This window comes from Streptomyces daliensis (assembly GCF_054782395.1).
The window spans coordinates 1-50,129 of record NZ_BAAGSO010000054.1; the positions used below are offsets into that span (position 1 = coordinate 1).

Consider the following 50,129-nt stretch of genomic DNA (forward strand, 5'->3'; position numbering starts at 1 on the left):
CGGCCGGGACGGCGGGCGCGGCCGGGACGGCGGGCGCGGCCGGGACGGCGGGCGCGGCCGGGACGGCGGGCGCGGCCGAAGACCCCGTCTGACGGCCGGGCGCCGGGCGCCCCCGCCGACCACCCCCGACGGGCGCGCGCCCGTCGGCGGGAGGCGTGGTGCGCCCCCGCCCGTGCCCTCCGGCCCCGGTTTCCCGGGCCGTCGTTTCCCGCCTGCGCAACCCCTTGACGCCCCACACCGGGGCCCTTAACGTTCACGATCAATTCATACGTATGCACTCTCTGCACCCCTCATTAACCGCGCGATCGGAGAAGCCATGTCCGCCGCAGCGCCACCCAGTCCAGACGTCGGCACTCCCCCGGCCGACCCGCACAAGCGGAAGGCGATACGCAGAGCCATCGGCGCGGGCAGCATCGGCAACTTCGTCGAGCAGTTCGACTACGGCCTGTACGGCTACATGGCCCCGATCATGGCCCCGGCGTTCTTCCCCGAGAGCGACAGGACCGTGGCGGTGCTGGGCACGTACGCGATCATCGCCGTCGCCTGCCTGTTCCGTCCGCTGGGCGGCACCCTCGTGGGCCGCTGGGGGGACAGGGTCGGCCGCAGGAAGACACTCCTGTGGACCATCGTGGCCATGGGCGTGGCCACCGCCGCGATCGGGCTGCTGCCCACGTACCAGCAGATCGGCGTCGCCGCGCCGATCCTGCTCCTGCTGATCCGCGTCGTCCAGGGCGCGGTCTCGGGCGGCGAGTACGTCGGGGCCGTCGCGTTCATCGTCGAGTGGGCGGAGCCGGACCGGCGGGCCTACTACACGTCGTACGCGTCCAACAGTTGCTTCGTCGGCACCCTCGCGGGCGCCGGTACGGCCGCCCTGACCAGTTGGGTCTTCGAGGGCGAGGCCCTGGACACGTACGGCTGGCGACTCCCGTTCCTGCTGGCGGTCCCGCTCACGCTGGCCGGGATGTGGCTGCGACGTCACATCGAGGAGACCCCGGAGTTCGTCCGCGCGACCGAGGAGGGGACGAACGTCGTCAAGTCGCCGGTCCGTGAGGCGCTGCGCTCGCAGTGGCGGCCGATCCTGGTCTTCTGCGGGATCTCGATCATGCTCGCGATCCTCTCCTACACCTGGGTCACGTTCTATCCGCAGTACCTGACCGGCACGCTCGGGATGCCGCGCTGGATGGGCCTGGCCTCGAACGCCATCTCCATCGCCGTGCTCATCCCGGCCCTGCCGCTGGCCGGCATCCTGTCGGACCGCATCGGGCGCAAGCCCATGCTGATCACCGGCGCCCTCGCATCCATCGTGCTCGTCCCGCTCGCCTTCCACGTCGGCGAGGGCGGCACCTTCGGGACGGCCGTGGCCAGCCAGCTCATCTACATCGTGCCGGAGTTCTTCCTGACGGGCATCGTCACCGTCTGCGTGGCCGAACTCTTCGCCACGCGTACGAGGTTCAGCGCCGGTGCCATCGCGTACAACAGCTCGTTCTCCATCTTCATGGGCATCACGCCGTTCGTCGCGACGCTGCTCGTCAGCACCTTCGGCACCATCTACGCCGTCTGGGCCTATCTGGCGGTGGCGGCCCTGCTGGCCCTGGTCGTCGTGAGCGCCTTCATGACGGAGACGTACCGGAGCCAACTGGGCGCCGACAAGTTCGCCCGCTAGCACGGCAGGCGGCTTCCCCGGCCACTCCCCCAACTCGCCCTCTACATACGCATTCAGATCACTACCGGAACGGAAACACCATGCCCCTGGACCCCGTCGCCCACCTCCCCTACAAGGACCCGGACGACTTCATCCGCGAGGTGACCGACCGCATCTGGGTCGACCGCGACATCGCCCACATCGTCGACAACTACGAGCCCGACTCGATCGTCCACACCAGCCTCGGCACCGTCGTCGGCCGTGACGGTGTCATCGAGGGCACCACCATCCGCATGGGCGAGGCCCCGGGCCACATCGGCCAGGCGGAGGACGTGGTGTGGGAGGCGCGGGGCGACGACGCCTTCCTCAGCTCCCACCTGGTCTTCTCCGCCGACGAGCACCTCGTGGACGGCCGCAACGTCCGCATCCGCAAGCGCACGGTGGCCAACTGCCTGTACCGGCGCGGCCGGATGGTGGAGGAGTGGGTGGTGCGCGACGAGCTGGCCGACTGCCTGCAACGCGGCCAGGACCCGGACGAGGCGGCCCGCGCGCTGACCTTCCAGGGGTACACCGGCTCCATGCTCGACGAGCCGCCGGAGGACGTGCTGCTGAGCGGGGTCAGCGGTGCCCGTCCGGACGAGTTCAGCGCCGAGTGCGAGATGGTGCTCAAGTTCATCGACGAGGTGTGGACACAGCGCCAACTGCACAAGGTCGGCGACTACATGGACCGCGACCTGTTCCTCCACACGATCGGCGACCGCACCGTCATCCGCCCCGAGCGCTACCAGAGCGACCTCCTCGCCATGGTCGCCCCCTTCCCCGACGCGCGGTTCGCCGTCCGTGACGTCCAGACGAACCACTCCCCGCGCTACGCGGGCCTGCGCGTGGCCGTCCTGTGGACCATGCACGGCACCTACCGCGGCACCCCCGCCTTCGGCCCCCTCACCGGCAGCCCTGTCACGGTGCTCGGTGTCTCGCAGTTCCTGGTCCAGGAGGGGCGCATCGTGAAGGAGGTCCGCGTCTACGACGAAGTATCCCTGCGCGCCCAGCTCAACGCGTCGCGCGAGGACGGCCCCCAGGTCGAGGCCAACATCTACTGACCTCCCCCGAAGCCGACGGGCCCGCCACCGGCACTCCGGCAGCGGGCCTGTCCGCGCCTCTCTCCCTCCCGAGGTGCCGCTCGCTCAGTCGCGGTTCGCGGTCTGCTGCTTCCTGGACCATGCGGTGGCGTCGGCTCCGTAGCGGGCCAGAAGGCGTGCGAACTGGATCCGCTCCTCCTGGGACCAGGCGGCGGTGATCTCCTGGAACGCGCTGCGCTGTTCGGCGGCGAAGCGGTCGCGCTCGGCCTCGCCGTGCTCGGTCAGTTCGAGCACGGTGCGGCGTCCGTCGGACTGGGAGGCCGCCCGGCGCAGCAGCCCGTCCTCGATGCAGGCGGCGACGGTCCGGCTGGCCACCGGCTGGGCGACGCCCATCTCGGCGGCGAGGCCGCCGACGGTCGTCTCGCCCGGCGCGTCGGCGATCACATTGAGCACGAGGTTGCGGGAGAGGTCCTTGCCCGACGCCGGTGCGCGTCGCCGCAGACGTGACAGGGCCGGGCCGATCTGGTCCAGCGCCTGGTCGTCGGAAGGCTGCTCGGAGAAGGGCGCGCTGCTCATGTGAAGGAGTCTAGGCCCGGCCCGCCCATTTGCATACCGTTAGGTAAGTGCATAGCATCAGGTATGTAAATCCGGGGCTCACCGTCCTGGACCGACCAGAAAACGAGGCGGACTGCCATGGCGCTCACCGCGATCACCAACGCGCGAGTCTTCGACGGAGAGAAGACGGCAGGCGTGCGGACCGTGGTCATCGACGGCGGGCGGATCGCCCGTGTCGGTGGCGAGGCCCCCCGGGACAGCGAGATCGTCGACGGCGACGGCGCCACCCTGCTGCCGGGACTCATCGACGCCCATGTCCACTCCGCTCCGGGCTCCCTGGCGCTCGCCCTGCGGTTCGGGGTGACGACCGAACTGGAGATGCAGGGGATGAACACACGGGAGAACCGGGGGCCCATCACCGACGACGACACCGTGGCCGACGTGCGCTCCTCCGGCTTCGCCATCACGCCGCCCGGCGGTCACCCCAGCGAGCTGATGCCGGAGGGCTTCCGGCCCAAGTGGGACCTGCCCCCGGTGATGCCCCTGATGCCGTTCTCCACCACCCCCGAGGAAGCCGTCGCCTTCGTGCCCCAGCTCCTCGCCCGGGGATCCGACTTCATCAAGTTCATGATCGACGACGGCAGCGTGGAGGGGCACCCCGGACTGCCCTCCCTCGACCAGGCCACCGTCAACGCCGGTGTGGCCGAGGCCAAGAAGTACGGCGCCCTCACCGTGGCCCACGCGCTGACCGTCGACGCCACCAGGATGGCCGCCGAAGCCGGCGTCGACGGCCTCACCCACGTGTTCATGGACCAGCCGCACACCGCCGAGATCATCGCCCTCATCAAGGACGCGGGCATGTTCGTCATCCCCTGCGTCACGCTCAACGCCTCGATGATGGGGATCACCGGCAGCGCACTCGCCGACGACCCCCGCGTCGCCGCACGCCTCGACAGCAAGTGGGACGAGACCCTGCGCTCCAGCTACGGCCGCTACCCGCAGGGCAGGCTCGACGACGTGTACGACACCGTGCGCGCGCTGGACGCCGCCGGCGTGGACGTGCTCGCAGGCACCGATGTCTCCATGCCCGAGACGTTCTTCGGGGGCCTGGCACACGGGGCGAGCCTCCACCACGAATTGCAGTACCTCGTGGCCGCCGGCCTCACGCCCGCACGGGCCCTGCGCGCGGCCACGGCGACCACGGCCCGCCGCTTCCGCCTCAGCGACCGGGGCCGCATCGCCGAAGGACTCCGCGCCGACCTCCTGCTGGTCGACGGCGACCCGACCAGCGACATCGGCGACACCCTCAACACCCGCGCCGTCTGGCGCCGCGGCACCCGCCTGGCGGCGTGACCACCCCGGCCCTTACACGATCGCGGACGTGTACCGGCGCTCACGGGCGGCTCCGCAGGTGAGGGGAACCCCGGCCGCCGCGCGGCAGGGGTCCCCCTCAGAGGCGGTGAGCGCCGGTCAGCGGGCGGGGTCGCCCGCGCCGGAACCGTCACCGTGAATCGGGCAGGTCAGCGTTGCAGGGTGAGGAGGCCAGGGCGCCAGGGGAGTTGGTTGTAGGGGCCCCCGGCCGAGGGCGACTTGCCCTGGTAGAGGAACTGGAGGTTGCAGGGGTCGACGGTCATGGTCTGGTCGGGGTTGTTGCGCACGAGGTCACCGTGGCTGATGTCGTTGGTCCAGGTGGCGCCGCTGTTGGCCTTGCCCGCGAAGGGGTTGCTCTCGCTCGCGGCCTGCGGGGTCCACGAGCCGTTCAGGCTGTCGGCCGTGAAGGAGCGGAAGTAGCGCCCGTTCGCGCCCATCGCCTCGACGATCATGAGGTACTTGTTCTGGCCCTGGACCTTGTAGACCTGTACGCCCTCGAACAGGTTGGCCTTCGTGTCGCTCATGACCGTCGTGTACGACGAGCCGAAGCTGCCCGGGAAGTTCCCGATGGGCATGCTCGCCCGGTAGATCTTGCCGTTGTCACCGGCGAAGAACAGGTACATGTTCTGGCCGTCGGCGATCAGGGTCTGGTCGATCGGGCCGGTGTCGGAGCCGGAGATGCTGCCGGTGAACAGCGGCTGCGGCGACGACCAGCCGTTGGGGTTGGTGGGGTCGCTCGACGTGCGGTAGATGAACGGCCACGCACCCCACTGGTACGCCAGCACCCAGATGTTCTTGGGCGCGAAGTAGAACAGCGTGGGCGCCACCGCGGCCTGATTCATCCCGCTCTGGCCGGCCGAGGCCATGTCCGACCAGTTCGTGAAGGGAGCGAACGTCATCGAGCCGTACGACGATCCCGACACGTTGGACGCGTAGACCAGGTGTTTGCCGTTGTACGTCACGGTGGTGAAGTCCTTGAGCGAGAGCCACCCGTTCGCTGGCTGCGCCAGCACACCCGTCGACGACCACCTGTACGTCGACGGAAGAGAACACGTGCCGTCCGGCGGCGTCGCGGGCAGGCCGGTCCACTTCTGGTCGCTGCCGCCGTCGCACGTCCCGATCTGCACCGCCGTGCCGTTGGCCGTACCGGCACCCGCGGCCTCCAGGCACAGCCCGGACTCCACTCCGACGACCGTGCCGTCGGAGTTCACCCGCCACTGCTGGTTCGCGCCGCCGGAGCAGGCCCAGATCTGCACCCGGGTACCGGACGAGGTGGCGTGGCCCGGGACATCCAGGCATTTGTTGCCGTACACGGTCAACTGTTTGCTGTCCGTCGACGTCCACTGCTGGTTGGTCCCGCTCCAGCAGTCGTAGATCTGTAGGTACGTGCCGTCGGTCTGACTGGCTCCCGGCACATCGAGACACCGGTTCGAACCAACGCCGCGTAAAGCGCCACTGGCGGCTGCCTGAGCCGGGATGGCGACGAGCATCGCCGCCAGCGCGGCCAGGACCGCCACAGCGGCGAGCACCACAGACGGTCGTCCGGGGCTGAAACTTCCTCTGCGCATGGGGAGTTCCCCAACCTTGAGTAGACGGTTCCGGTGGCCTCGTCGGAGGTTGTCCGGGCTTGTTGGTGTAGTGCGGTGGGCGGGGTGGGCGGTGGGCCGGTGCCGGCCCCGTTCAGGGCGTGGACAGCTCGAACCGCGTGACGCGGACCGAACCACCGAGCGCCCGGGTGGCATGGTTGAAGAGCGCGAACCGGTAGCCCATGAAGAACCGCCAGTCGTTGCCCATGGAGAAGGCGGGTCCGAGCCGGGTGAACGTGACGCCGTCGGCGCTGTAGGAGAAGGTCCCCTGACGTGCCGCGCCGGCGCGGATGTCCGCGCTCGCGCGCAGCCAGACACGGCCGCCCGGGGCGGCGGCGCTCGCCAGCTCGTAGCCGGTGCCGGTGGTGTTCCAGCCGCTGTCCATGGTCAGCCCGCCGACCGTCACCACGCGTGTGGCGCCGCCCTCGCGCTTGACACCGATCCACGCGGAGGAGTCGCGCAGCAGCGCGAGTCCGGCCCGGTCGCCGTCCCGCATCGCGACGCTGTCCAGCTCGACCGTGGCGGTGGAGGTGGGGCCCTGGATGCGGTGCGTGAGGGTGTTGCGGGCCCAGTACAGGTCGTCGGTGACCGTCGCGGTGCGCAAGGTCAGCCCGTTGTCGACCGACCACTTGGTGTTGTCCGGGTTGTGGTTCCACTCCCATCTCGGCTTGAGGGCCGTGCCGTCGAAGGTGTCGACGCCGATCATGGGGGTGACCTGGCGGGGCGGCGGCGGCACGACCGGGCTGGGGTAGGTGGTGCCCCACGCGCCGTTCACCAGTTGGACGACGGGCCACCCGTCCCCGGTCCAGGTGACCGGAGCCAGCGCGGGCACGCGCCCGCCGGGGTAGGCGTCGACGAACGCCAGGTAGTACCAGGCGCCGTTCTGCGTCTGCACCAGACCGCCCTGGTGCGGGACGCCTCCGCCGGGGACCGGCCCGCGCAGGTCGAGGAGCACCTGCCTCATCGTGTACGGGCCGAAGGGGCCGCCCGACGACTTGAGGATGTACTGCCCGTTCGCGGGGCGGGTCAGGAAGATGTAGTACTGCCCGTTGATCTTGTAGAAGCGGGAGCCCTCCAGGATCCCGACGCTCGACGGGGTCGTGAACACCTGCTGCGTGCGCACCTGGGTGCGGCCGTCGGGGGAGAGCTGGGCCACGCTGATCGTGGTGTTGCCGTACGCCACGTACAGGGTGTCGTCGCTGTCGACCAGCAGTCCCGCGTCGTAGTAGGGCGTGCTGATCGTCGTCAGCCGGTTCCACGGCCCCTCGACGGCCGTCGCGGTGTAGATGTACGTCCGGGCGAAGTCGATCTGGCCCAGCCAGTAGAACGTCCCGTTGCTCGGACGGTAGGCCAGCGACGACGCCCAGATCCCTCTGACATAGCCGCGGCCCCCGTTCAGGTCGTACTTGGCGCCGAAGTCCAGAACCGGCACCGAGTGACCGGCGATCTCCCAGTGCACCAGGTCGTACGAGCGCAGGACGGGCGCACCCGGCGAGTAGTGCATGGTCGAGGCCGAGGCGTAGTAGGTGTTTCCGACGCGGATGACGTCGATGTCCGCGAAGTCCTGCCAGATCACCGGGTTCGTGTACACATCGGCGGCGGCGCGGGCCGCCCCTTGGGCTGGGGCGGCAGCGGCGCGGGAGGCTCCCGTCGACGGGAGGACCGCGCCGGTGGCGAGACCGGTGGCGGCGGCCAGCGCGCGACGCCGGGGGAAAGGCTGACGAGACCATGACATGCGCATACGGCAGACTCCTTGCGGCTCGGCGTTCGAGGAGATGACCCGGAGATGCCTTGCTGTGCGATGGAGCTACCGACATGTTCGTCATACCGAACAATGGTCGATTTATCGAGCAACCTAGATGATAAGGAACCGGCGAACGACGTCAATACCTCTCGCAACCTCTCGCACATGTCACCTCGGCGGCACCGGAACATTCCTTCGGCCGGGCGGGCGACCGGACGGCAGGATGCGCGACGGAGGGTGGCTTCGGCGGGGGAGGGTGGCACGGGCCACGGACGCGCGGCGAGGCGCTCAAGGTGCTGGTGCGGCCGTGAGCAGGCAACCTGTGAGCAACGCGATGGGCGTCTCGGCGCGGGTGGGTGCCACCGTGCCCGCCGTCCGGGCGCACACCGCGACCGAGGCCCGGGACGCCGCCGACGGAACTGGTGCCGACACCATGATCACCACCGCACAGCGCACGCCGTCACCCACGGCGGAGCGGCCGGGCGGGACCCCGGCCCACGCGACGCCGGTCCTCACGGTCGTCTGCGTCAGCTACTTCATGGTCGTCCTCGACAACTCGATCGTCTTCACCGGCCTGCCGCAGCTCCGCTCCACCCTGGGGTTCTCCGAGACCGGCCTGTCCTGGATCACCAACGCCTACGTCCTCGTCTTCGGCGGACTGCTGCTGCTGGGCGCCCGGACCGGCGACCTCTTCGGCCACCGCAGGGTCTTCCTGCTCTCCCTCGCCGCCTTCTCCCTGACCTCCCTCCTGGTGGGCGCCGCACAGACCCAGTGGTGGCTGATCGGCGCCCGGGCGCTCCAGGGCGTCGGCGCCGCCGTCCTGGCCCCGTCCGCGCTGTCGCTGCTCACGTGCGGCTTCGCCGAGGGCCGGGCCCGGAACCGGGCGATGGCCGCCTACAGCGCCGTCACCGGCCTCGGTGCCGCCCTCGGACTGGTCGTCGGAGGGCTGGCCGCGGACCTCGTCTCGTGGCGGGCCGGGTTCTTCCTCAATGTGCCGGTCGGCGCCCTGATGATGGTCATGGCCCTGCGGTACCTGCCCGGGACCGAGCGCCGTGGCGGCCGTTTCGACGTGGCGGGGGCGCTGCTGGCAACCCTGGGCTCGACGGCCCTGGTCCTGGGCATCGTGAACACCGCCGAATTCGGCTGGACCGCCCCCGCCACCCTGATACCGCTGGTGGCGGGCGTAGCACTGCTGGCCCTGTTCGCCGGGGTGGAGCGGCGGGCCGCCCAGCCGATCGTGCCCCTGCGGCTGTTCGCCAGCCGGGAGCGCAGCGGCGCCTACGTCACCCGGATGCTCTACATGGGCGCGATGATGGGGTTCTACTTCTTCACCGCCCAGTTCATGCAGAGCGTCTACCACTGGACACCGCTGGAGACCGGTCTCGCGTTCCTGCCGATGACGCTGGTCAGCTTCGCCCTCGCCGTCCAGGTGCCCCGGCTCCTGGAGCGGGTGGCACGGCCGCTGGTCCTCGTGTCCGGGGTCGCTCTGACCGCAGCAGGCATGGCGTGGCTGAGCCGTCTCGGCCTGCACACCCCCTACGTGACCGGTGTCGCCCTGCCGATGGTGCTCATCGGCGCCGGGCAGGGCCTGGCGCTGGCCCCGCTGACCTCCAGCGGCGTCGACGGTGTCGCCCCGGCGGACGCGGGCGCCGCCTCCGGCCTGGTCAACACCGTCCACCGGATCGGCAGCGCACTGGCCCTGGGCATCCTGGCCGCCGTCGCCGCGACCGTCTCCACCGGCCACTCGCCCGCCGACATCGCGGCCCGCTCCGGAGCGGCCCTGACCGGCTCCGCCGTGCTGCTCGCCCTGGCCGTCGTCACCGTCCTCACCCTGATCGTGCCCACGTGGGCCACCCGCGACGAAGGGACCCGCTGATGCGGACCCTCACCCTCGACAACGGCGTCGGGACGCCTGCCCTCGCCGACGTCGGCCGCGCCGTCCCCGAAGCCTGACGCCCGGCCCGGACCGTCCCGTCCCGTCCCGTACACCGGAGGCGAGCACCAGGACCACCCGCTACGCGTCGCCGGGGCGCACCGACAGCCGGTGGTGGAAGACGTCCCGGGGGTCCCAGCGGTCCTTCGCCCGCTGGAGGGCGGCGTAGTTGGCGCCGTGGTAGAGCGCGTGCCACGGCGTGCCCGAGGTGTTGTGGCGGGGGTCTGCCAGATCGGCGTCGGCGTAGTTGATGAAGGCACCCGTGCGCGCGGGCACGCCCCCGGTGTCCGCGTACACGTCCCGGTACAACTCGCGGAGGAATCCGCGGTGCCGCTCGTCCTCGGCTGCCTGCTCCCAGCCGGTCAGGAACATGAGCTTGAGCACGGAATCGCGGTGCGCGACGGCGGTGGCGTGGGACGGCACCGCGTTGACCCGGCCGCCGTACGTGTTGAGGCTGACGATTCCCGCAGGGTACGTGTAGTCGGTCCTGGTGAGGTGGTGGTGGACGGCCCGCACCTGATGATGTGTCAGAGCGCGGTCGGCGTAGGCGGATTTCACCGCCAGCCGGTACAGCGGGCCGGGAACGTCGGGGCTGCCGATGACGGATGCCGCGGTCAGCCAGGACAGCGTGTGCGTCCGGACGAGGGGCTTGAGCCCGGCACCGGCGCCGAGCGCGGCGAGCTGATCGTCGAGGACGCGGCGCGCTGAAGGACCGGTGTCCGCCACCTGACCGATGAGGACGATGCTGCCGGCGGCCTCACGGTTCAGCAGCAGTTCGCTGTACAGGCGCGCTGCCCGGGTCCCGGGTGCGGAGTTGCGTTCCGCCCAGGTGCCGTAGGCGCCGACGAGCCGGGTGAACGTGTCGCGGTCCAGGTCCTTCCAGGACCACTCGGCGCGGAAGGAGAGCACGGAGGGGGGCGGTTCCGGCAGGTCCCGGAACCAGAAGCGGGTGACGATGCCGAAGCTGCCGCCCCCGCCGCCGGTGTGGGCCCACCACAGGTCGCGGTGCGGATCGTTCTCCTCGCGCGTGGCGACCACCGCACGGGCCCGCCCGGCCCTGTCCACGACGACCACTTCCACCGCGTACAGGCAGTCGACGGACAGACCGTGCAGACGGCACAGCGTGCCGTAGCCCCCGCCCGGGACGTGGCCGCCCAGTCCCACGTCGGCGCACCACCCGGCGGGCAGGGTCACACCCCAGCCGACGTACAGGTCCCGGTACGCCGCGCCGAGCCCGCCGCCCGCCCCGACCATGAACGCCTCGCGCTCCTCGTCGTACCGGACGGCCGTCATCCGGCACAGGTCCACGATGACGCGGACGCTGTCGTTGTCCACGAAGTCCTCGAAGCCGTGACCACCGCTGCGGGCCACGACATGCCGGCGCCGGCGTACGGCCTCCTGCACCGCGTGGACGACTTGGGCGGTCGTGGTGGGCAGGTGGATGCGCCGGGGGTGGCCGCTGAAGCGCCTGTTGTAGCCACGGGCGGCGAGGGCCTCATAGCGGGGGTCGCCGGGTCCGAGGACGATGTCGCCCCGCGACGGCGTCGCCCTCGTCCCCCTCCCCGCTGTCCGGGCATGGGCGGCGGACGTGAGCGGTGGACAGGCCGCCCCCGCCGTGGCCGCGCCGACGGCAGCGGTGCGCAGGACAGTGCGTCGAGTGTGCTCCGGCATGGCTCGCTTCCCTTCCGCGGGATGCTGGGGTACGCGGCAGAGCACGCAAGCCGCTGCCGACAGCTCCGACGGTAGGAAGCCCCGGACCGGGCGGGAATCCGGCTGGCCGGTGGCCCGACGGGGACCCAACCCCCTTGCCGGCCCGGCTCCTGCACTTGCCGTCCCACCGCCGCGACTGACGGCCGGACACCGTCCGACGTCAGACCGGCAGGTCGTCGGGCAGCACCCGGAACACCTTGTGCCGGCCCAATGGGCGCACGGCCCGGAAATCTCGCCGGCCGAGCGTGAGCACCGCGTCGGTGTCGTACTCAGCGGCAAGGGCCACGTTCACCGCGTCCGCGAGGTCCAGGTCCAGGTCGCGATACCGGGCGCGCACCGACTGGGCGACACCCAGATGATCCTCCGTGATCCCGGGCAGCACGACACGGCCTCGTCGTGCCCAATGGCGGATGTCGTCGACCGCGCTGAGCGCCGCTTCACGGCCGAGCTCGCGCGTGGCGACGTGGTCGATCTCCGCGAGCAGCAGCGGGGACATCACCAGAAGCCCGGCAGCCATGATCGCTTCGTTCGATGCCTGGTGCTCGGGGTGAGCGGAGTCGAGCGCCGCGAGCAGCCCGGAAGTGTCCGCGATGACGACGATCACGCAGCGGTACCGGTCCCGGTCTCGCGGCTCACCGCATCGGCGACAGCGTCACGCACGTCGTGCTTATCGGGGGTGCGCCCCTCTCCCCGGAAGGTGCGCGAGAAGAGGGGCTCGTCCCATACGCGGTTGGCCATGGCCGCGAGATGGATGCCCTGGCGAATGATCTCCGCCTCACTCATACCGCGCCGCTTCGCAGCCTCTTTGATGATCGAGAGGTCTTCCGGATCAGCATAGACATTGGTGCGCTTCATCGGCATGTACCAAGACTAGCGTATGTACCACACTGATGTATGCTCGCCGCAGCCAGGCCCTATGGGCCGACGAATCCGGCAAATCCGCAGCTCAGGCGCCCTTCCCCGCCGGTTCCAGAATCGCCACGCACTCCATGTGCTGCGTCATCGGGAAGAGGTCGAAGGCGCGGAGGAAGCGGGGGCGGTAGCCGGACTCGGTGAAGTATTTGAGGTCCCGGGCCAGGGCCGCCGGGTCGCAGGCGACGTAGGCGATACGGCGCGGGGTGAGGGCCGCGATGTGCTGGACCGTGCGTTTGCCCGCGCCCGCGCGGGGCGGGTCCAGGACGACGAGGTCCGCCTCGGTGATGCCCGTGCGGGGCAGCACCGACTCGACCTTGCCGTGCTCGACGCGCACCCGGGGAAAGTCCTCCAGGTTGCGCCGCGCGTCCTCGACCGCGCGCTTGCCCGACTCGATGCCGAGGACGGCGCCCGCCTCACCCACCCGGTCGGCGAGCGCCCCCGCGAAGAGGCCGACGCCGCAGTACAGGTCGAGGGCCATCTCGCCCTTGCGCGGGGTCAGGCCGCGCATGACCGCGTCGACGAGGAGGTCGGCGGCCTGCGGGTGCACCTGCCAGAAGCCGCCCTCGCCGACGCGCCAGGTGCGCCCGTCGGCCCGCTCGCGCACGAAGTCCCTGCCGTGCACCCGGTGCACGCTCTTGACGCCCGTCTTCGACTCCCCCACCCGCAGCACGGAGACGGGCTTGTCCAGCTCGACGATGGGCAGCCGCCCGCCGGGCCTCGGGGTGAGGACGACCTGACGGTCCTGGGAGCCGGTCGCGGCGATCGCGTCCACGGACGCGATCTGCGGCCACTCGCGCTTCTCGATGCCCAGCTCGTCGATGCCGGGGGCCGCGATCAGGCAGCGGTCGATGGGCTCGACGTCGTGCGAGCGGTGCCGTCGCAGGCCCGCGCGCCCCTCCTCGTCGATCGCGTACTGCACCCGCGTGCGCCAGCCGGGCACCTCACCGGGCGGCAGCTTGTCCCCGGGCGCCGGTTCCACCGTGCCGTCCCAGGACACGTCCTGCGGGGTCATCCCGGCCAGCCGCTCCAACTGCTCGGTCAGCACCTCGGCCTTCAGGCGGCGCTGTGCGCCGGGCTTCGCGTGCTGCCAGTCGCAGCCGCCGCAGCGCCCGGGGCCCGCGTAGGGGCAGGGCGCCTCGACGCGGTCCTTGGAGGGCTGGAGGATCCGCACGGCGTCGGCGCGCAGGAAGCGCGAGTCCTCGTGCCCCTCGGTGACGCGTGCGACGACGCGCTCGCCGGGCAGCGTGTGGCGTACGAAGAGCACCCGGCCCCCCTCGGTACGGGCGACGCAGTGCCCTCCGTGGGCGACGGGACCGACCTCGACCTCGTACTCCTCGCCGACGAGCGAGGGTGCGGGGGCTTCTGCGGAGGCGTCGGGCATGCGGGGTGGCTCCAGATGACGAGTGGGGGCGAATGGCGACAAGCGGGCGAGCGAGGACGAGCGGTGGCGCGGTGCGGCGGGAGGCCGCGACGCGCGGGGTGCGGCGTGCTGAGCGGTGCGCTGCGGCGTGCCGGGGTCGTGCCCGGGGGCCGGTGTGACGAGCAGCCGTCCAGTCTACTGCCCGTACCCGCCCCCTCCGCGCAGCGGGCAGGGCGGACACGGGCCGGGCCGGACCGGTCCAGTCCGGCCCGGCCCGTCACCGCTCGCGCTGCCCGGATCCCTCCCCGTCCTTCCCCGACGACATCCCGGCCGCCGACTTCGCGCCGGGCCGGATCGCGGGACCACGGCGCACCGAGCCCGGCGCGTTCCACTCGGCACGGCGCTTGGCCCGCTTCCTGGCCGCCTCCGAGGACTCCAGCTGCCAGGGCACGGAGGTGACCATGACCCCTGGCGTGTAGAGCAGGCGGCCCTTGAGCCGCAGGGCGCTCTGGTTGTGGAGCAACTGCTCGTACCAGCGGCCGACGACGTACTCGGGGATGTAGACGCTGACGACGTCCCGCGGATTCTCCCTGCGCAGCCGCTTCACGTACTCGATGACGGGCCGGGTGACCTCGCGGTACGGGGAGTCCAGGATCTTCAGCGGCACGCCGATGCCGCGCTCCTCCCACTGCTTGCGCAACTGCACCGTCTCGTCCGCGTCGACGCTGATGGTGACGGCCTCCAGGCTGTCGGAGCGCATCAGCCGCGCATAGGCGAGGGCACGCAGCGTCGGCTTGTGGATCTTGGAGACGAGCACGATGGAGTGGACGCGCGAGGGCCGCACGGTCTTCTCGTCCGTGTCGTCCGCGGCGAGTTCCTCGGCGACCAGGTCGTAGTGCCTGCGGATCGCGGTCATGACGGCGTAGAAGAGCGCCATGCCGACGAGCGAGACCCACGCGCCGTGGGAGAACTTCGTGATGAGGACCACGATCAGCACGAGCCCGGTGAAGAACGCGCCGAAGGTGTTGATGGCGCGCGAGCGGTGCATGTGGCGGCGCTTGGCCTGGTCGCGCTCGGTGCGCAGGTGCCGGTTCCAGTGCCGTACCATGCCGGTCTGGCTGAGGGTGAACGAGACGAAGACGCCCACGATGTAGAGCTGGATGAGGCGCGTGGAGTCGGCCTCGTAGACCACCACGAGTATCGCGGCGGCCCCCGCCAGCAGCACGATGCCGTTGGAGAACGCCAGCCGGTCGCCGCGGGTGTGGAGCTGACGCGGCAGATAGCGGTCCTGCGCGAGGATCGAGCCCAGCAGCGGGAAGCCGTTGTACGCCGTGTTCGCGGCGAGGAAGAGCACCAGCGCCGTCGCAGCGGCCAGGAATATGAAGGGGATCGATCCGTCACCGAAGACCGCCGCCGCCACCTGCGAGATGACGGGGTTCTGGGTGTAGTCGTGGCCCGCGGGCTGCCCGTTGATGAGCAGGTCCTTGGCGGGGTCCTCGGCCATCTTGACGCCCGTGCTGAGCGCGAGCGCGATCACGCCGCAGAACATGGTGACGGCGATGAGGCCCATCATCGCCAGCGTGGTCGCGGCGTTCTTCGACTTCGGCTTGCGGAAGGCGGGCACGCCGTTGCTGATGGCCTCGACGCCCGTCAGCGCCGCGCAGCCGGAGGAGAAGGCGCGCAGCAGCAGGAACGAGAGCGCCAGGCCCGAGAGCCCGCCGGTGTGCTCACTGGCGATGTCGTAGTCGGCCGTCGGCGCGCGCATCTCCTCGCCGAGGACGGCGCCGCGCACGACGCCCCACACGATCAGCGCGAAGACACCGGCGACGAAGCAGTAGGTCGGGATCGCGAAGAGCTTGCCCGACTCCCTGACGCCGCGCAGGTTCATCAGCGTCAGCAGCACGATCATGACCACGGCCACGAGCGTCTTGTGCTCGACGATGAACGGCACGGCCGAGCCGAGGTTCTCCACCCCCGAGGAGATGGAGACGGCCACGGTCAGCACGTAGTCCACCAGCAGGGCACTGGCCACGGTGAGCCCGGCCCGTCTGCCCAGGTTGGTCGTGGCGACCTCGTAGTCGCCACCACCCGAGGGGTACGCGCGCACGTTCTGCCGGTACGAGGCGACGACGGTGAACATCAGCACCACGACCGCGACCGCGATCCATGGGCTGAAGTGGTACGCCGACACTCCCGCCACCGAGAGCACCAGCAGCACCTCGCCCGGCGCGTAGGCCACCGAGGACAGCGGGTCGGAGGCGAACACGGGCAGGGCGACGCGCTTCGGCAGCAGCGTCTCACTCAGGCGGTCGCTGCGGAGCGCCCTCCCGAGGAGGAGTCGTTTCGGTACGTCGGTCATCCTGGACACGGAGAGGATCGTATGCGGTCAGTCGTGCGATGCTGGGACGGCCCGCTGTACGGGACGAGAGGGACGGGCGTGCACGTTGTGATCATGGGCTGCGGCAGGGTTGGTGCCGAGCTTGCCCAGACGCTGGAACAACAAGGCCATACGGTCGCGGTCATCGACCAGGACCCGACGGCTTTCCGCCGCCTGGGCTCGGGCTTCGGTGGCCGCCGGGTGACCGGTGTCGGCTTCGACCAGGACACCCTGCGGGAGGCCGGTATCGAGGAGGCCGGTGCCTTCGCCGCGGTGAGCAGTGGTGACAATTCCAACATCATCGCCGCTCGCGTGGCACGAGAGATGTTCAGCATCGAGCACGTGGCCGCGCGCATCTACGACCCGCGGCGGGCCGAGGTCTATCAGCGGCTCGGCATTCCGACGGTCGCCACGGTGCGCTGGACCGCGGACCAGATGCTGCGCAGGCTGCTGCCCTCGGGCGCCGAGCCGCTGTGGCGCGACCCCAGCGGGGGCGTCCAGCTCGCCGAGGTGCACGCCTCCCCCGCGTGGGTGGGCTACCGCGTCAGCAAGCTCCAGGAGGAGACGGGCGTACGCGTGGCCTTTCTCACCCGGCTGGGCGAGGCCATGCTGCCGACGTCCCAGACGGTGTTGCAGGAAGGCGACCTGGTGCACGTGATGATGCGCTGCGACCAGGTCGGTGAGGTCGAGGCGGCGTTCGCCATGGGGCCCGAGGAGGCTCGTCAACGATGAGGGTTGCCATTGCGGGCGCGGGCGCCGTGGGGCGTTCGATCGCGGGTGAGCTGCTGGAGAACGGGCACGAGGTGCTGCTCATCGACAAGGCGCCCACCGCGATCTCGGTCGAGCGGGTCCCCCAGGCGGAGTGGCTGCTGGCCGACGCCTGCGAGATCACCTCGCTGGACGAGGCGGCGCTGGAGCGGTGCCATGTGGTGATCGCGGCCACGGGCGACGACAAGGTGAACCTCGTCGTCTCCCTGCTCGGCAAGACGGAGTACGGGGTGCCGCGCGTCGTCGCACGCGTCAACAACCCCAAGAACGAGTGGCTGTTCAACGAGTCCTGGGGCGTCGACGTCGCCGTGTCCACCCCGCGCCTGATGTCGGCGCTGGTGGAGGAGGCGGTGAGCGTGGGCGATCTGGTGCGTCTGATGCGCTTCTCGCAGGGCGACGCCAACCTCGTCGAGCTGACGCTGCCTCCGGAGGCGGCGCTGGCGGGGACCCGGGTGGGCGATGTCACCTGGCCCGAGGACACGGCGCTGGTGACGATCATCCGCGGCAACCGCGTGCTGACGCCCGATCCGGACGACGCGCTGGAGGCGGGCGACGAGCTGCTGTTCGTCGCGGCCCCGGCGCGCGAGGAACAACTGGAGGAACTCCTCTCGGTCCGCGCCTGACACGACCTGGCTGACGCAAGTAGCCACAGAAGAGGCCCCGTTCCTTCCCGCCTTGTCGGCGGGGACGGGGCCTCTGCTGTGGCCGTGGTGCGGTGGCGGGCAGCTGCTCTGCGGTGGGGGCCGATCGACGGGCGCCGCGCGGCTCCGGGGCGGTCTCCCCGGGGCGCGGGCACCGGTGAGGATGCTGGGCGGACCTCCCGGGCACGAAGCGCCGACGCGGCTACGGCGCGGCGGACGGGGCACGAGGCGCCGGGCAGGGCCCGTGACACGCCCTGAGAGGCCGTGTGCGCTCCTCGGCCCCGGAACGGGGCCGCCCGTGGCACGCGCACGCACTCAGCGCCGTCAGCGGCGCCCCCTGCGCCGGTCCCGCGACGGCGGAACGCCGGGCGCGGAACCGCGCGGCCGTCAGCGACGGTGGCGGCCCGGACAGGCGGCGGGGCCGCCCCCGGCAGCAGGCTCCGAGGAGAGGCTGCCAGGCACCGTCTCGTCCGACACCAACACCGACAGCACCGGCACCGGCACCGGCAGTCGCGGCAGCGGGCCATGACGCCGGGTGCTCCGCGACGGCGGAACGCCGGGCGCGGAACCGCGCGGCCGTCAGCGGCGGTGGCGGCCCGGACGCGCTGCGGGGCCGCCACCGGCGGCAGGGTCCGAGTGGAGGTCGCCGGGCGCGCCCTCGTCCAATGCGGGCGCGGCAGCGCCCCCCCGCTTCGCGGCCTCCTCGGCCTCCTCCGCCGCCTCCATCTCCGCGATGACGTTGATCGGCGGCGGCGCCTTGGCGAGGAAGATCCACGTGAGGTAGACCGCGAGGAGGAAGGGCGGGATCTTCAGCGCGACCGTGACCCAGCCGAACTGCTGGGTGTCGCCCCAGAAGTAGAGCGGGAAGAGCACCGCGCACTTGGCGAGCAGGATGACGCCCCAGGCGTAACTGGCCTTCGTGTACGCCTTCTTGCGGCCCGGGTTGCGCGTGCGCCAGGAGAGGTTCTCCTTGAACACCGGGCCGAGGACCAGCCCCAGCAGCGGTACGCCCGCGACGGAGGTGGCGAGATAGGCGATGGCCAGGCCGAGCGTGTAGAGCATGCCCGGCAGGTAGAAGTCCTTGGCGTTGCCGGTCATCATCGCGAAGAGCACGCCGAAGGCGACTCCGAAGACCCCGCTGAAGGCGTGCTTCACGGTGTCCCTGCGGACGAGCCGGACCAGGCCCATCACCGCGGACAGGCCGAGGGCCGTCAGCGCGGCGGCGTGGATGTCCTTGTTGACCGTGTACCAGGCGATGAAGACGAGACCGGGAACCGTGGTCTCCACCAGGCCGCGCACGCCGCCGAACGCCTCGAAGAGGGCGGCTTCCGTGACGGCGTGGGATCCCTGGGCGTCCTGATCTTCCTGGACTTCCTGGCCGTCCCGCTCGCCCGTCTCCGGGCCCGCGGTCGGCTTGTCGAGGGAGGTCACCCGCTACTCCTGTCCGAGGGGTCGCAGCTCGTACTTGGGATTGAACATCACGGGACGCCCGCGGTTGCTCGCGATGCGTCCCCAAGCGATCAGCTTCCTGCCCGGCTCTATGCCCGCGATGGCGCGACGGCCCAGCCAGACGACGTCCAGCGCCGCCGAGCCGTCGAACAGCTCGGCCTCCAGCGTGGGGACTCCGGCGCGCGGTCGCAGCGTCACCGTGCGCAGTGTGCCGGTGACGCGCACTATCTGGCGGTCGCCGCAGTCACAGATACGGGTGCAGCCCGTGCTGTCCGCGTCCTGCCGCAGCTCCGCTGAGCGCAGGTCCTCCTCGGAGGAGGACAGCCGCTCCAGGAAGCGCCGGAAGCGTCCGCCTCCGGCGGGCTCGGCCCTGTCGGCTCGGGTGAGGCCACTCATAACAGCCAGCGTACCCGTGCGGGGGCGTCCCGATCGCCTCCGCCCGTGACCGCTCTCTCCGCCCCTCTCCCCTCACCGTCCTCGTCCGCCCCTCCCCTCTCGACCTCACCTCTCGAACCGGTACCCCATGCCCGGCTCGGTGACGAAGTGCTTCGGGTGGGCCGGGTCGGCCTCCAGTTTGCGGCGGAGCTGGGCCATGTAGACGCGCAGGTAGTTGGTCTCGGTCCCGTACGAGGGCCCCCAGACCTCCTTCAGCAGCTGCTTCTGGCTCACCAGGCGCCCCGTGTTCCGTACGAGCACCTCCAGCAGGTGCCACTCCGTGGGCGTCAGCCGTACGTCCCTGCCCTCGCGGTGGACCTTCTTGGCGGCCAGGTCGACGCTGAAACCCTCGGTCTCGACGATCCCCTCCTCCCCCGCGGACGGCGCTGCGGGCTCGGCCCTGCGGACGGCGGCGCGCAGCCGCGCGAGGAGTTCGTCCATGCCGAAGGGCTTGGTGACGTAGTCGTCGGCTCCGGCGTCGAGTGCCTCGACCTTCTCGTCGGAGGTCTGACGGGCCGAGAGGACCAGGATCGGGACCCGGGTCCAGCCGCGGATGCCCCGGATGACGTCGACGCCGTCCATGTCGGGCAGGCCGAGGTCGAGGATGACGACGTCGGGGTGACGGTCGGCGGCGAGCCGGAGGGCTGTGGCGCCGTCGGGGGCCGCGTCCACCTCGTACTTCCGCGCCTTCAGATTGATCACGAGAGCGCGGACGATCTGCGGCTCGTCATCGACCACGAGCACCCGGTACATGAGTTGTCCTCTCCAGTTTTCGGTCCATCGGCGTGCGCGTGCGCACCCGAGCGGCGGGACGGCGGGACGGCGGGACGGCGGGACGATGGCTAACCGACAGGTCCGACGGGTCCGACAGGTCGCGGATACGGGCGCGGGGCACCGGCCTCGCGCGCGCGGCGGGGGTCGGGCGCGCGGCCGTGCGCCGCGCGCAGGGTGAGCACCATCGTCATGCCGCCTCCCGGTGTGTCCTCGGCGTCCAGCGTGCCGCCCATCGCCTCGGCGAAGCCCCTGGCCACGGCGAGTCCGAGGCCCACTCCCGTGCCGCGTGGGGCGTCACCGTAGCGCTGGAAGGGCTCGAAGATGCGGTCCTTCTCGCTGTCGGGCACGCCGGGGCCCCGGTCGGTGACCCGCAGCTCGACCCGGTCGGCGAGCGCGCTGGCCCGCACGAGGACCTTCTTGCCCTCGGGGCTGTACTTGGCGGCGTTCTCGACGATGTTGGCGACGGTGCGCTCCAGCAGCCCCGGATCGACGGCGACCAGGGGCAGCGCCTCGGCGAGCGCCAGCCCGACGGTGCCCTCGGGCAGCCCCCTGAGCGCCTTGGGGACGACCTCCTCCAGGCTGATCTCGCGGATGAGCGGGGCGAGGGTGCCGGTCTGGAGCCGGGACATGTCCAGGAGGTTGCCCACCAGGTTGTCGAGCCGGTCGGCGCCCTCCTCGATGGCCTCCAGGAGGTCCGCCTCGTCGGCCTCCGACCAGGCCACGTCGTCGGAGCGCAGGGAGCTGACGGACGCCTTGATGGCGGCGAGCGGGGTGCGCAGGTCGTGCGAGACGGCCGCGAGCAGCGCGGTGCGGATGCGGTTGCCCTCGGCCAGCTCGCGGGCCTGGTCGGCCTCGCCCTGGAGCCGCTGCCGGTCCAGCACGCCCGCCGCCTGCGCCGCGAAGGCGGCGAGGACCCTGCGGTCCTCGGCGGGCAGCACCCGCCCGGAGAGGACCAGCATCATGCGGTCGCCGACGGGCATGTCCACGTCGCCGTCCTCGGGGCGTACGAGGGCGCCGCCCGCACCCTCGCGCGCACCCGTTTCCGGCCCGGCCGGGCCCGCACTCACGCCCACGCTCCCCACGCAGGTCCAGCCCCCGCGGTCGCCCTCGCGCTCCAGGAGGGCCACCGACTCCATGGCGAAGGTCTCGCGCACCCGCTCCAGCAGCGCGTCCAGGGAGTCCTCCCCGCGCAACACGCTGCCCGCGAGGGCCGAGAGGATCTCGGACTCGGCGCGCAGCCTGGCCGCCTGCTGCGTGCGCCGGGCCGCGAGGTCCACGACGGAGGCGACCGCGACGGCGACGCCGAAGAAGACGGCGAGGGAGACGATGTTGCGGCCGTCGCTGATGGTCCAGGTGTGGGTGGGCGTGGTGAAGAAGTAGTTCAGCAGCCCCGAGCAGACCGCGGCCGACGCCAGCGCGGGCAGCAGGCCGCCCACCATCCCGGCGGCGACGGTGAGGACGAGGAAGAGCAGGACGTCGTTGGCGAAGCCGATGCCCGGGTCGAACGCCGTCATCAGCAGCGTCAGCAGCGCCGGGCCGCCGAGCGCGGTGAGCCAGCCCCAGATGACGCGGGAGCGGCCCAGCCGGGTGCCCCGCGCGACGGGCAGCCCTCGCCCCTTGGCGACCTCCTCGTGGGTGACGATGTGGACGTCCAGGTCGGGGCCCGAGTCCCGCGCGACGGTCGTGCCCACGCCGGGCCCGAACATGTACTGCCACGTCTTGCGGCGCGAGGAGCCCAGGACTATCTGGGTGGCGTTGACGCCGCGCGCGAAGTCGAGCAGGGCATCGGGGACGTCGTCGCCGATGACGTGGTGGTAGGTGCCGCCCAGGTCCTCGACCAGGGTGCGCTGGAGGGCCAGCTCCTTCGGGGAGGCCGAGGTCAGGCCGTCGGCGCGGGCGATGTGGACGGCGAGGATCTCGCTGCCCGAGCCCTTCGCCGCCATGCGCGCGGCGCGGCGCACGAGCGTGCGCCCCTCGGGGCCTCCGGTGAGCCCGACGACGATGCGCTCGCGGGCCTGCCAGGTGGAGCGTATGCGGTGGTCGGAGCGGTACTGCTGGAGGTACTCGTCCACCCTGTCGGCCGTCCACAGGAGAGCCAGCTCGCGCAGTGCGGTGAGGTTGCCGGGGCGGAAGTAGTTGGAGAGGGCCGCGTCGATGCGGTCGGAGGCGTAGATGTTGCCGTGCGCCATGCGGCGGCGCAGCGCCTGGGGCGACATGTCGACCAGCTCGATCTGGTCGGCACGGCGCACCACCTCGTCGGGCACCGTCTCGCGCTGGCGCACGCCGGTGATCGACTCGACCACGTCGCCCAGGGACTCCAGATGCTGGATGTTGACCGTCGAGACGACGTCGATCCCGGCGTCCAGGATCTCCTCGACGTCCTGCCAGCGCTTCTCGTGCCGGGCGCCCGGCGCGTTGGTGTGCGCCAGCTCGTCGACGACGGCGGCATCGGGACGGCGCGCGATGACGGCGTCCGTGTCCATCTCGGTGAGCGTGGTGTCGCGGTACGTGTATGTGCGCCGGGGGATCTGCTCCAGACCGTGCAGCATCACCTCGGTGCGGGGGCGGTCGTGGTGCTCGACGAGGCCGACGACGACGTCGGTGCCCCGTTCGAGGCGCCTGTGCGCCTCGGACAGCACCGCGTACGTCTTGCCGACACCGGGTGCCGCCCCGAGATAGATCCGCAGCTTTCCGCGCCGCGGCTGCCGTGCTGACGCCATGCCCTCATTGTCACCGCTGACGGGCGCGCATCCTGCTCTGGGCGGGTGCGGGGACGTCAGGGTTGCGTATGGATCGCGCGGGCGCGGGGCGCGGCGACGGGGTCGGCGGGGGCGGCCACGGGGGCGGCGTCCGCCGGGGCGGGGCTCTCGCCGCTCTCCTGCGCGGGGACCGGCGCGACCCCGGCCCCGGCCCCGGCCCCGTCCCCGGCACGGCTCTGCGGCTCCGTCGCCTCCAGATAGGCCAGCAGGCCCCGCAGATGCAGCCTGCGCGGCCCGTACGTCTCCGGGTCCTCGATCAGCTCCCGTAGCCAGGTGGCGGCCAGGGCGCCCTCCCCCGCCGTCAGCATGTCGTCCAGCAGCCGCAGTTCGAAGCGCTCCGGCGGCTGCGGCAGGGCGAGCGCGGCCCGCCACAGCTTCCTCGCCGCCTCGCTCTCGCACATGGCAGCCAGCTCCTGCGCGAGATCGCCGTAGGAGAACCAGCCGAGTACGGGATGGCTCTCGGCCGTGCTCACCAGGTACGGAACGGCGAATCTGCCCTCGACGGTGGCGAGGATCCGCAGCCCGCGCAGGACGTCCTCGCTCTTCGCCGTGGGGAGGGCGACGAGTTCGCGGGCCAGCCGGCAGACCGCCTCGTCGGTGGCCGGGTCCTCGTGCGCCTTGAGCGCGTCCAGCGTCGCCCTGAGCCAGTCCGAGTCGATCGCCAGCCCCTGCGCCTCCCGCCAGATGTCCTCCAGCAGGGGTGCGGCTTCCTTGCCCTCCGTCTTGAGCAGTACGGCGGCGGCGTCCCTGTAGTACGGCCGCGTCATGTTGGGCGTGCGCAACGCGAGCGCCGCCAGCTCCCCGGCCTCCTCGCGGGCCCCGGCGTCCAGCAGCGCCCCCGCCATCACGGCCCGGTCCATTCCGCAGAGCCCGTGCCCGCGCCCCGTCAGCTCCATGAGCGTCTCCACGGCCCCGGCCCCCTTGATCTTGAGCCAGACGGCGACCGCGTAGCCGCTCCCCAGGAAGCCCCAGCGGTGGTCGCCGACGATGCGCTCGACCCGCTCCATGAGCTCTTCCGTGCCGCCCAGCCCCGTCACCGTGTCCAGGAGCCTGGCGGCGAGCCAGACGTGATGGCCGACGTCCGCTCCGCTGCGCTCGAAGGCCGCCAGCACGTCGTCCCTGGCCGCTTCTCCGCGCACCCTGACCAGGGTCTGCGCGGCCTCGCAGGCTCTTCCCGTCGAGAGCACGGGAGCACGCAGCACCTCGGCGGCGAGGCGCGCGGCGGCCTCGGACTGGCCCTGCTTCTCCAGCGCCTTGGCGACGGCGCTCCTGCCCCGCTGGTCGGACGCGGCCCTGGCGCCCGTCAGCTCCATGACCTCCGTGGCCGCTCCGGCCCCCTTCGCCTTCAGCCACGCCTCCACGGCACGCTCCAGGTCGGACGGGCCCGCCCAGGGCATCGTCAGCACCCGCCGTGCCATCTGCGCCGTGTCGTCACGGAAGCCGAGCGCCTCCAGCGCCTCGACCGCCCTGGACAGCCGGTAGCAGTCGACGTCGGGCTCCTCCGCGAGGGACCAGCACCGTTCCCGTACCGCCTCCCTTGCACCGTCCCCGAGCGCACAGGCGACGCGCGACGCGTGGGGCAACATGCCGTGGATCCGCGGCAGTACGTCCCGCAGCAGCCGCTCGGCGGTCTCCGCGCGCCCGGCGCTGCTGAACGCCTCCACCGCGAAGAGACGGCACCCGGCCTCCAGGGTCTCGGCCGAGGCGATCCGCTCCAGCCGCCCCAGCACCCCGGGGAGCCGGCCGAGCGCACCCAGCACCTCGAACGCCTTCTCGCGGTCCTCGAAGTCCAGCGCGTTCCGCCCGATCGCCTCCAGCCGGTCCAGTACGGCAGCGCGGTTCGGCTCCCCGAAGGGGACGCCCTCGGCCAGCAGCAGCCCCGCCAGCAGCGGTCGTTCGTGGCCCCCGGAGGCCCCCGTGAGGAGGTGTTCCGCGATGCGGTCCGCTTCGCATTCGGGGCGCTCGGACCACATGCAGAAGACGAACAGCGCCAGCGTGCGCTCGTCCCCGTTGAAGGCGCGGCGTATCCAGACCTCCGCTTCGGGGAAGTCGGGGGCTATCAGCCCGGCGTACGACTGCGCTGCGATGAACTCGGCGAAGGAGTGGTGCAGGAAGCGGTAGTCGTCCTCCTCGGTGACCAGCAGCCCCGTCCCCTGGAGGAACTCGGCGACCTCGTTCTCCCAGCCCGGCAGCCGTGGCCGCTCCCCGTCCCGCGCGCGCAGCCACTCCAGCGCCGCCTCGGCGAGGGAGCCCTCGCCCTCCAGGCGGCACCGGCCCAGTACGCCCAGGAGTTCGCGCTTGTGGTCGTCGAGCCAGAGGTGGAAGTCGCGGCGTTCGGGGTCGTCCCCGTAGCGGCGGCGCAGCGCGGTGCGGGCCTTGGTGCCGGAGTCGCCACGGGTCAGCAGGTGCTCGCAGAAGCGCTGGTAGAGGCTCAGACGGCTGGTCGGCAGCGGCCGGGCGGGATCGACGGTGGCGTTGACGGCGGCGAGCGTCGCGAGCAGCGGGTTCTGGACGAGTTCGTGGAGGCGGCCGTCCTCGGTCTCCTTGAGGAAGCGGTCGGCGGCAGAGCGGGCCCGCGCGGGGCGGTCCGGGTACTGGGCAGCGAACCACTTGCCCGCGAAGTCGCGCAGCTCGGCCGCTGCGAAGGGCTCCATGCCGTACGCGCCGACCAGGGAGCCGCGCAGGGGGGCGAGTTCGGCCTCGGGGAGCGGGCGGCTGGTGATCACGAAGCGGTAGTCGCTGCCGGTGCGGGCGTGCTGCGCGATGGTGCGGATGACGGCGGTGCGCGCTTCGCGGTCGGCGATCTCGTCCAGACCGTCGACCAGGACGAGCCACCGTGCGCCCATCACCCGTCCGGTGAACAGCGCGGGGTCCGGGTCGGCGACGAGGCTGCGGCCCAGGCTCCTGCGCACGGCCTGGCACAGGACCGCGCTCCACGAACCGCTCTGGTCGACGAGGGTGCGCGCGGCGATGCGCACGGGGACGACGGGCTCGTCCAGCGGGGCGTTCAGGCTGCTCTCCTCCCCCATCCAGACCCGGGAGAGGGTCCAGGCGAGGTGGCTGGAGAGCGTCGACTTGCCCGCGCCCGGCTCGCCGGTGATCAGCAGATGCTCGTGGTCCGCGAGCGCGTCGGAGGCGGAGGTGACGGAGTCGGGGCCGGAGCCCTCCTCGGCCCGTGCGGCGCTGCTCCGGCGCGGATCGCCGCCGTCGACCCCTGGCACGTCGGCGTGCGGGGCGCCTGCGGTGTCGCGCGCGACGGGGCGCACCCGCTGCCGCACGTAGACCGCGGACAGCGGGGGCTCCTCGACGCCGAGCATGTCGTAGGGCAGCCGCTCGACGGACTTGCTCTGCGCCTCGGTCAGGTTGCGCACGGCGAGCGTCGGCACCGGGATGTCCGCCCAGGAGGTGAGCCGGGGCGCCTCGGCGGCCTCCCGCGCGACGGAGGCGCGGTCCCTGGCCTCCTTCGCGCGCCGCCACAGCGGTTCGACGGCGGCGGGGTCCTTGCGCAGCCCTGCCGCGAGCGCCCGTACGGCCTCGATCCGGAAGAAGTGGGTGGCGTTGTGGATGCCGTAGACGACGTTCCTGGGGACGATCTCCGCGCGGACCAGCGCGTTGGGGGTCTCGTACCCGGCGTCGGCCATCGCCTGGCGCAGCCACTCGGCCAGTTCCTCGAGTTCCGGATAGCGCTCGGGCCCGCCGTTCTTCGGCGGACGGCCTCCTGGCATGCGGTCCCGTCCCGTCGGTCGGTTCGGTGGATCGATCGGATCTGATGAGTTTCCCGCAGTTTCCTCCCTCTGGAGGGAAACTCGCACGCCTTCGCAGAGTGGGAAGCGGCCCGTCCGGCCACCGTCCGCACCGCGTGCACCGCATGCGCCGCATGCGCCGCACCGCACCTCCCCGGGAGACCTCGATGGGACCGCTCGACACCCTGCACCCCGCGCTGCTCGCCGCGCTGACGGTGCTGCCGACCACCGCCGCGCTGCTGCGCGCCTGGCTGCGGCACCGCACAGCCGTACACCTGGAGCGCGAGCACACGCTGCGGGTGCGGCTCGCCGTGGAGGGGTCCGACACGAAGGACAGGGCCGAAGTGGTGCGGGCCTGCGCCCGGTTGGAGGCGGCATCGCGGGGGACCGCGCCGCAGGGACCGGCGTCGCGGGGACCCGCGTCCCGTGGACCCGCTTCGCGCGCCGCGCCCGCGCCACGGCGGCGTCTGCCCGGAGTGCGGGGGCCCTGACGTGGTCCGCGTACCGGTCCTTCCCAGGTGCCGCGTTCCGCTGCATGATGTCGGGCGCGTCACATGAGAGAACAGCGTTCGCCATACGGAACACGTCACGTCGCAACGGACCGTCATACGGACACGACCCCACTCCGGGAGACGCCTGCCATGAACCGACGCCAGCTGCTCCTGCGCGCCACCGCTCTCGCCGCCACCGCGCCCCTCGCCACCGCGCCGCACGCCCTGGCCGCCGCGGCGGACCGCGCGGCGCCCGCCGCCGCCCCCTCCCCCCAACTGCCGTCGCGCGCCCGGATCGTGGAGGCCGCCCGAAGAGCCGCCGACCACTGGATAGCCGCCCACACCGACCCCGGCGACAACAAGTGGGCCCGTGCCACCTTCTTCAGCGGTCTGCTGACGCTGTACCGGCTCACCGGCGAGGCCCGCCATCTGCGCTACGCGCGCTCCTGGGCCGAGAAGCACGGCTACGGCCTCAACGGCGGCGTCACCACCCGGCACGCCGACGACCACAACGCGGGCCAGGCGTATCTGGACCTGTACGCGCTCGACGGGGCCCCTGACCCGGCGAAGATCGCCGCGATCGAGGAGTCCCTGCACCGCATGGTGTACACCGACCGGCCGGACAAGGACGACGACTGGTGGTGGGACGACGCGCTGCACATGGCCCTGCCGCCCTTCGTCCGCCTCGGCGAACTGCGCGGCGACCGCGGCTACGCGGAGAAGGGCCACAGGCTCTACACGCACACCAAGAGCGTCCAGGGCGGCCCCGGCCTCCACGACACGGCCTCCGGCCTCTGGTACCGCGACGACCGCTTTCTGCCCGGCGGCATCGTCTCGCCCTCCGGCAGACCCGTGCTGTGGTCACGGGGCAACGGCTGGGTCACCGGAGCACACGTCAAGGCCCTCAAGGCGCTGCCGGGCAGCGCGCCGCACGCCGACGAGTACCGCGCCACGCTCACCCGGCTCCTCGCCGCCGTACGGGCTGTCCAGCGCGGCGACGGCTTCTGGAACGTCAACCTCGGCGACCCCGCGCACCTGCCGGGCCCCGAGACGAGCGGCACCGCGTTCTTCACCTACGGCACGGCCTACGCCGTGCGCGCGGGCCTGCTCCCCCGCGCCGAGTATCTGCCGGTCGCGGCCCGCGCCTGGAACGGGATGGTGGCCACGGCGCTGCACTCCGACGGGTTCCTCGGCTATGTGCAGGGCGTGGGCGACCGGCCCGAGTCCAGCCAGCCGGTCACCCGCGACACCACGTCCGACTTCGGCGTCGGCGCCTTCCTGCTGGCCGGTACGGAACTGGCCGCGCTGGCCTCCTGACCCGTCACGTCGTGCGCGCGGGGCCGTACCCGGCCGCCCTCACTCCTCCGCGAGCCGCCGCACCGCCAGGTTGAGCTGGAGCACGTTGACGTGCGGCTCGCCGAGGAAGCCCGCCGTGCGGCCCTCGGTGTACTGGTCGACGAGCCGCTCCACCGCGCCCTCGGAGAGGCCGTTGGCGCGGGCCACGCGGTCGGTCTGGATGCGCGCGTAGGCGGGCGAGATGTGCGGGTCGATCGCGGAAGCCGAGCCGGTGACCGCGTCCTTGGGCACCTCGGAGGCGGGGACGCCGTTGAAGCGGGCGACCTCGGCCTTCGCCTTCCTGACCGCCTTCACCAGGGTCGGGTCGTCGGCGCCGAGCTGGCTGGACCCGGTGGCCAGGGGGTCGTAGCCGCTATGGGATGGGCGGGGCTGGAACCACTTCGGGTCCGGCTTCCCGTCCTTCTTCCCGCCCTTGTTCCAGGACTGGCCGATCAGCGCGGAGCCGACCTGCTTGCCGTCCTCCTCGACGACGGAGCCGTTGGCCTTGTCGTGGAAGGCGGCCTGCGCCACCCCCGTGACGGCCAGCGGGTACAGCAGTCCGCAGACGACGGTCAGTACGAGCAGCGCGCGCAGCGCGGCCCAGCCCAGCCGTGCGGAGTTCCTCACGGAGACGTTCACTTCGGTCACCCCACACCCGGGATCAGCGTGATGAGCAGGTCGATGAGCTTGATGCCGACGAACGGGGCGACGAGGCCGCCGAGCCCGTAGACGGCGAGGTTGCGCCGCAGCAGCCGGTCAGCGCTGCTCGGCCGGTAGCGCACCCCGCGCAGGGCGAGGGGCACGAGCGCGACGATGACCAGCGCGTTGAAGATCACGGCGGAGAGGATCGCGGACTCGGGCGAGGCGAGCCGCATGATGTTGAGCGTGTCCAGGCCCGGATAGGCGACGGCGAACATCGCGGGGATGATCGCGAAGTATTTGGCGACGTCGTTGGCGATGGAGAACGTCGTCAGCGCGCCCCGGGTGATCAGCAGTTGCTTGCCGATCTCCACGATCTCGATGAGCTTGGTCGGGTCGGAGTCCAGGTCCACCATGTTCCCGGCCTCCTTGGCGGCCGAGGTGCCGGTGTTCATGGCGACGCCGACGTCCGCCTGCGCGAGCGCGGGCGCGTCGTTCGTCCCGTCGCCCGTCATCGCGACGAGCCTGCCGCCGGACTGCTCCCGCTTGATGAGGGCCATCTTGTCCTCGGGGGTGGCCTCGGCGAGGAAGTCGTCCACACCGGCCTCCTGGGCTATGGCCTTCGCCGTCAGCGGGTTGTCCCCCGTGATCATGACGGTGCGGATGCCCATGCCGCGCAGTTCGGTGAAGCGCTCGCGCATCCCGTCCTTGACCACGTCCTTGAGGTGGATGACGCCCAGCACCCGCGCGCCGTCCGCGTCCTCGCGGGCGACCAGCAGCGGGGTGCCGCCCGCCTCGGCGATCTCCTCGGCGAGCGCCCGTGCGTCCTCCGCGACGGTGCCGCCGCGCTCGGTGACCCACGCGATGACCGAACCGGCAGCGCCCTTGCGGACCTTGACGCCGTCCAGGTCCACGCCCGACATGCGGGTCTGCGCCGTGAAGGGCACCCACTCGGCGTGCTCCAGCTCGCCCTGGTGACGCTCGCGCAGCCCGTACTCCTCCTTGGCCAGCACGACGACGGAGCGCCCCTCCGGGGTCTCGTCGGCCAGCGAGGAGAGCTGGGCCGCGTCGGCGGTCTCGGCGGCCGTGGCGCCGCGTACGGGCACGAAGGCGGCTGCCCTGCGGTTGCCGAGCGTGATGGTTCCTGTCTTGTCCAGCAGCAGCGTGGACACGTCGCCCGCCGCCTCGACGGCGCGGCCCGAGGTGGCCAGCACGTTGCGTTGCACGAGCCGGTCCATGCCCGCGATGCCGATGGCCGAGAGCAGCGCGCCGATCGTGGTGGGGATCAGGCAGACGAGCAGCGCCGCGAGGACGACGAGGGACTGCTCGGCGCCCGCGTAGACCGCGAAGGGCTGGAGGGTGACCACGGCCATCAGGAAGATGACGGTGAGCGAGGCCAGCAGGATGTTCAGCGCGATCTCGTTCGGCGTCTTCTGCCGCGCGGCGCCCTCCACCAGGGAGATCATCCGGTCGATGAACGTCTCGCCTGGCCGCGTGGTGATCCGTACGACGATCCGGTCCGAGAGCACCTTCGTGCCGCCCGTGACGGCCGAGCGGTCGCCGCCCGACTCGCGGACGACGGGGGCCGACTCGCCCGTGATCGCGGACTCGTCGACGGAGGCGACGCCCTCGACGACGTCGCCGTCGCCGGGGACGATGTCGCCCGCCTCGCACACCACGAGGTCGCCGACGCGCAGTTCGGTGCCCGCGACGGTCTCCTCGGCGCCGTCACCGGGAGCGGCGCCGGAACCGCTCCCCGTGCCGGAGCCGCCCTCGGCCCCGCCCGTGAGTCGGCGCGCGACCGCGTCGGTCCTGGCCCGGCGCAGCGTGTCGGCCTGCGCCTTGCCGCGGCCCTCGGCCACGGCCTCGGCGAGGTTGGCGAACAGCACCGTCAGCCACAGCCAGGCCGTGATGACCCAGCCGAACCAGTCGCCCGGGTCCGCGATCGCCAGCCCGGTCGTGACGACCGAGCCGACCTCGACCACGAACATGACGGGCGACTTCACCATCACGCGCGGGTCGAGCTTGCGCAGCGCGTCGGGCAGCGACCGCAGCAGTTGCCCCGGGTCGAACAGCCCGCCGCCGACGGCTCCGCCGGGGCCGCGCCGGCCTCCGGCCGAAGGGGGCGCCTCGTGCGCGTCCTCCGGTGCGGGACGTACGGGGGTCGTGGTGCTCATCAGGAGAGTCCTTCCGCGAGCGGCCCGAGCGCGAGGGCCGGGAAGAAGGTGAGACCGGTGATGATCAGGACAGCCCCGACCAGCAGCCCGGTGAACAGGGGTTTCTCGGTGCGCAGCGTCCCCGCGGTGGCGGGCACGGGCGTCTGCCGGGCCAGGGACCCGGCCAGGGCCAGCACGAACACCATCGGCAGGAAGCGGCCGAGCAGCATGCACAGCCCGATGGTGGTGTTGAAGAACGGGGTGTCGGCGCCGAACCCGGCGAAGGCGCTGCCGTTGTTGTTGGAGCCCGACACATAGGCGTAGAGCACCTCGGAGAAGCCGTGCGGGCCGACGTTGGTCATCGCCTTCTCGCCGTCGGGCAGTGCCATGGCGAGCGCCGTGCCGCCGAGGGCGAGCGCGGGCGTGACGAGGAGGTAGCAGGCCGCGAACTTGATCTCGCGGGTGCCGAGCTTCTTGCCCAGGTACTCGGGCGTACGGCCCACCATCAGCCCGGCGACGAAGACCGCGATCACGGCCATGACGAGCATCCCGTAGAGCCCGGAGCCGACCCCTCCGGGCGCGATCTCGCCCAGCATCATCCCCAGCAGGGTGACGCCGCCGCCGAACGCGGTGAAGGAGTCGTGGAAGGAGTTGACGGCCCCCGTCGACGTCATCGTCGTCGAGACGGCGAACAGTGAGGAGGAACCCTCGCCGAAGCGCTGTTCCTTGCCCTCCATGGCGCCGCCCGCGAGCTGGGCCGCCGTGCCGGGGTGCGCGTACTCCGCGACGGTCACCGCGACGACCCCGGCGAACCAGATGACGCCCATGGCCGCGACGATCGCGTAGCCCTGCCTCACGCTGCCGACCATCTTGCCGAAGGTGCGCGGCAGCGAGAACGGGATCAGCAGGATGAGGAAGATCTCCAGCAGGTTGGAGAAGCCGTTGGGGTTCTCGAAGGGGTGCGCCGAGTTGGCGTTGTAGAAGCCGCCGCCGTTGGTGCCCAGCTCCTTGATGGCCTCCTGGGAGGCCACGGCACCGCCGGTGAGGTGCTGGGTGCCGCCGGAGACGGTGGAGATCTCGTGGGGCCCGGCGAAGTTCTGCACGGCGCCCGTGGCCACCAGCACGATGGCGGCGACGAAGGCGACGGGCAGCAGCACGCGCACGACGCCGCGCGTCAGGTCGGCCCAGAAGTTGCCCAGTTCACCGGTGCGGGCGCGGGCGAAGCCGCGCACGAGCGCGACGGCGACGGCCATGCCGACGGCGGCCGAAACGAAGTTCTGCACCGCGAGCCCGGCCGTCTGGGCGAGATGGCCCATGGCCGACTCGCCCGCGTACGACTGCCAGTTGGTGTTGGAGACGAAGGAGGCGGCGGTGTTGAACGCCTGGTCGGGCGAGATGGGCGCGAAGCCCAGTGACAGCGGCAACACGTCCTGGAAGCGCTGCACCGCGTACAGGAACAGCACGCCGACCAGCGAAAAGGCCAGCACGCCGCGCAGATAGGCGGGCCAGCGCATCTGCGCTTCGGGGTCGGCGCCGACGCAGCGGTAGATCCAGCGCTCGACGCGCAGATGGCGGGGGGAACTGTAGACGGCGGCCATGTAGTCGCCGAACGGGCGGTGCGCCAGGGCGAGCGCGGCGACGAGCGCGGACACCTGGAGCACATTCGCGGTGACGGGGTTCATGAGGGCCGCTCAGAACCTCTCCGGGAAGACCAGGGCGAGGGCGAGGTAGCCCAGCAGGGCGACGGCCACGACGAGGCCGACGACGTTCTCGGCACTCACAGCTTGTCCACTCCCTTGGCGATGAGGACCACGAGCGCGAACACCGCGACCGTGGTGGCGACGAAGGCCAGATCGGCCATCGCGGACTCCTAGGTGATGTCGTAGTTGCTGACGTCACCCAGGAGAACCCCTGTTCAGGGCACACGCGCCGTTCATTGACGCCCCCCATACGCGCGGATGGGCGCTCTTGACGGTCCTCATACGAGGGGAGTGGCAGGGCCCACACAAAAGCCGCTGGGCGGCTCCCCTGGAGGGAGCCGCCCAGCGGCATGTGGTCCTACGTTCCCGGCGGTCAGCGGACCTCGGAGATCTCCGGGCCGCGCTGGAGCTTGTCGAGGCCGCCCGCGAAGCGGGAGCCCTCCTCGACGGTCTCCTGCTGGACACCGTCGGGCACCATCTGCGCGTCGTCCGGGAGCTTCAGGACGATCGGGTCACGGGGCGCCATCGGCGCTTCACCGCGCACGATGACCGTGTCGCGGAAGATCTGCTCCAGCAGCCCCGCGGTCTTCGGGTTCACCGCGCCCTGGCCCGAGATGACCCCGCGCAGGAACCAGCGCGGGCCGTCCACGCCGATGAAGCGCACGACCTGCACGCCGTTCGTGCCGTCGGGAAGCTGCACCGGCACCTGGGCGCGCAGCTCCCAGCCGAGCGGGCCCTCGGTCTCGTCGATGACGCCACCCTGCTGGGTGATGCCCGAGGCGATCTCCTCGCGCACCTCGTCCCAGATGCCCTCGCGCTTGGGCGCCGCGAACGCCTGGAGCTGGACAGCGCTGTCCTGGAGGACGATGGTGGCCGCGACGATCGCGTCGCCCGCGACCTCGACCCGCAGTTCCATGCCCTCGACGCCGGGCACGTACAGGCCGCCGAGGTTGACCCGGCCCGTGCTGGGCTCGGTGACCTCGGTCAGGTCCCAGGGGCCGTCGGGGCGGGGAGCGGGCGGCAGCTTCACGCGCTTCTCCTCGCCGCTGTCGGCGGCGGCCTTCGCGCTGTCCTCCGTGCTGTCCTCGGCGCCCTGTGCCGTCTCGAACTCGTCCGAGGCGCCCGGCTCAGGCTCTTCGCTCTTCTTGCGACGACGTCCGAACACGTCACTGTCCTCTCAGGTCGGAATGCCGGTCGGCACCGACCGGAACGTATTCACTCTGCTGCTGTGCGGCTGCCGCGTGGCCGCCCGTGGAGCCGAATCCCCCTGCGGCCCGCGCCGAGCCGGGCAGCTCCGCCACCTCGTGGAAGCGCACGTTCTCCACCTGCTGGACGACGAGTTGGGCGATCCGGTCGAACCGCTCGAACCGCACGGACTCGCGCGGATCGAGATTGGCCACGATCACCTTGATCTCTCCACGGTACCCGGCATCCACCGTTCCAGGTGCATTCGGAAGGGATACTCCGCAGCGCGCTGCGAGCCCGGAACGGGGGTGCACGAAGGCCGCGTAACCCTCAGGGAGCGCGATCGAGACGCCCGTGGGCAGCACCGTCCGCTCACCGGGCGCCAGCTCGGCGGGCTCCGTCGTGACGAGGTCGCAGCCCGCATCGCCGGGGCGCGCGTAGGAGGGCACGGGCACCTCGGGGTCGAGGCGGCGCAGCAGGACGTCGACGGGGGCTCTGGTCACGGGTTCACCTCGAAGGCGCGGGCGCGGCGTACCTGGTCGGGGTCGGACATGGCGGCCTGGATCTCCTCGTTCCGCCCGTTGTCCAGGAAGTGCTCGACCTTCACCTCGATGAAGACGGCGTCGGCCCGCACCGCGACGGGCCCCTCGGGGCCTCCGATACGGCCCGTGGCCGAGCAGTAGATCTTCCGTCCGTGCACACCGGTCACCCTGGCGTCCAGATGCAGCACCGTATCGACGGGAACCGGAGCTACGAACTCCGTCTCCAGGCGTCCCGTCACCGCGATCACGTGCATCAGCCAGCCGAGGGAGCCCAGCGTCTCGTCCAGGGCCGTGGCCAGCACGCCGCCGTGGGCGAGTCCCGGCGCTCCCTGGTGCGCGGTCCTGACGGTGAACTCCGCCGTCACGTTCACGCCCTCGCCCGCGCGCGCCTCCAGGTGCAGGCCGTGCGGCTGCTCGCCGCCGCAGCCGAAACACTGTGCGTAGTGGGAGCCGAGAAGTTCCCCGGGCGCGGGCGCCTCGGGGTGGCGGACCGGCGCGACGGCGTCGTCGGGCGGTACCAGAGGGGTCTTCGAAGGTTGGGCAGCACTCACGTGTGCAGACCCTACCGCCGTGACGGGCGCCCCGAGGCGACGTGCCAAGCTTGATGCCATGGTTCCTCCGGTCACGCCGTACGACGAACGTCTCACCGCGCCCCGTTCCTGGTGGCTCCTCGTCGCCCTGGTGGGCGTCGCCATGGCGCTGACCCTGCTGCCCTTCGGCACGCTGCCGATGCTCGGCGGCCTGGTGGCGGGCGCCGCCGTGTGCGCGGTGCTCGTCAGCGCGTACGGCTCGGTGCGAGTGCGCGTCGTGGCCGGTTCGCTGGTCGCGGGGGACGCGCGCATCCCGGTCACGGCGCTGGGCGAGGCGCACGCGCTGGACGCCGAGGAGACCCGGGCCTGGCGCACGTACAAGGCGGACCCGCGCGCGCACATGGTGCTGCGCAGCTATGTGCCGACGGCGGTCCGGATCGAGGTCACGGACCCGTCCGACCCGACGCCCTATGTGTACGTCTCCACGCGCGAGCCCGAGCGGCTGATCAGCGCGCTGGCGTCGGAGCGCGAAGCGGCTGCCTGAGAGCGGGACCCGGTCCGCGCGGCCGGGCGCTCTGTGCGGGCGGCGTCGCGGTACGGGCCCTGTGCGGGCGTGTGAGGCGCCGGTGGCTCCGGGATGAGGGCCAGTCCTAGGAGTCAGTTCTCCGGGCGCTGGGAGGGCGGCAGGCCCTTGGCGCGGCGGCCCTCGACGGACCGGCTGGAGCGGCGGCCCTTGGCGGGGCGCTCGGTGCCCTGCGGCAGCGCCTCCCACGGGACGGCCGTACCTCTGAGGTCCGCCCTGACCTTGTCCGCGACCTTCTTCGTGTCGCGCCGGTTCATCACGGCGCCGACCGTGGCGCCGACCATGAAGGGCGCGAGGCTGGGGAGGTTGCGGAAGGTGCGTTTCATGATCTGCTGACGCAGTTCGCGCTTCATCTGGCCGCCCAGCGCCGCGTTCAGCGAGGTGGGCTTGCCGATGTCGATGCCGCGCTCGGAGGTCCAAGCGCCCAGATACGCCTGGGTCCGCTGGGGAAGCGTGCCGGGCGCCCTGCGGCCGTAGACCTCGTGCAGCTCCGCGATGAGCTTCAGCTCCACGGAGGCGACGCCGACGATCTCCGCCGCGAGTTCGGCGGGCATCGCGGGCGGTACGGGGAGCATCGCCGCCGCGCCGACCCCGGCGCCCACCGTCGCCGAGCTGTTCATCGCCCCGGCCACCAGCTTGTCCGCGATCTCCTCGGGCCCGAGCCCGGGGAACTGGCGGCGCAGCGTCTCCAGATCGCGTACGGGGATGCGGGGTGCCGTCTCGATGAGGCGGTCCGCGATGACGCCGAAGAAGGCGCGCACCTTCCCGCTCCTGCTGGACCTGCCGAGCCGGTCCCCCGCGTCTTCCGGGGAGCTGCTCTCCGTTGTCGCCCCACCACGGGATGCCGCCCCACCACGGCGTCCGCGCAGCCGCGAGAGTCCGCGGCTGCGCTCTTGTGCCGGCACGAGCGAGGACGGCTGGTCGGGCTCGCCCCGCTCGTCGTCACGTGCGTCGTCCACCGCCACCGACGGCTTCCCGGTCAGGCCGCGCAGTCGCGGCAGATCGGCTGGCCGTTCTTCTCGTCAGCGAGCTGCGAGCGGTGGTGCACGAGGAAGCAGCTCATGCAGGTGAACTCGTCCTGCTGCCTGGGCAGCACCCGGACGGACAGCTCCTCGTTGGAGAGGTCCGCGCCGGGGAGTTCCAGGCCCTCGGCCTGCTCGAACTCGTCCACATCGACGTTGGACGCGGACTTGTCGTTCCTCCTGGCCTTCAGCTCCTCGATGCTGTCTTCATTGACATCGTCATCGGTCTTGCGTGGGGTGTCGTAATCCGTTGCCATTTCGCTCTCCCCCTCTGGGTGTCTGCGGTGTCTCAGCGCACGTAACGCGTGAGAGGCCGGACTTGTGCCCGACCTGAGGCGGAGATTTTGCCTCACATCAAGGTCTGTTACTCAATCGACACCCAACCGCACCCCTGAAGAGGTGATCGCGTCGGCTGTCGAGGAGAACCATAGACGCCCACTGGTCGCGCTTCGCGCACACCATCTCGGGTACTGCCCATGATCTCCACCTGCGGAAACCTGGATTTACCCGGATTTCTTCCCACTATGCGATCACCCTGCGTACACCGCTGGAAAATAGCGTGTGTGATCGATCACAAGGCTTTCGAAGGGGACCCGGGCCGGAAAAAATTCCGCACAGAGCGAACTTTTCGCGGCCCGTTCCGGGCCTCCGGAGCCGGTTTCCTGGCTTCCGGAGCCGGATGATCTCAGACGGGCAAGGAGACCCGCATCAGGAGCCCCCCTTCTTCGCGAGGCTCCGCCGTGACCGTGCCGCCGTGCGCGCGGGCCACGGAGCGGACGATCGAGAGGCCCAGACCGACGCCCTTGTCGCTGCCCGTGCGGTCGCTGCGCAGCCGTCTGAAGGGCTCGAAGAGGTTGTCGATCTCGTAGGCGGGGACGGCGGGCCCGGTGTTCTCCACCGTCAGGACCGCCTGCCCCGGCTGCGCGTACGTGCTGACAGAGACCCATCCGCTCTCCCGCAGGTTGTAGCGCACGGCGTTCTGCACCAGGTTCAGTGCGACGCGCTCCAGGAGTACCCCGTTGCCCTGTACATAGGCGGGCTGCCGGACACCGCGCAGTTCGACGCCCTTCGTCTGGGCCTCCCCACGCGTCTGCTCGACAGCCTGGTTCGCCACCTCGGAGAGGTCCACGGGCTTGCGGTCCACGATCTCGTTCTCGCTGCGCGCGAGCAGCAGCAGGCCCTCCACGAGCTGCTCGCTGCGCTCGTTCGTCGCCAGCAGCGTCTTGCCGAGCTGGTGCAGCTCGGGGGACGCGTCCGGGTCGGCGAGCTGGACCTCCAGCAGTGTGCGGTTGATCGCCAGCGGCGTCCGCAGCTCGTGCGAGGCGTTGGCGACGAAGCGCTGCTGGGCCGTGAAGGCGCGGTCCAGGCGGTCCAGCATCTCGTCGAAGGTGTCCGACAGCTCCTTCAGCTCGTCGTCCGGGCCCTCCAGCTCGATCCGCTTGTGCAGGTCCGAGCCAGCGACCTGGCGCGCTGTGCGGGTGATGCGGCCGAGCGGCGCCAGCACGCGGCCCGCCATCACGTACCCGAAGGCGAAGGCGGCCACCGCGAGCCCCAGCAGGGCCAGCAGGGAGCGCCGCAGGAGCTGGTCCAGGGCGAGGGCGCGCTGGGTGTCCGTGCAGTCCGCGAGGCGCTGCATGAAGACCTCGCTGGGCAGCGTGCCCGTCAGCCCCGGGCAGGAGTCCGAGGTGAGCTGCGCGTTGGCGTTGAGGATGCGGAAGGGGAGCTGGCTGCCCTCGTGCAGCGCCTGGGCGGCGAGCAGATAGATGATCGTGAGCAGGACCATGCCCGCGATGAGGAACATGCCGCCGTAGAGCAGCGTGAGCCTTATGCGGATCGTGGGCCGCAGCCAGGGGTACGGGCGGGAGGGCTCGCGCGGGTCCCAGGTGGGCTTGGGCGGGGCCGCGCGCACCTGGGTGTGCCCGTTGGCGGGCTGCGCGGTCTGCCCGGCAGCCGGAGGGCCGTCGGGGGCCGGGGGCCGCTGGGGCCCGGGGGGCGAGGTGGAGGCTGCCATGGCGATCAGATCCGGTATCCGGCGCCGGGAACGGTGACGATCACCGGAGGCTCGCCGAGCTTGCGGCGCAGCGTCATCACGGTGACCCGGACGACGTTGGTGAACGGGTCCGTGTTCTCGTCCCACGCCTTCTCCAGCAGCTGCTCCGCCGAGATGACGGTGCCCTCGCCGCGCATGAGCACCTCCAGGACGGCGAACTCCTTGGGCGCTAGCTGGATCTCCTTGCCGTCGCGGAAGACCTCGCGGCGGTTGGGGTCCAGCTTGATGCCCGCGCGCTCCAGCACGGGCGGCAGGGCCGTGGTCGTGCGCCGCCCCAGTGCCCTGACCCGGGCGATCAGCTCGGAGAAGGCGAAGGGCTTGGGGAGATAGTCGTCGGCGCCGATCTCCAGACCCTCGACGCGGTCGCTGACGTCCCCGGAGGCGGTGAGCATGAGCACCCGGGTCGGCATCCCCAGATCGACGATCTTGCGGCAGACGTCGTCACCGTGCACGAGGGGGAGGTCGCGGTCGAGCACGACGACGTCATAGTCGTTGATGTCGATGCGCTCCTGGGCCGCGGCGCCGTCGTAGACCACGTCGACCGCCATGGCCTCCCGGCGGAGGCCGGTCGCCACGGCATCGGCGAGTAGCTGCTCGTCCTCGACGACGAGTACGCGCACTGCGCTGTCCTTCCCTCGGTGTGGTGTGGGGGCGCCACCGCGTGCGCGGCCGTTTACAGGGGGTTCCGGCTGATGACCTGGGCGGCCGCACACGGGGGGTGTCGGCCTCCATCCTGCCCCGAAGCTCGATAAATCGGCTGTAAGGGCCCTGCCGTCGCGGGGATTCTCGGATTTTTCAGGGGCGTTGAGGTTTCCCTGAGATTCGTGGTGGGGAGGACGAGTGCACACCCGAGATCACGCCCTCCAGGCGGCATGCCTCGCCAGCCGCACCACAGTTGCCTCCGGGCAGCGCAGCAGGGACCACGCCGTGACCGGGACGACCGGAACCCTCGGCACATCCCCGTGCCACCGACCCACGACGAGGGGGCGCACCATGGACGCGTTCACCGCAGGGCTGCTGCAACGCATAAGGAACACCGAGTCCGAAATGCACCACGCGCGCGAGTCGGGCGACGACTTCCTCGCGGAGGTCGAGCAGGCCGAGCTGGAAGATCTGCACCGCCTCGCCGCCGAGCACGGCGTCCAGGTCGGCAGCAGCGCCACCGCTCCGGCCTGACGAAGCCCCCGGGCCCCGACGAGGCCCTGGCCCACCCACCTCACGTTTCCCCGCTCCGTACGCGCCCCGTCCGTGACCCGAAGGGGTCCGGCACGGCGCGAGCGGCGCATCCCGTACGTCGCCGGGCCCCTGGAGATCTCTCCCGGGGCCCGGTCGCATGCCCGCGTACGGTCCGGAGCCCGGGGACGGGCGGGGCCCCGGACGCCGTGGTCGGTCGTCAGCCGTTCAGTCGTGCCAGGCGCCCAGGTCGTCCAGGAGCGGCTGGAGGGAGCCGAAGACGCCGGGGGACGCCGCGACGGTCAGCTCGTTGCCCGGCGCCTCGCCCGGCCGGCCGCCGGTGAGGGCCCCGGCCTCGCGTGCGACGAGGTCGCCGGCCGCCAGGTCCCAGTGGTTCAGCCCGCGCTCGTAGAAGCCGTCGAGCCGTCCCGCGCCGACGTCGCACAGGTCGATCGCCGCCGACCCCGAGCGCCGGATGTCGCGGACGCGCGGGACGATCTGCCGCACCGTCTCGGCCTGCGCCACGCGGCGCTCGGCGAGATAGCCGAAGCCCGTGCCGATCAGGGCCTGGTCCAGCGGCGGCGAGGGGCGGCACTGGATCGGCTTGGCGTTGAGGAAGGCCCCGTGGCCCAGTGCGGCGCGGAACGTCTCGCCGCGAGGGGGTGACTCGACGACGCCGACCACCGCCTCGCCCTCGTACTCGGCCGCGATGGAGACGGCCCAGTTGGGCAGTCCGTAGAGGTAGTTCACGGTGCCGTCGAGCGGGTCGATGACCCAGCGGACGCCGCTGCTGCCTTCGGAGGAGGCGCCCTCCTCCCCCAGGAAGCCGTCGTCGGGGCGGCGCTCGGAGAGATAGCCGGTGATCAGCTTCTCCGAGGCGAGGTCCATCTCGGTCACGACATCGACGGCGCTGGTCTTGGTGGCGGCGACGCCGAGGTCGTCGGGTCGCCCGTCGCGCAGGAGGACACCGGCCCGGTGGGCCGCCTCCAGGGCGAGTTCGAGGAGTTCGGCCTTCAACTGGTCGAGCTGGTCGCTCACGTCTCTCCTTGCTCGATCGTCGTACTGCTCGGGCTCGGTGCTCGGGCTCGGTGCGGGTCTGTCGTGGTGCTCGTGGCGGGCGGGAGGGGCGGCGGACGTGTGGTGCGAAGGGGACGCGCGGGGCGGCCGGGGTCACCGGGACCGCCCGTCCTCCGCCTTCCCCCGCTGCCCCCGCGCAACCGCGCGGGGCCCCGGAGCCGCGCGTGCGCGCACGGCACGCGACGCGCGGCTCGCCCGGAGGTGACGGGCGGCCAACGGGAAGGGGGTTACGCGTACGGGCTGTCAGCGCCCGCCGCCGCGGGCTTGGGCGTGCGCGCGGGGCAGCAGCCGACGGGGCACAGGTCGTGACTCGGGCCGAGGGCGCCGAGCGCGCAGCGCCGCGGGTCGCCGCCGCGCTCGGCCGCGGCCCGCTCCACCGTCAGCTCGCGCACGGCGGCGGCGAAGCGCGGGTCGGCGCCGACCGTCGCGGACCTGGCCACGGGCAGGCCCAGCTCGCGGGCCTTGTCGGTGGCCTCCGTGTCCAGGTCGTAGAGGACCTCCATGTGGTCGGAGACGAAGCCGATGGGGACCATCACGGCCGCGGGCGCTCCCTGCCCGTGCAGTTCCTCCAGGTGGTCGCAGATGTCCGGCTCCAGCCAGGGGACGTGCGGGGGGCCGCTGCGGGACTGGTAGACGAGCTTCCAGGGGCGCTCCACGCCGGTGCGCTCCCGTACCGCGTCGGCGACGAGCCGCGCCACGTCCAAGTGCTGTGCCACGTAGGCACCGCCGTCGCCGTGGTCCTCCACGGGGCCCGAGGTGTCGGCGGCGGCGACGGGGATGGAGTGGGTGGTGAAGGCCAGGTGCGCGGTGTCGCGGACCTCGGCGGGGAGGCGGCCGAGCGCGTCGAGCACGCCCTCGGTCATCGGCCCGACGAAGCCCGGGTGGTTGAAGTAGTGCCGCAGCTTGTCGACGTGCGGCGGCGTGATGCCCTCGGCCTCCAGGGTGGCCAGGGCCTCGGCGAGGTTCTCGCGGTACTGGCGGCACCCGGAGTAGGAGGCGTAGGCGCTCGTCGCGAGGACGAGGACGCGCTCACGCCCTTCGCGGGCCAGCTCACGGAGGGTGTCGGTGAGATACGGCGCCCAGTTGCGGTTGCCCCAGTAGACGGGGAGGTCCACTCCGTGGTCCGCGAAGTCCTTGCGGAGGGCGTCCAGCAGCTCGCGGTTCTGCTGGTTGATGGGACTGACGCCGCCGAAGAGGAAGTAGTGCTGTCCGACCTCCTCCAGGCGCTCGCGCGGGATGCCCCGCCCGCGGGTGACGTTCTCCAGGAACGGCACGACGTCCTCGGGCCCTTCGGGGCCGCCGAAGGAGAGCAGCAGCAGGGCGTCGTAGGGACGGACATCGGGGGGACCCGCCAGGCCGCGCGGGTCCGCGGGGTCGCTGGCTTCGAGCGCATCGGACATATCTCCGATCCTGCCATCCGTCACGGGAAACCGGCGGTCGGGCTCCCGTCCGTGCGCCGGGTGGCCATGGGCCGCTCCGCCGGACGGCCGCGCGGGAGCCTGACGGTGGCCACGCGTGGTCCCGACGATGGCCGCGCATGGTCCCGGCGATGGCCGCGCGGAGTCCCGCCGGTGGCCGTGGGCGGTCCTGCCGGTCACGGGCAGGTGAGCCGTGAGTATGATCCCCCACCAACTGGCCGGGCTCCGCCCGGTACCGGCGGCGAGAGGGGACGGTCGTTGATGAGCGTGCAGCCGATGAGCAGCCGGGTCACCTGGCGCAACTGGGCCCGGAACGTCGCCGTCCGCCCCGTGCGCACCAGCGCCCCCTCCACCACCGCCGCGCTGGCCGAGGTGGTGCGCAGGGCCGCGGAGGACGGGCTCACCGTGAAGGCGGCGGGCTCCGGGCACTCCTTCACGGGTGTGGCCGCGACGGACGGCGTGCTCATCCGCCCCGACCGGCTCACCGGCATCCGGTCCGTCGACCGCGCGGCCGGGACGGTCACCGTGGCCGCTGGAACCCCGCTGAAGCGCCTCAACGAGGCCCTGGCGGCGCAGGGCCTGTCGCTGACGAACATGGGCGACATCATGGAGCAGACCGTCTCGGGCGCCGTGAGCACCGGGACGCACGGGACGGGGCGCGAGTCGGCCTCGCTGGCCGCGCAGATCACGGGCCTGGAGCTGGTGCTCGCCGACGGCTCCGTGACGCGCTGCTCCGCAGACGAGAACCCGGACGTCTTCGCCGCCGCGCGGCTGGGGCTCGGGGCGCTGGGCGTGATCAGCGAGGTCACCTTCGCCGTGGAGCCCGCCTTCCTGCTCCACGCGCGCGAGGAGCCCATGCCCTTCGCGCAGGTCGTGAGCGAGTTCGATCAACTCGTGGCCGAGAACGAGCACTTCGAGTTCTACTGGTTCCCGCACACGGACGGCTGCAACACCAAGCGCAACAACCGCAGCGCCGGACCGGCGCGCCCGCTGCCCCGGGTGCGCGGCTGGGTGGACGACGAGCTGCTGTCCAACGGCGTCTTCCAGGCGGCCTGCTCCCTGGGCAAGCGGGCCCCGGCCACGGTTCCCTCCGTCGCCAGGATCTCCAGCAGGGCCCTGTCGGCCCGCACGTACACCGACATCCCCTACCGGGTCTTCACCTCGCCCCGCCGGGTGCGCTTCGTGGAGATGGAGTACGCGCTGCCGCGCGAGGCGGCCATGGACGCGCTGCGCGAGCTGAAGACCCTGGTGGCGCGCTCCGGGTTCCGGGTCAGCTTTCCCGTCGAGATACGGACGGCGCCCGCCGACGACATACCGCTGTCCACGGCGAGCGGCAGGGAGACCGCGTACATCGCGGTCCACATGTACCGGGGCACGCCGCACGAGGCGTACTTCACCGCCGCCGAGCGGATCATGACGGCGCACGGCGGGCGGCCGCACTGGGGGAAGCTGCACTCGCGCGACGCGGAGTACCTCGCCGACGTGTATCCGCGCTTCGCCGAGTTCACCGCGCTGCGCGACCGGCTCGACCCGGACCGCCTCTTCGGCAACGACTACCTGCGCCGGGTCCTGGGCGCATGAGCGGCGCCCCGTACTCCCGCCGCTGAGGGCGGGGACACGGGGCGCGGGGGCAGGGGGACGGGGGCCCGAGGGCCGGGGCTATCCGGTGGAGGGCTCGGACTGCTGGCCGCTGCCGCTGCCGCTGCCCGTGCCGGACTGCCCGTCGGCGTCGCCCGTCGACTGGTCGGTGTCACCACTCGTACCGGTGTCGGGATCCGTGGTCCGGCCGGTGTCGCCGTCCGTACCGTCCGAGCCGCTGCCCTTCGTGGTCTCGCTCGGCGTGGGCGTCGGCTCCTGGGTGGTCGACGTGCCGTCGCCCGTGCCGGTGTCCGGGCTGGGCGAGCCGGTTCCCGGGTCCGTGCCGTCGCCGTCCGTGGTGGACGAGCCGTCGTCACCCGAACCGGTGGACGAGCTGGGCCCGGGGGTGGGCGTCGTGCCGTCGTCGCCGTCGCCGTCGGAGGAGCCGCCGGAGCCGAACACATGGCTGATGGAGGTCCCCTTGCCGCCGGAGACGCTGCCGCCCGAGAGCAGCTCGTACAGCGTGATCCCGCCGATGGCGAGGACGAAGACGAGGACCGCGGGGAGCATCGTCCGCTTCCAGCCGCGCCAGCGGGTGCCGTGCGTGGTGGCGTACGTGTACTCCTCGGGCTCCGCCTCCGTCTCCGCCGTGCCCTCCCCGGCCTCGGGCGCCGCGGCGGTCAGGCGCGTCACGTCCGCCGTCCTGAGCAGCTGGGTCCGGTCGGCGCCGAGCCTGAGCTGCCGCGTCGGGTCGTCGACGGGCGCCCCCTCCGCGCCCTGCCCGGCCGTCGCGCCGTGTCCCGTGCGGCCCAGGTCCGTACGGAGGAGCCGCGTCCGCTCCGGATCGGCGTCGGAGCCGGGACCGGGGTCAGGGCCTGGCGCCTGGCCCGGATCGGGGGGCGGGCCGGGCGGCGCGAGCGGCTCCTTCACCGGCTCCGACTCGTCCTTGTACGGACCGGGATCCTCGACGGTCATCACCGTCGTCGCCTCGCGGTCGCCGTCCCGCTCCCGCACGGTGATCTGGCGCACGAGGGGCGGCACCGGGGTCTTGTCCTTGATCTGTTCACCGGTACGGCGGAAGAAGTGCTGGAAGATCGGGCCGCCCGTCGTGGCGACGACGCTCACCACGCCGGCGCCGAGGAACGTCCCGTAGACGCCCATCTTCCCCGCGAACACCGCGGCGATCACCGCGGCCAGGGCGCTTCCCGCGACCTGCGCGAAGCTCAGTTCTATTCGCCTCGCCTTCGGCTCCTCGTCCGCTGTGCCGGTTTTGTCCTTCTCGTCCATTACCTGCCTTCGCTCGCACACTTCATCCACTGTGCACTGATTGGTGACTATTGGGCGAAGGCAATGGTTCCGATTCGGGGGGTTCTGTGAGGCTCGCCACCACCTCTAAGCTGCACATATGGGCATCCGGGCACTCAACTCCCTTACCGTCCGGCAACTTCGACGGCGCGCCGGTCCACCCCGCTGCCCTAATGGAGTAGTGTGACGAGCCCTGGCCTCGGCTCTGGCCCGGCGCAGGCAGCACAGGTGACTACGTCGGTCACTATGCGTTGCGAAGTGGTAACCGTGCCATGGCGGCGACCCCGGAACAGTTCCGGATCGTCGGGCAAGTCGGCAAGGTTGTGGCAGCCTGCGCCCGGGCAGGCCACACTCGTCTAGCGGGAGCAGCGACGCACGTGACGTCGGCAGGCACCACCCGGGAGGTCCCCATGCCCGAACTGCGTGTCGTGGCCGTCAGCAACGACGGCACACGGCTGGTGCTCAAAGCTGCCGACAGCACGGAGTACACGCTTCCGATCGACGAGCGGCTGCGGGCCGCCGTGCGAAACGACCGTGCCCGGCTCGGCCAGATCGAGATCGAGGTGGAGAGCCACCTGCGCCCGCGGGACATCCAGGCCCGTATAAGGGCCGGTGCCTCCGCCGAGGAAGTCGCGCAGCTCGCGGGCATCCCCGTCGACCGCGTACGCCGCTTCGAGGGCCCCGTGCTCGCGGAGCGCGCCTTCATGGCCGAGCGGGCGCGCAAGACGCCCGTGCGGCGCCCCGGCGAGAACGCGGGTCCCCAGCTCGGCGAGGCCGTCGCCGAGCGGCTGCTGCTGCGCGGCGCCGACAAGGACTCCGTGCACTGGGACTCGTGGCGCCGGGACGACGGCACCTGGGAGGTGCTGCTCGCCTACCGCGTCGCGGGCCAGCCGCACTCGGCCACGTGGACGTACGACCCGCCCCGGCGGCTCGTACAGGCCGTGGACGACGAGGCGCGGGCCCTCATCGGGGAGACGGACGACACGCCGGAGCCCAGCTTCCCGTTCGTCCCGCGGATCGCGCGGCTGCCGCGCGACCGCGGCGAGCGCGGGGACCACCGAGGCGAGCTGGAGCCCGCCGCGCTCTCCCCCGGCTTCTCCGACGACGAAGGGGACGACGGGCCCGGTGCGGGCGCCGAGGACGGGCCGGACTCGCTGACGAGCCTGCTGGAGGCGGTGCCGAACTTCCGCGGGGACATGATCGTCCCTGAGCAGCAGCCCACGGGCCCCTCATCGCCCGCCCCGTCGGCGCCCGCCGCAGGGCCGCCTCCCTCCGCGCCGGAGAGCGAGCAGGTCCAGGACGCCGAGGAGGAGCCGGAAGAGGAGGAGCAGACCGTGGAGCCCCCGGCTCCGGCGGCGAGCGCGGGTTCCGCCTACGCGGACGTGCTCATGCCGCGCTCGGTCAGCGCGCACCGGGACCGGCTGAAGGGCAACACGGACCGCCAGGCCGAGGCGGACGGCGTCCGTCCGGGGCGGCGGGCCGCGGTGCCGAGCTGGGACGAGATCGTCTTCGGCACCCGGCGCAAGAAGGACTAGGACTAGGACTAGCCCGCGCCCGTAGCGCCGCGAGCGACGGCGACCGCGCGCGGTTCCGGCCCGTGAGGGCTCGGGGCCGCGCGCGGTCGCGTGTCCGGGCCGTCAGGTCCGGGGTCAGGTCAGCCCGGCTGCGGGCCCGTGGCGACGGGACGCGCGCCGTCGGCCGTCCACTCGCTCCAGGAGCCCACGTACAGCGCCGCGTCGAAGCCCGCGACGGCCAGGGCCAGCACCTCGTGCGCGGCCGAGACGCCGGAGCCGCAGTAGACGCCGACCTCCGGACCCGCGTCCGTGTCGGCGTCCGCGCCGAGGCCGGTGAAGCGGCGTCGCAGCTCCTCCGGTGAGCGGAAGGTGCCGTCCTCGGTCACGTTCTCCGTGGTGGGCGCGGAGACGGCGCCCGGGATGTGACCGCCGACGGGGTCGATGGGCTCCACCTCGCCCCGGTACCGCTCCCCCGCGCGCGCGTCCAGCAGCAGCCCCGTACGGGCCAGCGCGGCGGCCCCGTCGGCGTCGAGCAGCGGCAGGGAGCCGGGGACCGGGTCGAAGTCGCCCTCGGGCGGGTCGGGGACCTCGGTCGTCACGGGGCCCTGCCAGGCGGCCAGTCCGCCGTCCAGCACCCGTACGTCGGGATGGCCCGCCCAGCGCAGCAGCCACCACGCGCGCGCGGCGCCCCACCCCTGGCCGCCGTCGTACACGACGACGGGACCCTCCTGGGTGACCCCGGCACGGCGCATCGCCGCGGTGAACGTCTCCAGACCGGGCAGCGGGTGACGCCCCGTGCCCTCGCGCGCGGGGGCCGCGAGTTCGGTCTCCAGGTCGACGTAGACGGCGCCGGGGAGGTGGCCCTTCTCGTACTCCTCCCTGCCGGGCGGGCCGCCGAGCTTCCACCTGGCGTCGAGAAGCACGGGAACGGAGCCTTCCGCGAGGTCGCTCGCGAGTGCGGATGCGGAGATGATGGCTGTCATGGCGCCATCCTCGCGCAGCGGCACCCCACCGCGTGCGCGGACCCGTGCGTGCGCCCGTACCGCGGTCCCGTGCGCGTGCCCATGCCGCGGTCCCATGCCCGTGCCGCCGCCCGTATCGCGGCACAGGGGGTACCCGGATGCCGGAGGCGCGTGTATCGGGTTCACAGCGGGTGTTCGCGACGGACGTGGTGGATGTTCGCAGCCGATGCAGCGGCGCGCGGCGCGGACGGGAGCGTCGCGCCGCGGGTGGTGCGAGCATCGATCCGGTACAAAACCGAAGGAAAGTCACGGCGGTTCCACCGCACGACCGCATCGATGATGGTCTTGAGGAGAGAGACAGAGATGACCGGGGCAGTGACTCGGCACGGCTACACAGGACATACACGCGGCACGCCCTGCTGGGCGAGCCTGATGGTGCGCGGGCTGGCCGCGGCGCAGGAGTTCTACCAGGCCCTGTTCGGCTGGGAGTTCCGCTCGGGGCCGCAGCAGTGGGGGCCCTACGCCCGCGCCCTCCTCGACGGGCGCGAGGTCGCGGGGCTGGGGGAGATGGCACCGGGGCGACGGTTCCGCGTCGAGTGGATCCCGTATCTGGCGACGGAGAACGCCGATGTGACGGCCTCGCTGATCCGGCAGTGCGGCGGCACCGTGGCCGTCGGCCCGCTGGACGCGGAGGACGCGGGCCGGGTGGCGATGGCCTCGGACCCGGTGGGCGCCGCCTTCGGGGTATGGCAGGCGGAGGCCCATCTGGGCCTGGGGACGGCGGAGAGGGACACGCCGGGCGTCCCCGTCTGGTACGAGCTGGTCTGCCGGGAGACCTGGCCCGCGGGCAAGTTCTACCCCGACGTCTTCGGCTTTGACGTGGACGCGACGGAGGCCGCGCGCACCGGGAGCCTCGACCATCTGACGCTGTGCCTGGACGGCGAGCCCGTCGCGGGGGTCCACGGGGTCGGGCAGGCGCTGCCGCGCGACCGGGGGCCGCACTGGAAGACGTACTTCGCGGTCGAGGACGCGGAGAAGGCGGCGCGCCGGGTGCAGGGCCTCGGGGGGCGCGTGTTGGAGGGGCCGCGCGACTCGGCGTACGGGCGGGTGGCGACGGTCACCGATCCGGAGGGCGCCCGGTTCAGCGTCATCCAGCGGCAGGCGTGACGGGGCGGGGCGGGGGCGGGAGCGGGAGCGGGGGGCGTCAGCGTCGCCCGGGTGCCGGGGCGCCAGGGCCCGATGCCCCCGCCCGCACCGTCAGCGTGGCCGCGAAGGTGCGGAGGACATCCGGCCGTTGAGGGGCGACGAGCCGAGCGGCGGTCCCGCCTGCGGCCCTGACTGCGGCCCTGGTGCGTCGACCGGCAGCACGTCGGGAGAGAGCGCGCCCGCGCCCGCTGTCACGGCCGTGAGCCTGCGCCTGTGGTGGCGGCGGCACAGCACCTCGTAGCCGACCTCGCCCCTGGGCTCCCCCACGTCGCCGACGACGACCTGCGCGCCCTCGACCACCATCCTGCCGCCCACGGTGCGGGCGTTGTGCGTGGCGCGGGCGCCGCACCAGCACAGGGCCTCGACCTGGAGCACCTCGATGCGGTCGGCCAGCTCCATCAGCCGCTGCGAGCCGGGGAAGAGCTTGGTGCGGAAGTCCGTGGTGATGCCGAAGGCGAAGACGTCCATGCCCAGGTCGTCGACGACGCGGGCGAGCTGGTCCACCTGCTCCGGGGCGAGGAACTGGGCCTCGTCCACGATCACGTAGTCCGTACGGCCGCCCGCCGTGAGGTGTTTGACCAGGTGGGCGTGGAAGTCCAGCGTCTCGCCCGCCTCGACGGCCTCGGTGACCAGGCCGAGCCGGGAGGAGAGCCGTCCCTCCCCCGCGCGGTCGTTCCGGGTGAAGATCATCCCCTGGAGCCCGCGCGCCGAGCGGTTGTGCTCGATCTGGAGCGCGAGCGTGCTCTTCCCGCAGTCCATGGTTCCGGAGAAGAACACCAGCTCTGGCATGGGGACTTCGGCCTTTCGCAGCGTGGGGGGGGG

General features: G+C 72.1%; 42 protein-coding genes. 13 read left to right on the forward strand and 29 right to left on the reverse strand.

The genetic code is table 11. From position 1 onward, the window contains the following. Positions 1-316: 316 nt before the first annotated feature. Complete coding sequence (locus tag ACYVOO_RS10985) at positions 317-1,663, forward strand: MFS transporter (protein WP_461015467.1); 1,347 nt, start codon at positions 317-319, stop codon at positions 1,661-1,663. Between the two features lie 80 nt (positions 1,664-1,743). Then, positions 1,744-2,742 carry a nuclear transport factor 2 family protein gene (locus ACYVOO_RS10990; RefSeq protein WP_461015468.1) on the forward strand — a complete coding sequence of 333 codons (999 nt, stop codon included), beginning with the start codon at positions 1,744-1,746 and terminating at the stop codon, positions 2,740-2,742. Between the two features lie 84 nt (positions 2,743-2,826). On the opposite strand, the gene ACYVOO_RS10995 is transcribed toward ACYVOO_RS10990, so the two are convergent. Then, entirely contained in the window at positions 2,827-3,297 is a 471-nt protein-coding gene (locus ACYVOO_RS10995; RefSeq protein WP_461015469.1) for a MarR family winged helix-turn-helix transcriptional regulator, read from the reverse strand. A 117-nt stretch (positions 3,298-3,414) separates the two neighbouring features. On the opposite strand from ACYVOO_RS10995, the gene ACYVOO_RS11000 reads away from it, so the two are divergent. Further along, positions 3,415-4,629, forward strand: a complete 1,215-nt coding sequence (locus ACYVOO_RS11000) for an amidohydrolase family protein (RefSeq protein ID WP_461015470.1) — start codon at positions 3,415-3,417, stop codon at positions 4,627-4,629. A gap of 167 nt (positions 4,630-4,796) precedes the next feature. Here the strand turns inward: ACYVOO_RS11000 and ACYVOO_RS11005 are convergent, their stop codons facing one another. Both ACYVOO_RS11005 and ACYVOO_RS11010 read right to left on the reverse strand, forming a co-directional pair. Then, positions 4,797-6,215 carry a non-reducing end alpha-L-arabinofuranosidase family hydrolase gene (locus ACYVOO_RS11005; protein ID WP_461015471.1) on the reverse strand — a complete coding sequence of 473 codons (1,419 nt, stop codon included), beginning with the start codon at positions 6,213-6,215 and terminating at the stop codon, positions 4,797-4,799. Between the two features lie 112 nt (positions 6,216-6,327). Beyond that, on the reverse strand, positions 6,328-7,968 hold the full coding sequence (locus ACYVOO_RS11010; protein ID WP_461015472.1) for a glycoside hydrolase family 43 protein: 1,641 nt from the start codon (positions 7,966-7,968) through the stop codon (positions 6,328-6,330). Positions 7,969-8,284: 316 nt separating this feature from the next. Here ACYVOO_RS11010 and ACYVOO_RS11015 point away from each other — a divergent pair, with 316 nt between their 5' ends. Continuing rightward, positions 8,285-9,853 carry an MFS transporter gene (locus ACYVOO_RS11015; RefSeq protein ID WP_461015473.1) on the forward strand — a complete coding sequence of 523 codons (1,569 nt, stop codon included), beginning with the start codon at positions 8,285-8,287 and terminating at the stop codon, positions 9,851-9,853. Positions 9,854-9,991: 138 nt separating this feature from the next. Here ACYVOO_RS11015 and ACYVOO_RS11020 read toward each other — a convergent pair whose 3' ends face one another. The 5 genes from ACYVOO_RS11020 to ACYVOO_RS11040 all read right to left on the reverse strand — a co-directional run bounded on the left by ACYVOO_RS11020 (position 9,992) and on the right by ACYVOO_RS11040 (position 16,263). Beyond that, on the reverse strand, positions 9,992-11,581 hold the full coding sequence (locus ACYVOO_RS11020) for an FAD-binding protein (protein ID WP_461015474.1): 1,590 nt from the start codon (positions 11,579-11,581) through the stop codon (positions 9,992-9,994). Between the two features lie 199 nt (positions 11,582-11,780). Continuing rightward, on the reverse strand, positions 11,781-12,224 hold the full coding sequence (locus tag ACYVOO_RS11025; RefSeq protein WP_461015475.1) for a PIN domain-containing protein: 444 nt from the start codon (positions 12,222-12,224) through the stop codon (positions 11,781-11,783). Beyond that, on the reverse strand, positions 12,221-12,481 hold the full coding sequence (locus tag ACYVOO_RS11030; RefSeq protein WP_461015476.1) for a ribbon-helix-helix domain-containing protein: 261 nt from the start codon (positions 12,479-12,481) through the stop codon (positions 12,221-12,223). The genes ACYVOO_RS11025 and ACYVOO_RS11030 overlap by 4 nt, the downstream gene beginning before the upstream one ends. Before the next feature lie 85 nt (positions 12,482-12,566). Next, positions 12,567-13,916, reverse strand: a complete 1,350-nt coding sequence (locus ACYVOO_RS11035) for a class I SAM-dependent RNA methyltransferase (RefSeq protein ID WP_461015477.1) — start codon at positions 13,914-13,916, stop codon at positions 12,567-12,569. Between the two features lie 256 nt (positions 13,917-14,172). Beyond that, positions 14,173-16,263 carry an APC family permease gene (locus tag ACYVOO_RS11040; RefSeq protein WP_461015478.1) on the reverse strand — a complete coding sequence of 697 codons (2,091 nt, stop codon included), beginning with the start codon at positions 16,261-16,263 and terminating at the stop codon, positions 14,173-14,175. 69 nt (positions 16,264-16,332) lie between these two features. Here ACYVOO_RS11040 and ACYVOO_RS11045 point away from each other — a divergent pair, with 69 nt between their 5' ends. Together ACYVOO_RS11045 and ACYVOO_RS11050 are read left to right on the forward strand one after the other, a co-directional pair. After that, the gene (locus ACYVOO_RS11045; protein WP_461015479.1) at positions 16,333-17,004 is read left to right on the forward strand and encodes a potassium channel family protein; all 672 of its coding nucleotides are present in this window, start codon (positions 16,333-16,335) and stop codon (positions 17,002-17,004) included. Then, positions 17,001-17,663 carry a potassium channel family protein gene (locus ACYVOO_RS11050; protein WP_453351172.1) on the forward strand — a complete coding sequence of 221 codons (663 nt, stop codon included), beginning with the start codon at positions 17,001-17,003 and terminating at the stop codon, positions 17,661-17,663. The genes ACYVOO_RS11045 and ACYVOO_RS11050 overlap by 4 nt, the downstream gene beginning before the upstream one ends. A gap of 597 nt (positions 17,664-18,260) precedes the next feature. Here ACYVOO_RS11050 and ACYVOO_RS11055 read toward each other — a convergent pair. The 5 genes from ACYVOO_RS11055 to ACYVOO_RS11075 form a co-directional block, all read right to left on the reverse strand. Beyond that, positions 18,261-19,112 (reverse strand): DUF3159 domain-containing protein, encoded by an 852-nt coding sequence (locus ACYVOO_RS11055; RefSeq protein WP_461015480.1) that lies wholly within the window; start codon positions 19,110-19,112, stop codon positions 18,261-18,263. 3 nt (positions 19,113-19,115) lie between these two features. Beyond that, positions 19,116-19,526 (reverse strand): OB-fold nucleic acid binding domain-containing protein, encoded by a 411-nt coding sequence (locus tag ACYVOO_RS11060; RefSeq protein WP_453346652.1) that lies wholly within the window; start codon positions 19,524-19,526, stop codon positions 19,116-19,118. Between the two features lie 105 nt (positions 19,527-19,631). Beyond that, positions 19,632-20,318 carry a response regulator gene (locus ACYVOO_RS11065; RefSeq protein WP_461015481.1) on the reverse strand — a complete coding sequence of 229 codons (687 nt, stop codon included), beginning with the start codon at positions 20,316-20,318 and terminating at the stop codon, positions 19,632-19,634. Positions 20,319-20,407: 89 nt separating this feature from the next. Next, the gene (locus ACYVOO_RS11070) at positions 20,408-23,059 is read right to left on the reverse strand and encodes an ATP-binding protein (protein ID WP_461015482.1); all 2,652 of its coding nucleotides are present in this window, start codon (positions 23,057-23,059) and stop codon (positions 20,408-20,410) included. 56 nt (positions 23,060-23,115) lie between these two features. Then, complete coding sequence (locus ACYVOO_RS11075; RefSeq protein WP_461015483.1) at positions 23,116-26,823, reverse strand: NACHT domain-containing protein; 3,708 nt, start codon at positions 26,821-26,823, stop codon at positions 23,116-23,118. Positions 26,824-27,008: 185 nt separating this feature from the next. Here ACYVOO_RS11075 and ACYVOO_RS11080 point away from each other — a divergent pair, with 185 nt between their 5' ends. Next, a complete protein-coding gene (locus tag ACYVOO_RS11080; protein WP_461015484.1) occupies positions 27,009-27,332 on the forward strand; it encodes a hypothetical protein in 324 nt (107 codons plus the stop codon). Between the two features lie 150 nt (positions 27,333-27,482). Further along, on the forward strand, positions 27,483-28,649 hold the full coding sequence (locus tag ACYVOO_RS11085) for a glycoside hydrolase family 88 protein (RefSeq protein ID WP_461015485.1): 1,167 nt from the start codon (positions 27,483-27,485) through the stop codon (positions 28,647-28,649). A 39-nt stretch (positions 28,650-28,688) separates the two neighbouring features. Here the strand turns inward: ACYVOO_RS11085 and kdpC are convergent, their stop codons facing one another. The 7 genes from kdpC to ACYVOO_RS11120 form a co-directional block, all read right to left on the reverse strand. Beyond that, positions 28,689-29,306: a potassium-transporting ATPase subunit KdpC gene (kdpC, locus tag ACYVOO_RS11090; protein ID WP_461015486.1), complete on the reverse strand. Its 618-nt coding sequence runs from the start codon at positions 29,304-29,306 to the stop codon at positions 28,689-28,691. Positions 29,307-29,311: 5 nt separating this feature from the next. Further along, positions 29,312-31,483 carry a potassium-transporting ATPase subunit KdpB gene (gene kdpB / locus ACYVOO_RS11095; protein ID WP_461015487.1) on the reverse strand — a complete coding sequence of 724 codons (2,172 nt, stop codon included), beginning with the start codon at positions 31,481-31,483 and terminating at the stop codon, positions 29,312-29,314. Beyond that, entirely contained in the window at positions 31,483-33,144 is a 1,662-nt protein-coding gene (gene kdpA / locus ACYVOO_RS11100) for a potassium-transporting ATPase subunit KdpA (RefSeq protein WP_461015488.1), read from the reverse strand. Before kdpA ends, kdpB begins: the two co-directional genes overlap by 1 nt. A gap of 9 nt (positions 33,145-33,153) precedes the next feature. Then, positions 33,154-33,243 (reverse strand): K(+)-transporting ATPase subunit F, encoded by a 90-nt coding sequence (kdpF, locus tag ACYVOO_RS11105; RefSeq protein WP_453346659.1) that lies wholly within the window; start codon positions 33,241-33,243, stop codon positions 33,154-33,156. Between the two features lie 292 nt (positions 33,244-33,535). Further along, on the reverse strand, positions 33,536-34,327 hold the full coding sequence (locus ACYVOO_RS11110; RefSeq protein WP_461015489.1) for a DUF3710 domain-containing protein: 792 nt from the start codon (positions 34,325-34,327) through the stop codon (positions 33,536-33,538). A gap of 1 nt (position 34,328) precedes the next feature. Further along, a complete protein-coding gene (dut, locus tag ACYVOO_RS11115; RefSeq protein ID WP_461015490.1) occupies positions 34,329-34,850 on the reverse strand; it encodes a dUTP diphosphatase in 522 nt (173 codons plus the stop codon). After that, complete coding sequence (locus ACYVOO_RS11120; RefSeq protein WP_453346662.1) at positions 34,847-35,440, reverse strand: PaaI family thioesterase; 594 nt, start codon at positions 35,438-35,440, stop codon at positions 34,847-34,849. The genes dut and ACYVOO_RS11120 overlap by 4 nt, the downstream gene beginning before the upstream one ends. 58 nt (positions 35,441-35,498) lie before the next feature. Between ACYVOO_RS11120 and ACYVOO_RS11125 the strand changes: the two genes are divergently transcribed. Further along, positions 35,499-35,963, forward strand: coding sequence for a DUF3093 domain-containing protein (locus ACYVOO_RS11125; RefSeq protein ID WP_453346663.1), 465 nt, complete (start codon positions 35,499-35,501; stop codon positions 35,961-35,963). Positions 35,964-36,076: 113 nt separating this feature from the next. Here the strand turns inward: ACYVOO_RS11125 and ACYVOO_RS11130 are convergent, their stop codons facing one another. The 4 genes from ACYVOO_RS11130 to ACYVOO_RS11145 all read right to left on the reverse strand — a co-directional run bounded on the left by ACYVOO_RS11130 (position 36,077) and on the right by ACYVOO_RS11145 (position 39,694). Beyond that, on the reverse strand, positions 36,077-36,961 hold the full coding sequence (locus tag ACYVOO_RS11130) for a hypothetical protein (protein ID WP_461015491.1): 885 nt from the start codon (positions 36,959-36,961) through the stop codon (positions 36,077-36,079). 20 nt (positions 36,962-36,981) lie between these two features. Then, positions 36,982-37,281: a DUF4193 domain-containing protein gene (locus ACYVOO_RS11135; protein ID WP_453346665.1), complete on the reverse strand. Its 300-nt coding sequence runs from the start codon at positions 37,279-37,281 to the stop codon at positions 36,982-36,984. A gap of 428 nt (positions 37,282-37,709) precedes the next feature. Further along, positions 37,710-39,035: a sensor histidine kinase gene (locus tag ACYVOO_RS11140; RefSeq protein ID WP_461015492.1), complete on the reverse strand. Its 1,326-nt coding sequence runs from the start codon at positions 39,033-39,035 to the stop codon at positions 37,710-37,712. 5 nt (positions 39,036-39,040) lie between these two features. Next, the gene (locus ACYVOO_RS11145; RefSeq protein WP_453346666.1) at positions 39,041-39,694 is read right to left on the reverse strand and encodes a response regulator transcription factor; all 654 of its coding nucleotides are present in this window, start codon (positions 39,692-39,694) and stop codon (positions 39,041-39,043) included. Positions 39,695-40,067: 373 nt separating this feature from the next. Here ACYVOO_RS11145 and ACYVOO_RS11150 point away from each other — a divergent pair, with 373 nt between their 5' ends. Beyond that, the gene (locus ACYVOO_RS11150) at positions 40,068-40,250 is read left to right on the forward strand and encodes a hypothetical protein (protein ID WP_453346667.1); all 183 of its coding nucleotides are present in this window, start codon (positions 40,068-40,070) and stop codon (positions 40,248-40,250) included. A gap of 225 nt (positions 40,251-40,475) precedes the next feature. On the opposite strand, the gene ACYVOO_RS11155 is transcribed toward ACYVOO_RS11150, so the two are convergent. Beyond that, complete coding sequence (locus ACYVOO_RS11155) at positions 40,476-41,285, reverse strand: inositol monophosphatase family protein (RefSeq protein WP_453346668.1); 810 nt, start codon at positions 41,283-41,285, stop codon at positions 40,476-40,478. A 266-nt stretch (positions 41,286-41,551) separates the two neighbouring features. Next, complete coding sequence (locus tag ACYVOO_RS11160) at positions 41,552-42,724, reverse strand: ferrochelatase (protein ID WP_461015493.1); 1,173 nt, start codon at positions 42,722-42,724, stop codon at positions 41,552-41,554. 294 nt (positions 42,725-43,018) lie between these two features. Here ACYVOO_RS11160 and ACYVOO_RS11165 point away from each other — a divergent pair, with 294 nt between their 5' ends. Next, on the forward strand, positions 43,019-44,323 hold the full coding sequence (locus ACYVOO_RS11165; protein WP_461015494.1) for a D-arabinono-1,4-lactone oxidase: 1,305 nt from the start codon (positions 43,019-43,021) through the stop codon (positions 44,321-44,323). Positions 44,324-44,401: 78 nt separating this feature from the next. Here ACYVOO_RS11165 and ACYVOO_RS11170 read toward each other — a convergent pair whose 3' ends face one another. Continuing rightward, positions 44,402-45,607: a hypothetical protein gene (locus ACYVOO_RS11170; RefSeq protein ID WP_461015495.1), complete on the reverse strand. Its 1,206-nt coding sequence runs from the start codon at positions 45,605-45,607 to the stop codon at positions 44,402-44,404. 428 nt (positions 45,608-46,035) lie between these two features. On the opposite strand from ACYVOO_RS11170, the gene sepH reads away from it, so the two are divergent. Continuing rightward, positions 46,036-47,160 (forward strand): septation protein SepH, encoded by a 1,125-nt coding sequence (gene sepH / locus ACYVOO_RS11175; RefSeq protein WP_461015496.1) that lies wholly within the window; start codon positions 46,036-46,038, stop codon positions 47,158-47,160. A gap of 119 nt (positions 47,161-47,279) precedes the next feature. Here the strand turns inward: sepH and ACYVOO_RS11180 are convergent, their stop codons facing one another. Next, the gene (locus ACYVOO_RS11180; protein WP_461015497.1) at positions 47,280-48,122 is read right to left on the reverse strand and encodes a sulfurtransferase; all 843 of its coding nucleotides are present in this window, start codon (positions 48,120-48,122) and stop codon (positions 47,280-47,282) included. A 342-nt stretch (positions 48,123-48,464) separates the two neighbouring features. Here ACYVOO_RS11180 and ACYVOO_RS11185 point away from each other — a divergent pair, with 342 nt between their 5' ends. After that, complete coding sequence (locus ACYVOO_RS11185; protein WP_461015498.1) at positions 48,465-49,268, forward strand: VOC family protein; 804 nt, start codon at positions 48,465-48,467, stop codon at positions 49,266-49,268. Positions 49,269-49,358: 90 nt separating this feature from the next. Here the strand turns inward: ACYVOO_RS11185 and ACYVOO_RS11190 are convergent, their stop codons facing one another. Then, on the reverse strand, positions 49,359-50,096 hold the full coding sequence (locus ACYVOO_RS11190) for a thymidine kinase (RefSeq protein ID WP_461015499.1): 738 nt from the start codon (positions 50,094-50,096) through the stop codon (positions 49,359-49,361). Positions 50,097-50,129 lie beyond the last annotated feature (33 nt).

Coding starts and splice junctions, on each gene's coding strand:
- ACYVOO_RS11170 (WP_461015495.1), bottom strand. CDS start 45,607: ATGGACGAGAAGGACAAAACCGGCACAGCGGACGAGGAGCCGAAGGCG.
- ACYVOO_RS11135 (WP_453346665.1), bottom strand. CDS start 37,281: ATGGCAACGGATTACGACACCCCACGCAAGACCGATGACGATGTCAAT.
- ACYVOO_RS11075 (WP_461015483.1), bottom strand. CDS start 26,823: ATGCCAGGAGGCCGTCCGCCGAAGAACGGCGGGCCCGAGCGCTATCCG.
- ACYVOO_RS11080 (WP_461015484.1), top strand. CDS start 27,009: ATGGGACCGCTCGACACCCTGCACCCCGCGCTGCTCGCCGCGCTGACG.
- ACYVOO_RS11160 (WP_461015493.1), bottom strand. CDS start 42,724: ATGTCCGATGCGCTCGAAGCCAGCGACCCCGCGGACCCGCGCGGCCTG.
- ACYVOO_RS10985 (WP_461015467.1), top strand. CDS start 317: ATGTCCGCCGCAGCGCCACCCAGTCCAGACGTCGGCACTCCCCCGGCC.
- sepH (WP_461015496.1), top strand. CDS start 46,036: ATGCCCGAACTGCGTGTCGTGGCCGTCAGCAACGACGGCACACGGCTG.
- ACYVOO_RS11085 (WP_461015485.1), top strand. CDS start 27,483: ATGAACCGACGCCAGCTGCTCCTGCGCGCCACCGCTCTCGCCGCCACC.
- ACYVOO_RS11150 (WP_453346667.1), top strand. CDS start 40,068: ATGGACGCGTTCACCGCAGGGCTGCTGCAACGCATAAGGAACACCGAG.
- ACYVOO_RS11065 (WP_461015481.1), bottom strand. CDS start 20,318: ATGTACCGGGTGCTCGTGGTCGATGACGAGCCGCAGATCGTCCGCGCT.
- ACYVOO_RS11180 (WP_461015497.1), bottom strand. CDS start 48,122: ATGACAGCCATCATCTCCGCATCCGCACTCGCGAGCGACCTCGCGGAA.
- ACYVOO_RS11125 (WP_453346663.1), top strand. CDS start 35,499: ATGGTTCCTCCGGTCACGCCGTACGACGAACGTCTCACCGCGCCCCGT.
- ACYVOO_RS11185 (WP_461015498.1), top strand. CDS start 48,465: ATGACCGGGGCAGTGACTCGGCACGGCTACACAGGACATACACGCGGC.
- ACYVOO_RS11060 (WP_453346652.1), bottom strand. CDS start 19,526: ATGAGTGGCCTCACCCGAGCCGACAGGGCCGAGCCCGCCGGAGGCGGA.
- kdpB (WP_461015487.1), bottom strand. CDS start 31,483: ATGAGCACCACGACCCCCGTACGTCCCGCACCGGAGGACGCGCACGAG.
- ACYVOO_RS11165 (WP_461015494.1), top strand. CDS start 43,019: ATGAGCAGCCGGGTCACCTGGCGCAACTGGGCCCGGAACGTCGCCGTC.
- ACYVOO_RS10990 (WP_461015468.1), top strand. CDS start 1,744: ATGCCCCTGGACCCCGTCGCCCACCTCCCCTACAAGGACCCGGACGAC.
- ACYVOO_RS11030 (WP_461015476.1), bottom strand. CDS start 12,481: ATGCCGATGAAGCGCACCAATGTCTATGCTGATCCGGAAGACCTCTCG.
- ACYVOO_RS11005 (WP_461015471.1), bottom strand. CDS start 6,215: ATGCGCAGAGGAAGTTTCAGCCCCGGACGACCGTCTGTGGTGCTCGCC.
- ACYVOO_RS11000 (WP_461015470.1), top strand. CDS start 3,415: ATGGCGCTCACCGCGATCACCAACGCGCGAGTCTTCGACGGAGAGAAG.
- ACYVOO_RS11140 (WP_461015492.1), bottom strand. CDS start 39,035: ATGGCAGCCTCCACCTCGCCCCCCGGGCCCCAGCGGCCCCCGGCCCCC.
- ACYVOO_RS11010 (WP_461015472.1), bottom strand. CDS start 7,968: ATGTCATGGTCTCGTCAGCCTTTCCCCCGGCGTCGCGCGCTGGCCGCC.
- ACYVOO_RS11050 (WP_453351172.1), top strand. CDS start 17,001: ATGAGGGTTGCCATTGCGGGCGCGGGCGCCGTGGGGCGTTCGATCGCG.
- ACYVOO_RS11070 (WP_461015482.1), bottom strand. CDS start 23,059: ATGGCGTCAGCACGGCAGCCGCGGCGCGGAAAGCTGCGGATCTATCTC.
- ACYVOO_RS11020 (WP_461015474.1), bottom strand. CDS start 11,581: ATGCCGGAGCACACTCGACGCACTGTCCTGCGCACCGCTGCCGTCGGC.
- kdpA (WP_461015488.1), bottom strand. CDS start 33,144: ATGAACCCCGTCACCGCGAATGTGCTCCAGGTGTCCGCGCTCGTCGCC.
- ACYVOO_RS10995 (WP_461015469.1), bottom strand. CDS start 3,297: ATGAGCAGCGCGCCCTTCTCCGAGCAGCCTTCCGACGACCAGGCGCTG.
- ACYVOO_RS11035 (WP_461015477.1), bottom strand. CDS start 13,916: ATGCCCGACGCCTCCGCAGAAGCCCCCGCACCCTCGCTCGTCGGCGAG.
- ACYVOO_RS11190 (WP_461015499.1), bottom strand. CDS start 50,096: ATGCCAGAGCTGGTGTTCTTCTCCGGAACCATGGACTGCGGGAAGAGC.